We start from the raw sequence: 57,671 nt of genomic DNA, 5'->3' as shown, positions 1-57,671 counted from the left end.
GCAGACTCTTCACGAAGTGTATACTCCCCTATCGGAAGCATTTCAATGTAATGCGGTTTCTCCTCCGAAGTCCAGCTCTCTACTGTCTTACCGTCTTTGTCAAGAATGGTCAGTTTTGCTCCTGGAAGTTCCTTACCGGAAATATCCGTCTTGGAAATTTCTACCTTGGTCACATCATCTTTCATCTCGATTTTCTGTGACTTTGCAGTATCTTCAACGGTAAATGTGATGCTTTCTGCTGTCACATAACCATCTGCCGGTTTTGTTTCTGTCAGAGTATATTTCTGTCCAACTACCAGTTCTTTGATGATATGAGCTTCTTTACCGGAAGTCCAGGAATCTACAACTTTACCGCTTTCGTCAGTTACCTGTAACTTAGCTCCTTCCAGCTCTTTTCCGTCTGTCAGGGAAGTCTTGGTAATTTCGATTACAGTCGGCTCGTCCTCAAAGGTAAAAGCATAAGATACTTTTTCCTTTTCTGCACCTCCATACTCAAACGTGAACTCCTGTGTTTCATCTGTCATTGCAAATCCAGGTGCCGGAGACGTTTCTTTGATATAATACGCAAAACCAATCGGTAAATCTGCCGTAAAAGTCAGCTTTCCTTCTTTGTCTGTTGCCAGTTCCTCGATCACAGTATCTGCCTTCAGAATTACTTTTCCGTCTGCTCCTGTAATATCATCCTTGACACAGAGGGCAAATACCGCACCTTCCAGTACACGATCAGAATCTTTCTCTTTTTTCACAACTTTCACTTCTGCTTTCTGGCGGTTATTCTGCCAGTCAGCAGAGTAAGTAACCTCTGCAGTATCCTGATCCCGGTATGTCAGATCAATCTCTCTTGCTTCATCATCCAGAACAAAGCCTTCTACTGTAGCTTTTTCTTTTACATAGTATTTACCAAGTGGAAGTCCGGATATTTTTGCAATACCGGTATCATCTGTTGTAATGGTTGCCACCAGCTCATCTTTTTTATAATAATCTTCACTTTCTCCGTCAGCAGACTTCACATCTTCTAAAGCATAAACTTCAAAAGTAACATCTTTCAGACTGCCTGTTACATACTGGAATAAATGGCTGATCCAGCCTCCAACGGAATCCAGTGCAGTTACTTTATCCAGAAATTCTCCATTTTTATTGATGATAATCGTTCCTGTTGGCACATCATCTTTCATTTCAACTTTCTGGATTTCCCCGGTATCCTCAATCGTAAAAGTGATCTCTTCTGCCTTGAGGTATCCATAAGGAGCCATTTCTTCTCTGAGAGTATAGGTTTCCCCTACGGTAAGTCGTTCAATCAGATGCTGCTCGCCTTTTACAGATTTCCATGTATCAACTGCATTTCCAGCTTTGTCCAGAACAGTAAGTGTCGCACCTGACAATTCCACGCCAGTAGTTAAATCAGACTTGGAAACTACAACCTTTGTAGGCTGGTTCTTAAATACAGAAGATAACTGTACTACCTTAACATCCTGTCCCTGATATTCTGCTTTTACTTCCAGAACTTCATCAGAAGATACATAACCATCTGGTGCTGCAAGTTCTTTGATATAATACTCACCAAATGGAAGATCCTGTGTAAATACAGCCTTTCCATCTTCTCCGGAAACAGCTTTTCCAAGCAGTGTGTCTGCTTTCACAATTACAGCTCCATGAGCTTTCATATCATTCTTTGCATAAAGTCCAAACTCTGCTCCTGCAACGGCTGCTTCTGTATCAGCATCCTGTTTTACCACAGAAATTTCTACTTTCTGACGGTCATTTTCAAAGATAGCTGTCTGTTCAATGACTGGTGTTTCCTGATCTTTGTAAGAAAAAGTAATGATCTGTGCTTCACTGTTTAAAACAAAGCCATCCGGTGCTGTCTTTTCAACAATCTTATAACTTCCAAGCGGCAGATTTTTCAGGACCGCTTTCCCATCTTTATCCGTTGTAACCGTTTTTACCAGTGTTCCAGCAGCATATTCCAGAATACGGTTTCCATTATCATCTTTCTGGAAATCTGCAGTATAGATGTCCTCGGCAGCGTAAATCTCAAACTCTGCCCCTTCCAGATTTTCTGTCTGATATGTAAAATCATCCTTGAATCCGTCCAGAACTTCGCCCTTTTTCACGATAGTCAGTTCACCCTTAACAGGATGGTTCTCATAAACTGCTTCAATGATCACATCCCCGGAAGTTCCGTCCATCTGGTATGCAGTATTAGAATCTACTGTTACCTCATAGTAATTTTCATTCAAAGTATATCCATAAGGTGCATTTACTTCCTCAATGCGATAATGTCCGATTTTAAGATTCTGCGGAAGAATCAAATATCCCTGCTCATCTGTAAAATAGGATTTATGTTTTACCGTAGTCGGATAAGTTGTTACCTGCTCCACATATTTCTCAGTGTCCATGTTGAAAATCTTGAACTCTGTATTCTTCTGAAGCACTGCCTTTTTCGTCTCATCATCCTGTTTGATGATTTTCAGTTTCGCTTCAAACTCGTCATCCAGAAGCACTCTCCATGTCTGTGGCTGGTTCGGGTTGTTCTCAGTGATACGCACTGTAAAATCATCTACCGGAGTGTAATTATGAGGTGTCGTGGTTTCACGCACAATATAAGTTCCATAAGGAATCGCAATACTGCAGGCATAACCTTTTTCATCTGTAAAGATTTCTGTTGCTCCGTTTTCCCCGATCACTACCGGTTTTGCAGAATCAAAATCATAGCTTCCATCCTCTTTTACTTTCAGGGAAGATACCAGATAAGCGGTAAATCCTGCCCCTTTCAGTAAGTCGGCATCGGTCTTTCCGTTATTTGCCGCCTTGATAATCTGGAATGGCTGTTTCATTACCTGCTCCAGAGACAGACAGTCACGTTTTACTTCTGCTACAAGATCTCCTTCGTAATTGCAGACCAGATCATGTTCTTCTTCATCTGCCAGATAACCAGTTGGAGGAGTAATCTCTTTCACATAGTAATTACCAAGATATAATCCATCCACAAAAGCCTGTCCATTCTCATCTGTCGTAAGAGTGGCAACCTGTTCTCCTGCTTTATAGATCACGCCAGTAACACCATCCGGATGCACAATATCCTCACGAGCATACAGTCCATATACTGCTTTTTCCAGAGTGGCATCGCCCTGTGGAACTGCCTTTTTGGTTTCTTTATCCTGCTTCTGCAGAGAAATCTTAGCTGTCACACGTTCATTTTTGAATGTATGCTTGAATGTCTGTTTTGCTTCTTTATCATTCGTATAAGAGAAAGCAAACGTATAAACATCATCTGTGTTTCTCACATACCCTTCCGGTGCCTGCACTTCTTTCACATCATAAGAAAATCCAAGCGGCAGGTCTGCTGTAAACTTCGCTGTTCCGTCTGCTCCTGTTGTCGCTTTCTGGATCAGTGTCCCTTTCTTTACAATGACGGTTCCATCCACGTTGGTAATGTCACTTGCAGCATAAAGTCCAAAGATTCCTCCAGCTAGAGGATTTTCTGTATCTTTATCCTGTTTTGTTACCATTACTTCTACTTTCTGTCTGTCATTAGTAAAGGTTGTCTCAGTGAAAACAACATTCACATTCTGTCCTGCATAGGATAATGTTACTGTCTTTTCCTCTCCGGCATTATAGAATCCTGTCGGAGCCTGTTTCTCTTTTACGATATATGTACCAAGATACAGATTTTTAAGAACGGTAGCTCCGTTTGTATCTGTTGTCAGATTCTCTTTTACTAGATCACCCTTGCTGTAAACTTTTGTACCATAAGCAGTTTTAATATCTGCTCCAGCATACACATCATAAACAGCACCACTCTGTCTGCGTTTCTCATATTTAAATGTTGTTCCATTTTCTGTTACATCAGCACCAACCAGAACCTCACCTTCTTTATAAACGGTAAGCTGTCCCATCTGTTCTTCATCTGGAACCGTAACGGTTGTGGTCTTGCTGACCTCCAGTTTCACATTGTAAGCTGTTGCATTGATACGATATCCGCTTGGAGCTGTAATCTCTTTCAGATATACGGTATCCTGTGTCTTGGTGATCTGTACGGATGCTTCACCGTTTTCATCCGTCGCAGGTAACTTTGTGATCAGTTTGGTACATTCAGCATCACTGTATAATCCAAACACAGCACCAGACAGCTTTGCGTCTGACTTGGCATCTTTCTTGATTACCTTTACACTTGCCTGCTGTACCCAGGATACTTTAAAATCTACATATTTCTCATCATCAACGCCTTCGCCAAATACCAGAGCCAGATCCTGGTTTCCGGAACCTGTTGAAATTTTGTATGCAGAATAATCTTTGGTAATGCTTCCTTTCATGGTTGCAGACCAGCTTCCTGCCACATCACTCACCTGTGTTAATGGTGCAGACAGATAAAACTTTGTACCACCACAAATTTCCACACTTTCTCCGGCTTTACTTGTTTTACCTGTTGTCAGGTTATGAAGCTGTACACCTGCCGGAAGTTTCATGGTAATGGTCTGTAACGCATCCGCATTAAATGTAATATCCTTTGTTCTCTGACTGTTGCCATCCACATAGGCTTTTACATCTGCATCCGAAAAGGACATTGCCACATCTGGAATTTCCGGCTGTGAAATACAGTAATTATAGAGTTTCATTGCCAGATTCTGTGCTGTACTGTTTGCACCTGAAAAAGCATCCCCACTTCCATTTGCATAAGATGCTGCCAGATGTACCAAGATAAATCTGGCTCCTGTACTTAAATTGCCATATCCGTTTTCTTCTGTAAAAAAACCATCATCACCGGAAGCCTTTGTGCCGTAATAGCACACTTTCGCAAGTGCTTTCCCATCACCAACTTTATTGATCGTATAGGTTCCACTTCCTGGCCCTGGTTTGGATGGCTGCACACAGTATGCCGTGGCAGATATATTACCGAATTTTACAGTGTACTGATAAGTCAGATAGGTTCCATATCCATAATCTGCATATCGGTATTCTGCCCCTCTGGTCACAGAAACCTGCTGTGAACTTCTGGCATTGCCTGCCGCAGCCATAAAGGTTACTGTTTCTCCGGCTTCCATTACATACAGATCAATGCCATTACCCTCTGCCTGTTCCAGTACTTCTGAAACGGTTAATTCAGATTCCAAATCTGTTGTGCTTTCAGAATTTTGTGTTTCCCGGTGCGACTCCGAATCCTCCTCGCTCTGCTCCGTATCCCTAGTATCATCCTCAACATTCACTGTACTGTCCGAAGAACGCTCTGACTGCATTTCTGTTTCCGGTTCTTTCACTGTAATATTTCTGCTGATTCTATAAGCAGGATGACCGCTGACTGGTTTTACTGCATAGACAGCTTTGTAAGTATCCGGTGTATGTGTGTCAAAATCTGTACCAGTTTCGTTCTTTGCTTCATGGAATAAAATCTTGATTTTGCTTTCATCTACACCTTCAATTCCCGACAGATCAACTTCTACATCAAATTCCTGCCCGTAAGAAAGTTCAATATCATTTGCCTTTACGATTTCATCCGGATCAAGGGAATCTTGAACATCTTTTAATTCTGCATACTGCTGTTCAAATGGTATTTCTTCCGGTTCTAATTCAGAAGCCGAAACTGCTACTGGCTGAATAATGACAGAAGCCAGTGTTGCGACTGCCATAAATCCGGACAAGAATCTTTTGAATCTCATTTTCATTTTGACTGAATCCTCTCTTTCTTCTATTATCTGCTCTGTTTTCATGCAGGCTCACACCTACATTATTCAATCATTGGAACCACCTCCCACATCTTATTGCTGATACAGAAATAACTCTGATAACAGCACATTCATATGGCAGTGCCTTTTTTGAAACACCGCCACATGGTATCTGCTGTCATCCTGTAAAACAGGAATGACACTCAGGTAAAGTTCAGGATCAAGCATTAAGCCGCAAGAGGTAATTCGTAATAGTTCCTGCAAAGGGTGCCTCCCATCTGTATCCCTTCACGTTTTCACCGGATTCCCGCCGCAAAAATGCGTAGCTGAAAAATTCCGGGTATCCTCTCGCTGCTGGTATGAAATTGTCAAGGTGCAATTTTTAAGGGGATTTATCTTCTTGAATTGCAAATAGACATTTGCCCCTTCACTAACTGCATGTGTGAAAGGGCAAAAATTAACCTGTTTGAAAAATTTTTTAGATATTTTTATTTCAACATTGTTTTATGTGTTTTCCAGTTGTTCTTTTAATTTCTCCAATACTTTCTTCCTCCGGTTTCTGATCGTCTTTGGGCAGCACCCAAAATACTGTGCTGTTTCTTTTACTGTAAATTCTTCAAAAAACAATAGCGTTATCAGTTCCGCATCCTCTTTAGTCAAATATCCCAGAGCTTCTTCCAGTTCCTGTATTTCTGACAATCTGATAATGATTTCTTCCGGTGATAATACCGAAAAAGAGCAGTCATAGCCTTTTTCCTGTAATTCCTCCATACTACATACTCCATGCCTCTGCATTTTTTCAACCTGGTATCGCTCTTTTCTTCCAGCCTGATACCAAGCCAGATATACTGCCCTGGTAACTTCCACAAGCGTATCATTTACACGCAGCATATAGCGTTGTCTTTCTTTTGGCTTTTTACCAGGCATACTTCCAGTCTCCTTTTTTCAATACTCTGGCAGAGTCATCCGAATTATTCCGCATTTTCTGCATTGCCTGTGAAATGCACTTTGATACTGCCGGAACTGTAATACCCAGTTCATGCGAGACTTCTTTTTGTGTCTGCTGCTGAAAATAAATACGCTGGATCATCTGTCTCTGTCGCTCTGTCAACAGATTCATCAACTCCCTGACTGTTTCCTCTGCAATGATTCTTTCAAGCAGACATTGTCCTTTATCTGCCACTTCGCACCATTCTTCGGAAATACAGCTATACGAAATGCAATTATTATGTTCTCGTGTTTCCCTGTTTCTCCACAGCCTGTCTTCGCCTTCTAATATCAGCCTTACATACCAGGGTTGATCATCAAAAAAATTCTCCTCAACAACTGCTATTTTTCTTTCTGCTTCATACACATAATCTCGACAGGTAAATAACGGAAAAACCGTTGCATAGTCCCCCACACAATAGAGAACATATCCGGTCTGATATGCGATAATTTCCGCACAATCCATCAACCTTTGCTTCGCAACTGCTACATCGTTTTCTCTTAAATATTTAGCGGACGGAACCTTTCTTCTTTCTTCCCTGTTACTTACAACCTGTTTCAATTCCTGCAATGTAAGCATAATTACCACCTTTCTGCCTGCTGGCAACAGGTGCCCATCGGCAGAAAGGATAGGATTTTTACTGATCAACTGACAAAAAGGACAGTAAAAAACAGCTTCCGGTACACCCGTTTTTTTTAACGAGAGCCTGAAACTTCCTTACTGCCCTTTCTAATAGTTACAATATTCTCTACTTTATTTTCCGTCTGATGCCAGGATCAGACTTCTTGGCATTTCTTTCTGCTTTTATGTTCTTTTCATTTTCCATCAAAACAGAATAGTCTCCCATTGCATCATAAGGACACTGCCTCCGATAAAGCAAATTTTCTTCTCTGGTCATCAATCCTATCTCCCTTCTTTATCTCTCTGTTTTCCATTTTAACAACACAGGATTCTATTATCCTTAGCATATATGGGGAGTTTTTTTATTTTGCACCCCATATATGGTGAAATTTCACCTGTATTCATTAAAACTGTCTATCAGAGAATCTATGGTCTGCATGATAATTTTCTGCTCTTTCCATTCCAGCTTCTGAATCTGGTAAAGCACTTCCTGAACTGATTCCTGCCTTTCTGTATCACCTTCCTCTTTCCCCAGCAGGATATTGGCATCTGTTTCCAATATCTCAATCATCTTCCTGAAAATCTCAACAGACATTGCCGTTTGCCCGCCTTCAATCCTGCTGACCGTATTGACACTGATACCTGCTTTTTCCGCAAAAGATTCCTGTGACAACTTCATTTCCTGTCTGCGTTTTCTGATCCGTTCTCCCAATTCAATAAGTTCTGTGGAAATTGCACGATTGCTCAATACGGTGTCTCCTTTCCTGCAATTTGTTCCAACTTTACGCCATTGTGTCGCAAAGTTTCTCGAAAAAAAGCAGCTAATTTTTGTCTTAGCTGCTTTTCAAAAAATCTATTTCATTTTATTCTTGGTATTTTATGTATCCCTGTAAGAAGTGTAATCAGAAAAACGCAGAGATAAATGATCGCCTGTCCAACCATTGCAAGAAGAATGATGCTTCCGATCAATCCTCCGATCAGAAGATTCATTGTCCATACTGCCAGTGTTCCTCCGAGGTCAAAGCCTCTTGGAACCATCCAGACACACATTTTTCCAATTCCAAACGGTATCCCCATCAGAAGTAACAGCAAGAAATAATTGCACTCCCCATCCTGGATACAAAACGGTCTTAATACTGCAAACAATACCGTAATCACCAGCACTGGTGCTATCACTTTTTTAATCATCTTCTTCATGTTCCTTTATCCTCCATACATATCGTGATTAACTTCTGCCTGATAATAACTGTTTATCGTTGCCGGGGCATTATACAGGGCAGTCAGAAGATAGGCTTTAATATTCCCAACCTTAGTTGTATTCCGGTTCAGACAGAACAGCACATATTCGATATGTGAATAATTCAGTTTCATAAACCTGCTTTTCACCAAAGCAACTGGTTTTTCTACTCCTGCAATCCGAATCATACTGTCCTCCGGCATCATCATAACTTCAATTATCAGTTCTACCAGTTCATCTACATCTTCTTTGGCATGATATTGATAATCTATGTTTTCATGAATTACTTCACGATATGCTCTCATCTCCTCCATCACATCTTTTTTCCTTTTGGAATTACCTGATGTGATTGGATAAGATTGATTTATCTCAGTTTCACTAATATCAGTCTTGTTAATATCAGTATTATTAGATTGTGATTTCGGGCATTCTGGATTTGTGATTTCCACTATTCTGGAATGATGATTTTCACTATTTTGGAATTGTGATTCTGGAAATTCTGGATTTGTGGTTTCCACCATTCTTGAATTGTGATTTTCACTATTCTGGAATTGTGATTCCCCATAATCCTGAAGTGTGGTTTTCACTACTCCTGAATGATGATTTTCACAATTCAGAAAAATGCCTGTTTTCCCCTTATTTTCTGCTTCTTGTTGCAAATTTGCACATTCCTTATGTCTTTCCTGTTTCGATTGCAAATCTGCAATTTTTTTATGATCTTCCTGCTCAGATTGCAGATCTGCACAATTACTTGTCGGCTTTTGATCTGGAACCTCTCTGATCATAAAATTTTTCACATAAATAACATTCGGTTTTCCCAGTCCCAGACGTTTCTTCTCTATCAATCCAATCCCATTACTGCTGTCCAGCTCTTTTACCAGTTTCACTGCCTTTTGAGTTCCACAGTTCATCAACTCTGCAATTTCTTCCACAGTGAAGATAATGTATACTCTGTCCTCTGAATCCAGCCATCTGTTCTTAATGCTCAGGCTCATACGGTCCAGCATCAGACCGTATAATACCTTTGCTTCGCAAGAAAGAGTTTTAAAGCATGATTCTGTAAACAGCACTTTAGGGACACGATAGAAGCTGTATTGTTCCGCTTCCATCCCTGTAAAATAATCAAACTGTATCTTCTGCATCTGCTACTCCTTCTTTGTTTTCTTTCCATTTATCCAAAAGCATGAAAATGACTTCTTCTATCTGTTCTTTAGAATATGTCTCTGGAAAATAATTGCCGATTTTCTTTGCCGGGATCGTCACATTAATCTTACTGTTTTCCTTTTTTAATAAAACAGCATAGATATAACTCTGGTTTAATTTTCCGTTTGCACTGCACTCTTTTAACTGTTCTGCCTGTTGCTTTGTCGGAAAGATGCTGCTGTTGGCAATCACTTCCAGAAGCCACTCCTGTTCCTCTGGCTTCAGATAAGATAGCTTTTCTCCTACAATCATGGGAATTTTATTATTGTCCACATATTCCAGCAGAGCATCGGATAATGCCGCCAGACGGATATATCTCTGTACAGTTCTCCCACTGTCTCCGGCAGATTCCCCAACCATATCTGCCGTATATTTTTCGCCTTTACTTCCCTGGTGCTTCATAGCATCATATTTCATCTTATAGGCATGGGCCTTTTCACTTGGCAGAATATTTTCACGCTGAATGTTGGAATCGACCATAATTATGACAGCTTCATCATCTGTATAGTTTCGGACAAGGACCGGCATAGTTGTTTTGCCACACAGTTCACAGCCTCTTTTTCTCCTGTGACCTGAAATCAGTTCATATTCACCTTCTGATTGGGGTCTTACCAGAGCAGGATTTAAAACACCATAGTTTTTAATACTCTCTACTGTCTCAGCCATTTTTTCATCATCGCTCACACGAAATGGATGATTTTTAAAAGGATGGAGCTTTTCCAATTCTATTTCCACAACCTGGTTCATACTCTTTTCCGGTGATTCTTCCAATCCCAGTAAATCATCATAAGAGGTAAGCTGAATATCTTTTTTCGGTCTACGCATGTTTCAACACCTCCTGAACCAGTTCCAGATAGCTGTCTGCCCCCTTGCTTTTTCCGTCATAGGCAAAGATACTTACACCCTCCGATGCCGTTTCTGCAAGGCTTTCTGTTCTCGGAATTGTCTGCTCAAAAATCTTAATGTCACTTCCGTATGTAGTTTTGATTGCCTGTTTGTTTCTCTTGGCATTATTGTAACGGCAATTATCCATTGTGAATAAAATGCCTTCTATCTGTAAATCTGGATTGAACCTCTGATGGATTCCCTTAACCACTTTCAGTAATTCCATGAGTCCATCTGCCGCATAATATTGTGGCTGCACTGGAATCAGAACACTGTCCGCTGCACTCAAAGCATTGATCGTCAACATTCCCAAGGATGGCATACAGTCAATCAGAATATAATCGTACTCGTCCTTCAGCAAGTCCAGATACTCTTTCAACACTTTTTCTCTGTCCTCTACTGTAAATAAGGACATATCCATTCCGGCGAGCAATTTATTTGATGGAATCAGGTCAACCCCTTCTTCATGGTGGAGAATCGCCTCTTTCGGATCAAATTCCAGTCCCATGATAATATTTTCCATCATACTCTTTAATGTTACCTTGAGATTTTTAGGGAATCCCAATCCCATTGTCAAATGCCCCTGTGGATCAGCATCTACCAGAACTACTTTTTTCCCTGACTTCACCAGTCCTGCTCCCAGATTGATTGTTGTCGTTGTTTTGGCTACTCCGCCTTTCTGATTTGCAATAGCAATTACTTTACACATATACTTTCCTCCGATTTACTCTTTTTCTTCTACTTCAACATAAACACGAAAATATTTGCTTGTTCCTTTGTTCGCATAAGCATCCGATACTTCCAGAACATCCAATTCTTTATGCTTTTCCAAAATACGACGGAACCATTGAATATCCTTTAAAGTACCCTGTAATCTAATTTTCAGCATACATATCCTCCCAGTCTTTGTAAAAACAATACTCTGGATAACGGATTTTAATGGCTTCCCAAAAATACCGGGCATATCCGCAGCAAAACAGATCTTCTACGGTATAATACTGACACTCTTTTAACTGATCTTCCTCTGCTTCATAATCTCCGACACTTGGTGTCCCATTACAGTAAAGATTAAATGCCATGCGGACGATCCGTAAACTTCCACTGGTCTGCCAACCTTCCTGCAGGGATTCCGTTTTTACACATCCAGTTTTAAAATTATAGATTTTATTCACATTTTCTCTTGTGTCTCTGTCGATACCCAGGCAATAAACCAAAGCCTGATGGTAGACATCCTGATATCTGCATTTTTCCAGATATTCCATATAAAATTTTTCGTGTTCCTTGCTCTTGAAAGTAATTGTGCGAGAATTGCTATTCTCTGCTCTTAACGCTGTGTTTGTCATTTTTTATTTTCCTCCTAAATTTTAATAAAAAAGACACCCCATTTCTGGAATGCCCTATAAAAAATAGGGACACCCGCTTTTAACAAGTATCCCTATAATCTATCAATTATCTGATAGCTCTCTATTCATTTTCATATTCAGAATTCTTTGTGTTCCCCGTACCGAGGTCTAATGCAACAACAACGGTTACTTTCTTCACAAGGCTCTTTTCTTTGTGATTTTCGCCTATTTTTTTGAAACTGAAAAACTCCACAAAGTGCGTAAATTCAAGGATTTCTACATATTCTTCCTTTGTAGCAACACCACAGTCTCCACATGTGCACTCCACGGGAACATATCGACTGGCTGTACCTTTTCTACCTGATAGCGGTACTCGCCTTCTTTGCCTTCGTTGCAAACTTTTTCAGTCAGATACTTTAAGTCTCTGGCAAGTGTTGCACTGTCGCAGCTTACATACACGATACGGTCTGGATGCATAGCCGTGATGGTGTCTAAAAGTACGCTGTCACAGCCTTTTCTCGGAGGATCTACGACGATAACGTCTGCATGGCGTTCTTCTTTGCTGTCACGCTTTTCGTACCATTCTGGCAGCACTTCTTCTGCCTTTCCAACAAAGAACTCCGTATTGTCAAGACCATTTCGCGCTGCGTTTCCGCGCGCATCTTCAATGGCTGCTGGAATAATCTCTACTCCGTAAACCTTCTTTGCACTGCGTGCCAAAAACAGTGAAATCGTTCCGATGCCGCAATACAAATCCCACACTGTTTCCTGTCCGGTAAGACCAGCAAATTCGAGTGCTTTTTTGTAGAGCACCTCTGTCTGGGACGGATTTACCTGAAAGAAGCTCTGCGGTGAAATCTGAAATGTTACTTCACCAATCTTATCCTCTAAATATCCTGGTCCAAACAAATTTACAACTTTTTCGCCAAGAATTACATTTGTCTTTTTCTTATTGATATTTAAACATACAGATGTCATACCCTGTATCTTTAGCAAACGCTCTGTAAGCTTGTCAGCATGAGGCAGACTGTCGGCATTGATGACGAGACATACAAGAATCTGTCCTGTATGAAAGCCCACTCTAATCAGCGCATGGCGCACAATTCCTGTACCACGTTCTTCATCATATGGCGCAACGTGATACTCCTCCATGAATGACTTGATCTCTCGTATAATAGTCTGATTGATTTCTGGTGCGATCAGACAATCCTCACTGTCAATAATAGTGTGAGTGCGTCCTGCATAAAATCCAGCGCAAATTCCTCCCTTATCCGAACCAAATGGCACCTGTGCCTTATTGCGATAACGCCACGGCTTTTCCATGCCAAGCGTCATTGGCACTTCAATATCCTTTAATCCTCCAATGCGTCGCAGATTATTCTCTACCTTACGGCGCTTGAACTTTAGCTGTTCCTCATAAGTCATACATTGAAGCGTGCAGCCGCCGCACTGACGTGCGACAGGACACAGCGGCTTTACACGATTTGGCGATGGCGTAATGATTTCCATCAGGCGTCCATAGCCATAATTCTTTTTGACCTTAATGACACGGACCTTTGCAACATCTCCAATTACCGTATCCTTGATAAACAGAGGAAATCCATTCTCATTGCCAAGCTCACCCTCGCTTATCTTGCCGATGCCTTCACCTTCCACACTTAAATCTTCGATTGTTACAATGTAATCCTGATTTTTTTTCACTTCCATACTTCTCCAACTCTTTTTCTTGTTACTGCAATACTGTTTTCTTAATATTGCTGTCCATTAAACGGTTAAATCCAATCCACTCACCTGGTGTTGCTGATGCAAGCTGCTCCTTCATAATTTCAAGCTTTGCATCTGCATTATCTGCAAAGTTAAGCGCTGCTGCCTCAATGATAGCAGGCTTTTTCGGTGAACCATACTCAAACTCACCGTGATGTGCTAAAATGCAATGCTTTAACTCAGATGCTAATACTGGCGGGAAACCTGGAATCTCACGGATATGACTTCCAATCATTTCAACGCCCATTACAATGTGACCAAGCAACTGACCATCATCTGTGTAGTCATTTTCTGGGAAATCAGACAGCTCATTTACCTTTCCAATATCATGGAACATAGCTGCGGTCAAAAGCAGATCACGATTGATCATTGGGTAAAGCGTGCAGAAAAAATCACAAATCTTAGTAACAGACAAGGTATGCTCAAGAAGACCACCGATAAAGCCATGGTGAACAGACTTTGCTGCTGAATGCTGACAGAAATTCTTTACAAACTCCTTATCTCCAAAAAAGCTCAAAAGAAGCTCATGCAGATGCGGCTCTTTAACCTTCTGAATAAAGCCATCAAGCTCCTTAAACATTACAGCCGGGTCTTTTTCAGAAACTGGGAAATAATCCTTCTGATCATATTCGCCCTCTTTTGCCTTGCGAATGCGGCGGCAATTTAACTGCAGACTGCCATTAAACAAAGTGACATCACCATCAATTTTAATAAAGTCAAGATTTTCAAAATGCTCAATTGCACCAGACAGCTCCCATACCTTGCCATCAAGCACACCTGTCTTATCCTGCAAAGTCAGCGAATAATATGTCTTTCCTGCCTTTGTCGTTGCAATCGTTTTATTTTTACAGAAAAAAATCTGCGACAGGCGTTCTCCCTCACGCAGCTCCTGAATATATTTCATAATCTTTTACCTCTCTCACTTTTTTTTGATACTTATTTAAGGGGATTATCCCCCTTTTATCTTATTATAAACAACTTCGCAATGCTTGTAAATGCTTTTACAAGTAAAAAAACTGTGGTTTTTCTTTTTCCTCTGTAGTATACTGAAGTTGCCTGTAAACTGTAACACACCAGAATCAGCGAAAGTTTCTTGCACTTTATTGTATTTTTTATTATACTTCTATTGTATTTTTTATTAAGGGGAAAATTTATGAATCAAAAAGCTTTATCAACACTTGAATATACAAAAATAATCGCCCAGCTTGAGGAATATGCATCTACCTCAATGGGCAAAAAGCGCTGTCGCGAACTCGTTCCGATGAATGATCTTCAAGAGATCAAAACAGCACAGGCACAGACAAGCGATGCACTAGCACGCATTCTTCGAAAGGGAAGCATCTCTTTTTCTGGTGCAAAGGATATACGCGACTCACTTCTTCGTTTGAAGGTTGGCTCATCATTAAGCATCGCTGAGCTTTTGCGTGTAAGCGCACTTCTTCGCGTTGCACTTCGCGCAAGCGACTATGGCAAGCGTGACCATGAACCTGGCGAGGAAGACGATGCACTTGACGCAATGTTTCGTGAGCTTGCACCTGTCGTTTCTCTTGCAAAGGAAATTGACCGCTGTATCCTCTCTGAGGAGGAGATCGCTGATGATGCAAGCAACGGACTTCGCTCTGTGCGCCGTGCCATGAAAACTGCTGCCGAGAAGATCCGCACGCAGTTAAACAGTCTTGTTGTAAACTCACGTACTTATCTGCAAGATGGCGTTATCACAATGAGGAATGGCCGTTACTGTGTACCTGTAAAAGCTGAGCACAAATCCAACGTGCCAGGAATGGTACATGACCAAAGCTCTAGTGGTTCTACCATTTTTGTCGAGCCATTAAGCGTTGTAAAACTGAATAATGAGCTTCGCGAATTGGAGATCCGTGAACAAAAGGAAATCGAGGCTGTTCTTGCAGCTCTAAGCAATCAGACATGTGATCATTTAGATGAGCTGACACTTGATCTTGAACTTATCGGAGAGCTTGATTTTATCTTTGCAAAGGCTGCTCTCTCCCGCCATTACCGCGGCTGTGAGCCAAGATTAAATAAAGATGGCATCATTCGTCTGAAAAATGCACGTCATCCGCTTCTTGATCCGCACCGCGTTGTGCCTATTACACTTACGCTCGGTGAAAACTTTGATCTTCTGATCGTTACCGGACCAAATACTGGTGGTAAGACTGTTTCATTAAAGACAGTTGGTCTTCTGACACTTATGGGTCTTGCCGGACTTCACGTACCAGCTGCTGAGGGAACAACCTTAAGCGTCTTTACTGAGGTTTACGCAGACATTGGCGATGAGCAGAGCATTGAGCAGAATTTAAGTACCTTCTCATCTCATATGACAAACACCGTTAAATTCTTAGACAAGGCTGATAAGGATTCTCTGGTTCTGTTTGATGAGCTTGGTGCTGGTACAGACCCTGTTGAGGGTGCCGCACTTGCAATGGCAATTTTATCCTTCCTTCACAACATGAAGGTTCGCACAATGGCCACTACACATTACAGCGAATTAAAGCTTTTTGCTCTTTCCACTCCTGGTGTCGAAAATGCCAGCTGTGAATTTAACGTGGAAACACTTCGTCCGACATATCGTCTGTTAGTCGGCATTCCAGGAAAGAGTAACGCTTTTGCAATTTCAAGAAAGCTTGGTCTTCCAGAATTTATTATTGACGATGCTAAAAAGCATATCGACAGTCAGGATGAGAGCTTTGAGGATGTAATCTCTAATCTTGAGGCTTCACGTGTCCAAATGGAGCAGGATAAGGAACAAATTGCGGCTTATAAAGAGGAAATGGAGTCTCTTAAGAAGCAGCTTTCTGCCCAGAAAGAAAAGCTTGAGCAGCAAAAGGCAAAAATCTTACAGGATGCCAACGAAAAAGCACGCAAGGTTCTTCAGGATGCCAAAGATTACGCTGATGAGACTATACGAATTATCAACAAAAAGACTGATGGAGGCGAGGTTAGCCGTATTCTTGAGGAAGAACGTACTAAGCTTCGTACTAAGCTTGACAAGACAACATCAAAGGCACAGATTTCACAGCCAAAGGCTTCTCCATCTAAAAAGCCAGATGCTAAAAAGCTTAAGCTTGGTGATGCCGTTAAGGTAGTTTCACTTAATCTTCGTGGTATTGTAAGTTCTCTTCCAAATGCAAGAGGAGATTTATTTGTCCAGATGGGTATTCTTCGTTCTCAGGTCAATATTAATGATTTGGAGCTGATTGATGAGCAGACTATTTCTGGTGATGGCGTACCTGCAATGCGCACAAAACAAAAGGGCAATGGAAGCGGCAAGATTCGTATGTCAAAATCTGCCACTGTTTCTCCTGAAATCAATCTGATTGGAAAAACAGTTGATGAGGCAATTCCAGAACTCGACAAATATCTCGATGATGCTTATCTGGCACATCTTGAAAAGGTTCGTGTCGTACACGGACGCGGTACAGGTGCCCTTAGAAACGGTGTTCATCAGCATCTGCGCAAGCTCAAATATGTAAAGTCCTTCCATTTAGGGGAATTTGGTGAGGGCGACAGTGGTGTTACCATTGTTACTTTTAAGTAAGAAAAAGAGAGGGGAATAAATATGATCAACCATGAATTCGACATTATTCGTGTCTTAATTGCCAGTCAGGATGATGAAATGATTAAAAAGCTCATCTTGTGCCTGACAGAAAATGCATATGAAACAGTCACAGTTAACAATAAAACTGATGCAAGAAAAAATCTGCTTTCCTTTCAGCCGCATATTTTGCTGGTAGACCGTCAGATTCCAACTATGAATAGTCTTGATTTGTGCCGTGAATTTCACAATGCCTGCAATATTCCGATTTTAATGCTGTCTAATGATGATAATATCGTCGATAAGGTGCTTTCTCTTGAAATTGGATGTGATGATTTTATGACAAAAGACTTTGATTCACGTGAGCTTATTGCTCGTATCCGTGCAATTGTCCGCCGTTCCCATTCAAACATACCAGACTTCTCTACATTGTCTGGCACATCACCGTCAGCTGACAGCGATTCTTCAGCCAAATGTATTACATTCCCTGGCCTTGTTATCAATCTGACCAATTATTCGGTCAGCTACCGCGGTGCTACAATTGAAATGCCGCCGCGCGAATTAGAGCTTTTATATTTTTTAGCCTCCTCACCTAATCAGGTTTTTACAAGAGAACAGCTTCTTGATCATGTGTGGGGCTATGAGTATGTAGGCGATACCCGCACGGTAGATGTCCATATTAAACGCCTGCGCGCAAAGCTTCCAGGCAAAAACAGCTGGTCTATCGCTACCGTATGGGGAGTCGGCTACAAATTTCAAACAAAACCCGCAAAAAGCGAATAATGTTTTTACTCGTTTGGATGATTCCAGTGCAGACGATGAAGCTCACCATTTAACTGCATACTGGCAAAATGATTCTGACGAAGTGCCTCATACAGCACAATCGCAACAGAATTTGATAAATTCAAGGAACGAATCTGTGGATTCATTGGAATACGGAAACACTGGTCTTCATAGTCAAGCAAAATCTCTTCCGGGATTCCAGCACTCTCCTTTCCAAACATCAGATACGCATCCTCATCATACTGGGCATCACTATATACGTGATGTCCTTTTGTTGTTGCTAAATACAACTTTTTAGATGCATCTGGATTCTTCTCGAGAAAATCATTGAAATTTTCATAAACGCGCACATCGAGATGCTGCCAGTAATCAAGACCTGCTCTTTTTAACGCTTTCTCATCGAGTGAAAAACCAAGCGGCTTAATCAGGTGAAGTGTTGTTCCTGTTGCCACACATGTTCTTCCAATATTTCCTGTATTTGCCGGAATCTCCGGCTCTAATAATACTACGTTCATACCATTTGCCTTTCTTCTTACTTTCTAATACGCACAAGCTCATCCTGTGCAGGTTTATCAAGATATCTTACTTCATCATCTCTGCGAATCACACGTGCGTTTTCTTTTGTTACCTGACCAATTACAACGCAGCTAACTCCTGCTTTTGCAAGTGCTGCACACACTTTTTCCGGCTGCATTGAAGATATAAGACAAGCACCATCTCCCATCAGCAGATAAGGATTTATACCATAAAACTCACTGATTTCTACTGATTCCTGACGAATAGGAATCTTTCGCATGTCTATGTCGAGTCCTGCACCGATACCATCTGCATAATTCCAAAGTGCGTTTAAAACACCGCCCTCTTGAATTGGATATATACAAGCATCAATATCCTCAAGAGCTTCTTTTACAGGACGAATACTAAGTGTGTCCAAAAACTGCTGTGCCTGACGTATAAAGCCCTGCGTATACTGCTTTGTCAGTGCGTCTTCTCCGTAAGCCGCAAGCAGTCCAATTCCTGCCATTCCCGCATGACCTGCCATGCAAAGTGTACTTCCTGCCTGTAGTGTTTTGTTTTGATTTTTGCCATCATTATCTGTGAAGTCTTCGTTGGCATATCCAACTGCTGTAACTGATATGACTGCCTTTTGCACGAAGCTGCTAACACCTGCTGTCACTAAGCCAAGCTTGACTGCTTCTTTCTGACACAATGCAGCTATATAACCAGTTAACTCTGCCATAAATGCTTCTTCGCTGTCTTCCGGCCAAAGAAAGCTGACATTTACAAGCTTCGTACATCCACGCTGCGCAAAAACTATATTGCATGCTCTGTAAAATGCAAGTGCGATATCCTCTTTTGCCGAAACTGTCATCATTGCTTCTGAGACAATCTCTTTTTTTTCATGGCAAATCACTGCGCAATCATAATTTTGTGCAAAGCCTTCTGCTAACTTTTGCACTTTTTTTATTGGCCGTACAATGCTTCTTTGCTGCGCATTATACGAATATCTTCCTGTTCGCATATTTTTGCCCTTTCTGTTATTCATAATATGGCCACTCTCCTCCGCCAGGCGTTGTTACTGAGATATCAATTGTCCAGCCGATGTATGGAAATACCATGGCCTCGCCTGCATTTCCCGGACGAGCTGATGCACTGACATTACAATCTGAAGCTCGGTAAATAAGTCCCGATGCTGCCTTATAGTTGTCACGATTTAGTTCTGTTTCCTCCACAAGCTGTCCGTCAATATAAATCTGCTTATAGGATACACACGACAATGCTGGATGCACCTCGACCTCAACTTTATGCTTATAGTTAACACGAACCTCTCCAACCTGACATTCACTATCATTTACAACAATGTTGTATAGCGTCTCTGGCCATGAAACAGATAAAATCTCTGTTCTAAATCTTACAGAACGGTTTGCATCGCGCTCCTCAATTCCCCAGATATTGATACAGATGCGGTCGTCTACTACATATGCTTCAATATAAATCGGATGATTTGAGCTGTTTACAAATTTAAAATCAGAATTATCCTGCGGCGCTACCATTGCATCCATGCCTGGATATACATAGTTAACCATCATTGAATGATTTTTACGATAGGAAACATCAAGTTCAGCACGCAAAACTGCATTATAAAGTGTCGTTGTTACCTGACAGACTCCTCCGCCAACTACCATCTCTACCCTTCCCTGATTGTAGCCTGGTGCCTCTGCGTAGCCATTTTCTATCGTAACTGCACCGTACAAATCAAGTGCAGATATTGTTTCGCCCGGATAAAAAATACGGCCATTCATACCTTCTGCAGCACGGGAAATGTTATTTCGTCTGTTCTTGTCTCCAAGACCATCTGTGTAAAAGCTTCCAAGCGGCAGCTCACTAAATGCAAAATCGGCACTAGTATATGTCGCTGGTGTTTCCGTGTAAGGAAACGTGTAATTTATAGGATCAGCCGTTGAAAAATCATTTATCATGCCTGTCAGCTCATTATAAATAGCCTCTGTATCAAACGCAATTCCATTTACTGCCTCTGTTACAACAAACTGTGCATTCTCACGTTTTACGCTTGCATTTGATACTGTTCTTGACAGGGTCGATGTATATTCACTTATTGTATCATGGAGAGTCTGCGTATCAAGCGAAAACTGCAGATCAAGATCCACAGGATTTACATCCATATCCTTTTGCTTTTTATACTGCTCTACGATATTTCCGCTCATAGTTAAATTGTCAAGAGAAGATACAATCTCTGCATTTGTACACGCTACGCCGAAGGAGGACGCACTGTACTCATAAGTATTTCCCACAATGTTCCATACCATATATCGTGACTGCCTGTCTTCTATATAATCAGAGATCTCGCTTTTTGCTTCTTCAAGCGTTTTCCCCTCAAGGCTTATTCCTTCATAGCTTACACCTCTTGGAAATACACCAGTCGTACTCGTATTGAACGTTAATACAAATGGTGTCTTAGCAGTATCTGCCTCTGATGCATATGATACCACACCAACCGCTCCAAGCAGCAAAAACGCTACCGCAGCTGCCTTTGCTGCACTTTTTTTAATTTCCTTTAATGATCTCATTCTGTGAAACTCCTTCTTACGTAGAAACATGCGCCCCTTACAATAAGCGGCGCATGGATAAAAACTACTATTTAGCGTATCATAATTTAATATGGATAATACGGCCACTGCTCACCTGAAAGCGTATACGTATCGATTGTAAACGCAATGCCAATGTTCGGGAGCGTTGCCCAGGAAGAGCCAGTCGGAACTTCGTTCGGCCTTGCCTGAATGGTACAGTCTGATGCATGAATCAGTTCACCAGATGCCGGACCATATACAGATGTATTTAACAATTCTACAGACTGCTCTACCCCATCAATGTACACATGTTTGTAAGACTGTGCGGTAAATCCCGGATGCGGATCGGTCAGTGTCTTCTGCTTATACACTACATTTACATTACCAACCTTACAGTTTACATCATCCACTCTCTGAACATACAGCGGATCCTTCCATACAAAATCTGTTGTTCTCGTACTTGTGAATGCAATAGTACGGTTTGCCGCACGTTCCTCCACGCCCCAGATGTTGACGGTTACGCTGTCTCCGTCTACATAAGATTCAATGTAAATCGGATAATTGAGTGTGTTTGTGAAAGTAAAATCCAGACCTGACTTGTAATCCACGGTAGCATCAAGCGCTGGCTCTACGTAGCTGACGATCATGGAATGAGATTTTCTGCTTACAACGGTAAGTTCTGCTCGAATGACGGCATTGTATAATGTGGTCGTCGTCTGGCAGATACCGCCGCCCATACTCGGCACAACCTTTCCAAGTTCATAGCCAAGACCCATCTGGTAGCCATTTTCCTCTGTTACATCATGGAACATCTTGAGCGTTGAAGCAGTCTCTCCCGGATAAATTACATTGCCATTCAGGTTCTGTGCGGATATCCGGATATTATTGGTTCTCGGTTCATCACCTAGACGAGTGGTTGTGTAGCTTCCGAGTGGGGTCGGTGAAAAATTAAAGTATGAGCTGTCATATGTCGGTGGTGTCTCTGTAAATGGGAAACTATACTGAATAGAATCAGCAGTAGAGAAATCCTCAATCTTTGCCAACAGCTCCGCTGCAATAGCATCTGTATCAAAAGAAACTCCAGTCACACCTTCAGTTACAACAAATTGTCCGTTTTCACGCGTTACAGTTGCATTCTGAGGATCCTTATAAAAATGACTTGTGTACTCTGCAACAGTACTTCTTACTGCATCTTCATCTACTGTAAACTGTAAATCAAGATCAATCGGGCTTTGATCAAGATCCTTTTGCTTCTTGTACTGTTCTATAAGATTTCCCTCTAATGTCATATTAGAAAGCTGGCTGACTACGTCTGGATTTGCCCATGTAGTTGAAAATGAGCTTCCGTCATAATCATATTTATATCCAAGCACATCCAACTGCATGTATCTTGTCAGACGATCATTAGCATATTCGTTAATCTCTGATACAGCCTCATCATACGTCTTTCCCTCGAGACTGATTCCCTCATAGCTGACGCTGCGTCCAAACACGCCTGTTGTTTTTTTATTGAACTTCAGATCGTAGGACTTTGCCTGAACCTGGCCTTGCGTCTCTTCTGCAAAAGCAGAGACGACCATAGAGGCAATCATGGCTAATACGATAATCACTGCAACTGCACCTGCTAGGATGCGTTTTTTCTTATCATTCTTGTTTTTGTAGTAAAACATCCGCCTTTTTCCTTTCTATTTCTATTCATGCGCCCAGATTCTTATTATACATAATAATATGGTATTTTTGCAATACCTTTTCAAACTTTCTTTATACATCTGAGTACATAAATTAACAGTGTTTTTCTTATCATACCATACTTTCAAAGTTTTTCACATTTCAAATTTCTTACATTTTTCGGACGATTATGACCTTTACTTTTTTCTGGCTCTGTGTTATCGTAAAGTTACAAATATAGGGATGTCAATTTAACAAATCAAGGAAGTCCCCTGCTTCAATTGCGAAGAGCAATAAGCAGTGGGTGGGGACTTGCTTGTATCAGGAGGGGTACAAGCCCCTCCTGATAAACTGCGAAGCAGTTATTTGATTATGAGCAAGTAGCGAAGCGGATTGCGAATATCCGCTTGACTCCCACACATGCCGTGGGCATCGGCATTCTGTAAATTGTCCAAATTCAATATTTGAAGAAAGGTTCTTATTATGACTAAACAGGACGCTATTAACTTATTAACACAGAAAGATCAGATGCAGCTGCTTTCATTTTATGACACTCTTACACCAGAGCAACAAGAAAATCTCCTTGCTCAGATTGAAGGAATTGACTGGTCCTTGCTTGATGTATTAAAGACACATGAAACAGTAAATGCACGAGGCACATTTGCACCGCTGTCTGCCATGGAGCTGTCCCAGATTGACGCAAACCGCGCACATCTTGAAGAAGTTGGATTACAGGCAATCCGCGAGGGCAAGGTTGCTGCCGTTTTGCTTGCAGGAGGTCAGGGTACCCGTCTTGGTTTTGATAAGCCAAAGGGTATGTACAATATCGGTGTCACAAGAGAGCTTTACATTTTTGAGTGTCTGATCAATAATGTAATGGAGATTGTAAAAAAGGCCGGTGCCTGGATTCCATTTTATATCATGACAAGTGACAAAAATTATGATGATACTACTGCTTTTTTGAAGGAGAAAAATTATTTTGGCTACAATGCCAAATATATTCATTTCTTCAAGCAAGAGATGGCACCAAGCGTAGATTACAATGGAAAGCTTCTTATGGAAGCACCTGATCGCCTGTCACTGTCTCCAAATGGAAATGGCGGATGGTTCTCATCTCTTTGCCGCTACGGATATGACAAGCAGATGAAGGAAGCTGGTGTTGAATGGTTGACTGCATTTGCTGTTGACAATGTTCTTCAAAGAATTAATGATCCGGCATTTGTCGGTGCTGTCATTGATTCTGGCTGTGACTGCGGCGGTATGGTTGTAAGAAAGGCTGACCCAAATGAACGTGTCGGCGTTCTTTGTACTGAGGATGGCAAGCCTTCCATCGTTGAATATTATGAGATGACTGAAGATATGATTCACTTAAAGGATGAGAATGGAAATCTGCTCTACAACTTTGGTGTTATCTTAAACTACATGTTTAATTTGGATCGTTTAACTGAGATCAAAAGCAAACGTCTTCCGTTACATATCGTTGAGAAGAAGATTCCTTACATTGATGGTGATGGCAATCTGATTAAGCCAACTACACCAAATGGCTATAAGTTTGAATCCTTAATTCTCGACATGATCCATATGATGGACAGCTGCTGTCCATTTGAGGTTGAGCGTGAGAAAGCATTTGCACCTGTTAAAAATCCGACTGGTGTAGACTCTGTTGAATCTGCAAGAAAACTTCTTGAGAAAAACGGCGTAACTTTATAAAAATAATCGGGGATAGGAAAATTTTTCCTATCCCCATTTTTACTGCAAAATCAAACCCTGTGCTGCCCATTCTCTCAGTAAGTCTGTCATCCACAAAATACCATCCCCTGGTTCCTCTATTTCAATCGGTTCTTCTGCTGGCTCAATGCTTACTACAAAACTAAATAATGCATTCTTTATATCTGGCTCATCTGTCTGTGTCAAAAGCCCTTCAGTCTCACCGACAACTGGAGAAAGCTCTTCAATTCCCCATTTCTCTTGAAGTTTGTCTGAAATCTCTGCTTCAATTGTCACTTCAAATGCATATGTGCCTGCTGCGCCATCTTTTCCCGCACAGATTGATGCATTAACTTCAAGACCTTTTGAAACTGCATTCTCAAACTGCACAGCTAATGGTTCTTTCTCATCATCTTCATGCGGACAAAATGTAGTCTGAAGAGTATCAAATATCTGCTTTTTCTTTTTATCCTGATCAAAAGCATTTTCTGGATCAGCTTCTTTCATTCCTTCTATTACTGCATCCACATATGGTGTAAAAAGTGGCTCCCAGTCAATGACAAATGTTTTATCTAACTGCCCCTGCTCAATCTGCATATCGATGCGCTCCAAAAGCTGCCCTATCTGATCATTTTTCAGATTAATCGTGTAAGAGCCTGCATCATGTGCCGCCGCAAGACCTGAAAACACCCCTATAAAATCATCATATTTAAACTCATCCAGACCTATTGAAGAACCTACCAGACCAATCCAGTCTTCTGTAATTGAATCTGCTGCCTGCAGCACATTCTCATTCTCTTCCTCGTCAATGCGGTTCTCCTCTGTCAATTCCGATATCATCTCTTTAACCGATTCTGTATTTAAATATGCCTTAGTACCAAATACACGAAGTACATCCTCTGATACAAAATCAAAAAAAGTTCCATCACCATTTGGTGCACTTAAATACAGCATGTCCACAGATGCACTGTCTGGCGTCATACGGATCGTCATTCCGGCCGATACTTCCATATCACCAAGCGTCATTGAGACTGAAAACATTTCAGTTCCCTCTTTTATCCGCCGTGCTTCTGTGACCATATCTGCAATCTTTCTTATTCCACCCGTTTCCTCTTCTGCAAAAGTATTCTGTGCCGCGCTGACAAAAATCACTGTCCCTGCCGCAAACAGCATCATTCTTTTTCTCATGAAACGTTCCCTCCATACACTATATGTTGCCACTTCCATTTCCAACATTACTCTCCTGCATTACACAGCTTTATCATACTCATACTACCATACTACGCCCTTTTTTGCAAAGATATTACGCTTACAAATATCTTACATTTTACAACAAGCGTTACTGTTGACTGGTTTCTTTTGATATGGTATACTATACACAACTAGATGGACATATTTTTTTATGTTCCGTCAAAAAATTTAAGGAGGTTTTTTTACCATGGATATGTCTTCTTTTTCTCTGGAAGGTAAGATTGCGCTGATTACTGGCGCTTCCTATGGTATCGGTATGGCTATCGCTAAGGGTATGGCTGCTGCCGGTGCTACAATCGTATTTAACGATATTAAGCAGGAGTTAGTTGATAAGGGTCTTGCTGCATACGAAGAAGCTGGAATCAAGGCTCATGGCTATGTTTGTGACGTTACTAATGAGGACGCTGTAAACGAGCTTGTTGCAAAGATCGAGGCTGAGGTTGGTGTAATCGACATTCTCGTAAATAATGCCGGAATCATTAAAAGAATCCCGATGTGCGAGATGACCGCTGCTCAGTTCAGACAGGTTATCGATGTTGACTTAAATGCTCCGTTTATCGTAGCAAAGGCTGTTATTCCGAGCATGATCAAGAAGGGTCATGGAAAGATCATCAACATCTGCTCCATGATGTCTGAACTTGGACGTGAGACCGTATCTGCTTATGCAGCAGCTAAGGGTGGCTTAAAGATGCTGACCAGAAACATCTGCTCTGAGTACGGTGAGTACAACATTCAGTGTAACGGTATTGGACCTGGCTACATTGCTACTCCACAGACCGCTCCGCTTCGTGAGATTCAGCCAGACGGTTCCCGTCATCCGTTTGACCAGTTCATCATTGCCAAGACTCCGGCAGCTCGCTGGGGAGAGGCTGAGGACCTGGCAGGCCCGGCAGTATTCCTTGCTTCTGATGCTTCCAACTTCGTAAACGGACATGTTCTGTACGTAGATGGTGGTATCTTAGCTTACATTGGAAAGCAGCCACAGTAATTTATCTGATGAATCGTACTTAAATAGTACATAAAAAGAAAGCTTCGCGTTGTTTGACACATATGCGGAGCTTTCTTTAAGCATAAAAAGCTTTGCTAAATATAATACAGAAAGGTGTGGATAAATCGTTATGCGCATTGCACTGGTAGATGATTCTGAAATTGAACGTGGGATACTTCTGTCTTTGATTACTGACTATGGATGCGAAAAGCAGATTTTATTTGAATCTGATTGTTTTGACAGCGGAGATGCTTTTTTGTCTTCCTTTTCGTCTGATAAATACGATATTGTTTTTATGGACATTTTTATGAATGGTATGAGCGGTGTTGAGACGGCAAGCAAAATGCGTCAGATTGACAGCCATGTTATTTTAATTTTTCTGACTGCCTCTGCTGATTACATGCCAGATGCCTTTCGTGTCCATGCATTCCACTATATTCTAAAACCATATCAGAAAGATGCGATTTTTGCATGTCTGAATGATGCCTCTTTGCACCTTCCAGCTTCTGAAACCTTCATTTCATTCTCAGTAAATGCAATTGAGGTTCGTATTTTTGCTTCACAAATTGTATGCATCGTGGCTGACTCTCACTATACATGGATCACCGACCGAAACGGTCAGAAATACCATCCTTGTGCTGCCTTTGGTACATTCTCAAAACAGCTTTTATCTGACCGTCATTTTCTTCTTGTCAGCAGAGGTGTCCTGTGCAACATGGATGATATTAAATGCTTTTCTTCTGGCAGCTGTCTTCTTTCAAACGGACAGACTCTTCCAGTTACACTGCGCAATGCCAAGCGTCTTGAACAAACCTGGCGTGACTACTGTTTTTCAAAGACACGAGATCAAACTTTGGAAATTTGATTTTTGCTTTTCATTCATAAATTTTGCTTTTCGTTCATACTATATTGACTTTTTTGCATAAAAGCGTTAAATTTTTTGTACTACATCAACATTGCTTCACACACATTAGTTGGTTAGTTTCTTATTTTACACACTTTCTTTGTACAAAAAAAGACCGGCTCCCACACACCGGTCCTTTTTTGTTATCTTTTATTTTGATCCAACTTTCTTAAAGATTACAACAACAGTTTTTAAGATAATTTGAATATCAAGCTGAATGCTCCAGTTATCAATATATTCACAGTCCAGACGAACAACCTCCTCAAAGTCTTCAATGTTGCTTCGTCCACTGACCTGCCACAATCCTGTCAGACCAGGCTTCATGCTAAGACGTCTCTTATGACGCGCCTCATATTGTTTAAACTCATCTACTGTAGGTGGTCTTGTTCCAACAAGACTCATATCACCCTTTAGTACATTCCAAAACTGTGGAAGCTCATCAATACTAGTTGAACGAATAAATTTGCCGACCTTTGTGATTCTCGGATCATCCGTCATCTTAAACATAAAGCCCTTCATTTCATTCTTTTCCATAAGCTCAGCCTTGCGCGCCTCTGCATCCTGATACATAGAGCGCACCTTATAAATATAGAAATAACGGCCATTTTTTCCCACACGCTTTTGCTTAAATATGAGTGGTCCAGGAGACTCTAGCTTTACAGCTGGTGCGATAAAAAGCATCACAACTGCTGTAATCATCAGTCCTACTATCGCTCCTACAATGTCTATTATACGCTTCATTACAAGCTTGTTAAAATCAAAAAATCTTGGTGCCACGCTGAGCGCATAGTGATTTCCAATCTGAGTAACTTCTCTTTGATAACCTGCGCCAAGATGATCAAGAAGGTCAATATTTACATGAACAATTACACCCATCTGAGCAAACTGCTCAGCATACTCAATGATTTCGTTTTTTCTTTGATCATCAAGCACTAAAAATACTTCATCAACAATTTCCCTGCTTGCTACCTCAATCACATTGTCGCCATTTGCCACAACACGATAGCCTTCGATATCTTCTCCAACATAATCACCATCTGTAATCGCAAGCGTAATCAGATAATTCTCGTAAGTATTATATCGTCTTAAGTCCTCTGCAAGCGTTTTTACACGATCAGATGTCGTCAATACAAGGAGATGATCTGCTTTTTTATTTTTAAAAATAGTACGAAGCATTCTCTTACAGATTAAATGTGTCACAGCCATCAGCACTATATTGATCAGTACTGTTAATGCCCATACACTTCTGCTGATCAGCTCTGTATTTTTAGTAACATAAAATACAGCAATAAGCACAGCTCCCATAATAATATTTAACTTGATCGTATATGTAATTTCTTCATATTTGTTTCGCTTCATGAAATAACGATTCATGTTGAACGACAGAAATACCAAAAAATAGCTGATCAAAATCATCCAAAGAGATGATAATACGGAAGAAAAATCAAATATAAACTTCCGAAAAACGGATGCAAGAAAACAAGCTGCAATATAGCTTATCACGAGACAAACCGCATCAATCCAAATCAGCAGATAATCCTGCATGTTTTTCCTTTGTTGACTCATGTTCAGAAATTCCTTTCCCTTTATTTCTTTTGTTTATTGTATCATAATTCTTTTCTTTAAACAACTTGATTTTTCAATTCACGCGTCCTGCTAGATGTCTCAGTAAACTGAGACGATAAATTTCATGCTTACATAGAAATTTGACAGATCAGCATAATAACATGCCCGAAGGTGAATGGTAATGTTTTTTTTCTTTTCCTGTTTACTTTTACTTTAAAAAAAGGTATAGTATCAGCGAAGTAAACGAATATGGAAAGGCATGGTATTTATCGTGAATCTTACAAAACCTGTTATTTTAGCATCTGGCTCCCCACGCCGAAAAGAATTGTTAGCTCTTGCCGGCTTCAATTTTACTGTCTGCCCGGCAAAGGGCGAGGAAGTCACCACAAAAACGCTTCCATGTGATATTGTATGTGAACTGGCTCATCAAAAGGCATTTGAAATTGCAAAGGCACAAAAAGCTCCTTGCTATGTAATTGGTGCTGATACTATCGTTGCATTTGAAAATCGCATATTGGGAAAACCAAAGGACAGCGCAGATGCCGTGCGAATGGTTTCCATGCTTCAGGGCAACACACATCAGGTCTATACCGGTGTGACACTAATTGAAGTCTGCGCTGATGGCAGTCTTCGCGAAAAAAGCTTCTACGAGGAGACAAATGTACATGTCTGTCAAATGACAAAGGATGAAATTGCCTCTTACGTTGCAACAGGAGAACCACTTGATAAGGCTGGAGCCTACGGAATTCAGGGTACTTTTTCAATCTATGTCTCAGGCATTGAAGGCAACTATTTTAACGTTGTTGGCCTTCCTGTTTCTCGTCTTTATCATGAATTTGCTGCTTTTCAAAATGCAGCTCACAAATAAGTGTTCAGCTCTCTTAGGCAAATTAAGGCGGTACCCTTACGGATACCGCCTTGTTTATTTTGGGCTAATCATTTTTATTTACTTTTTGCTGCGCTTTGTAAGAATGATCATTGCCACTACTGCTGCCGCAAGAATAATTCCAATCACAACCAGAATAATTCCGATTATTCCGCTGGCATCCTCAATACCAAGAATCTGGTTGATTTGACCAGACTGTGTGGTTGGCATTGGAAGTGTTGTGCTGGCTTCTGATGCAGCTGATGACGGTGCCGTACTTGGTGCTGTACTTGGTGCCGTACTTGGTGCTGTACTTGGCGCTGTGCTTGGTGCTGTACTTGGTGCTATAGTCGTGGTTGTCTGTGCCTGCGTTGTTACTTCTGGTGTCGTAGTCGTTGGTGTCTGCGTTGTTGCCTCTGGCGTTGTAGTCTCCTGTGTCTGCGTTGTTGCCTCTGGTGTCGTTACCATCGGAATCTCTTCTGTCTTTGTTGCACCACATACTGTACAAGTATAAAGCTTTTCTCCAACTGCAGTTGTTGTTGCTTCTTTCTGTACAACACCATCATTCCATGTATGATTCTCATTCACAGTAAATCTTACACTTGCCAAATTGCCGGCGGCATCGGCTGCTGTAAATACATACGTGCCTGCCTTTGTAATTTCATAGGTAAAGGTATCATTTGTATTTAAGCTGCTTTCTGATGCAATCTCCTGATTATTTAACTTAACAGAATATAGATTTTCATCTTTTACCGTAAGTGTAATCTTTTGATCTAAACAATATATCTTATTAGATTCAGCTCCGCTAATCACTGGTGGTGTCTTGTCAAGCTTAATGCTTATCTGCTTTTCCTGACTAATTGCTCCACTTGAAATATTCATAAGATAATATTTCATTGTGTAGCTTCCCTCTTCGGTGATTACGATTTGTTTGTTTGTTCCAAATGATCCTCTGTCATTCGTAAATGCAATATAGAATCCATCTGGTGCTTTCAGCGTAGCATTTGCACGATACCAGCCATTACTTCCAAGACCCTGCGTTAAGAATTGTGCATCTACATTTACAGTGTACTGCGGATCATATTGTTCACATACAGTACAGATACCATTTGCATAGCTGTGACCGTTGTGCACCGTAATGGTAATGCTTGCTTCATTTCCTGCTGCATCAACTGCCTTAATAGTCTGTTCTGTCTCTGCTGGAGAAACTGTAAGCGTTCCTTCTGCAGTCAGCGATACTGGAGTTCCATTTACTGTAACCTGTACAAGATTTGCATCACTAATTGTAAGTGTCGGAGCCTCACAATATGTCTTTTTGCCTTCTACGCCGCTAATTACAGGCGCTGTCTGATCGAAATTCGCTGTTAATGTCTTCTCTGTACTGATAACCTTGCCGTCTGTGCTTAGCAGATAATAGGTAATCTTGTTTTCGCCTTCATTCAATGTAAGGTCAAGACTAGTTGCTGTGCCAAATGATGACTCATCACTTGTCTGGCTGATATAGTAGCCTGTAGGTGCTGTCAGTTTAATGGTATTTTTGCGGTACCAGTTTCCTGCTGCATCTGGTGTTGTCGGCACTGCATCTGGTACATCATTTGACTGTACTGCCGGTGCCTTATAATTAGGATCAGATGCTCCACAGTGAACGCAAACACCATCTTCAAATGTATGAGTTCCATTTACCGTGATATGAACTGATGTCTCATTTCCTGCCTTATCGCGTAATACGATTTCCTGAACACCTGCTGCCGGTGATGCAGTAAAGCTTCCATCTGAATTTTGACTTACTGACTCTGGAATACTGCTTGATGCAAGATCAAGGTTTTCTTCAACAACACTAAAGGTTACTGCTTCACAATAAACCTTTCCCTCTTCAAGACCATTGATCTGCGGTGCTTTTGTATCAAGATACAATTTACGTGTACGCAGCTCACTTATTGTTGTATTATCTTCTTTAATCAGATAATACTCAATCTCATTTTCACCTTCCTCTAATTCAATATCAAGAGTCGGCATTCTGCGTAATCTTGCATAAGGATTTTCAACAATATTGTAGCCTTCTGGTGCAGTAAGAGTAATGTATTTGGTTCGATACCAGCCATCTGTACCCTGTCCGTCTGCCGCAGTACCATCCTCATTTAATGCTTTGAGCGTGATATCAGGAATATTTGTATCTTCTGTAGGTTCTGGCACATAATCAGGATCAGATGCTCCACAGTGAACACAAACACCATTTTCAAATGTATGCGTTCCATTTACTGTGATATGAACTGATGTCTCATTTCCTGCCTTATCACGTAATACAATTTCCTGAACACCTGCCGCCGGTGATGCAGTAAAGCTTCCATCTGAATTTTGACTTACTGACTCTGGAATGCTGCTTGATTCAAGATCAAGGTTTTCTTCCACAACACTAAAGGTTACTGCTTCACAATAAACCTTTCCTTCTTCAAGACCATTGATCTGTGGGGCTTTTGTATCAAGATATAAAATCTTTGTACGCTGCTCACTGACTGTTGTATTATCTTCTTTTATCAGATAATATACGATATGGTTCTCGCCTTCCTCTAATTCAATATCAAGAGTTGGCATTCTTCCTGATCTGTCATACAGATTTTCAATAATGTTATAGCCTTCTGGTGCAGTGAGAGTAATATTTTTTGTGCGATACCAGTCATCTGTACCCTGTCCGTCTGCCGCAGTACCATCCTCATTTAATGCTGTGAGCGTGATATCAGGAATATTTGTATCTTCTGTAGGTTCTGGCACATAATCAGGATCACTTGCATCACAGATGAGACATTTTCCCTCTGAGAATGTATGACCATTATTCACGATTACATTTACAGTAGTCATGTTTCCTGCCTCATCTACTGCTGAAACACTTAACTGATTTTCTCCTGGCTCTAACGTAAAACTTCCATTTTCATCAAGTGAAACTGGCTGTCCGTTTACTGTAACTGTAACAGCATTTTCATCTGTCACCGTTACTGTCTGTGCCTCACAATATGTTTTTCCATCTTCAATTCCTTCGATAACAGGCGGTTCTGTATCGGCTGGCTTTGTCGGATTTACAGTCACATTTACTAATGCAGTAATTGTATTATAGATAGACGTGTCTTCTGGTGTATAAACTGCCGTATAAGCACCATTTTCCGGGATAATGCTTGCTTCAAGCCAGCTCCATCCTTCAGGCAATTCAACAGTTGTAAGTGACTGTCCCTCATCAATACTGATACTGTCCGGACACTGCGTCTGCGGTGTCGGATCTAATTTATTGATCTTGATTGTAATGACAATATTTTCTACTATATTGTAGTTTTCAGTGTCATTTGGAACATAACGAACTGCTGCTGGTGCTTCCTCTTGTGCTGGAAGTGTCGTTGCCGGATCAGTCTGCCACTCAAAATGACCATTAGAATCACTCGGAAGCTCAATCTCTGACAATGGTCTTGTCACATATCCTTCCAGTCCAACTGGAGGTGTATAAACTGGATCCATCTTCTGAACTGGTTCTGGGGTTGGTTCCGGTGTAGGTTCAGGCGTTGGCTCTGGCGTTGGTTCTGGTGTCGGCTCCGGAGTTGGTTCTGGCGTTGATTCGACTGACTTTTCAATTAACGTTACATCATTTTCAATTGCCATACCTGATACAACATCAGTCAGCGTGCCATCTGCTCCTGCCATCTGCCACTGACATCCATCTTTAAAAATGCTGTCTGGCACAATACCATTTGTATAGACAACAGAATCCTCTCTTGCATCATCTTCATAATCAAGTATCCACTTATAGACACGTGAGTAACTCTCGTCTGTCTTTTTAATCAATACAGGCATCTGATCCGTTCCCATAAGCTGTGAAAACTTTGGATCTGTAAAACCTGAATTTAATGACCATGCTGCCGCTCCATCTGCAAACTGTGATGTGTCAAGTACTGTTACACCTGCAGGCGCTTCTGTCACAAAAAGACTGTTTTCTACACTTTCCTTATGCTCTGTAAATGCAGCTGATACGCTTCCATTTCCTGTTGTGCTTGAATATCCTGGTGCATAATTTAACAGAATCGGCGTAACTGCATCTTCTCCCAACATATTTGTAATGCTGAAATTACTTGAGTAAACAGATTCAATCCTGTTTTCATTATCAGCAGCAAACTCACTTACAAACGCATCACTTTTTGAAGAAGTCACTGATGCGCCTGATGTGACGCAGGCACTAATGCTTCCTTCATTTCGTCCTGTTAACACACCTGCATCTGCATTTGACGTGATAGATGTGTTTTCCAGTTTAAGCTCTGTAACATGGCCTGCACTTCCAATATAGCCAAATACACCTGCAAGCGCATTTTGCGCAATATTTTCAATAGGCTGTGTTCCAAGCACTGCTGCCTGTTCTTCTGATACCTTGCTGACTAAGTCCACACCGTTTATCTGGTTCAGAATGATATTACTGATACTGTAACCATTTCCATCAAATACACCGTCATAGCTTTTTCCTGTCTGTGTCTCGACATTATAATATCCAAGCGGTGTCCATGAATACGCTGCTAACGCGCTCATGTCAATATTATCGGCTAAGCTTACATTCTGTGTCTCTAAATCTCCTGCATAAAAATGCTGAACAAACCATGCCAGTTCTCCTGCATTCTCAATCTTATATGCACGGATATCGCTGTAGCCAAGCTGTGCCATATCCTGATTTTCGATCACCTGCGGCTGCTCAAATTCTGTATATCCATTTATCTGAGTAACTCCATTTATATATTGGCTTTGTTCCTCTGCCGATACTGGAATATTAATCATGAGCATAGCGGCTGATGTCAACACTGCACTCCATTTTGCTTTTTGTCGTTTCATCTTCATCATATCGGACCTCCTGTCCGGTCAGGGTCATTCTCCCTCACCTTTTCTTTACTTTCAGTATAACAGCCGTTCTCTGCAATGTCACCTTAATAAAACACGTTATTTTTTACAAATTCCTTACGAAAACTAATAGCGCTCTTTTAAAAACTCTGATACATTCGTATGTCCATAGTGCACAAGCTTGGCATCAAACTCTGCCATCTTTTTCTGAATCATATCCTTATCTTTTTGTTTTAACAGACTGCTTTTCTCATACCGCTCAACCACTTCTTTTGCATCCTTATATGACTGCAGCGTAAGATCCTTATAATTATTTTCCAAATACATTTGAACTGTATTTAATTTTTCTTCGATTTCCTTTAATGCCTTTTTTCGTTCAAACATTAATATTCTCCCTTCTCATCTGCACAAATTTATATTGGCATACCATTAAATTTATGTTATACTAAATCTAGTATAACACTTTTTCAGAAAAGACAGGAGGTTTTTTTATGCCAACACCACATAATAATGCACAAAAAGGTCAGATCGCAAAAACTGTTTTAATGCCTGGCGATCCGCTGCGCGCAAAATTTATCGCTGATACCTTTTTACAGGATGCCGTTCTTGTAAATGAAGTACGTGGTATGCTTGCTTATACCGGAACTTATAATGGAAAACCAGTTACCGTTATGGGCAGCGGAATGGGTATGCCAAGTATCGGTATCTACTCCTACGAGTTATTTAAGGAATATGATGTAGACCGTATCATTCGTATCGGAAGCGCTGGAAGCTACAGCTCTGACGCAAAGATTTATGATGTCGTTCTTGCTACTTCCGCAGTCAGTGAGTCCACCTATGCAAAGGTTCAGTCTGGCTACGACAAGGATGAGAGCTATCCATCCAAAGCACTCAATGATTCCCTTCGCGCTGCTGCAAAGCGTCTTGGAATTAATATGATTGAGGGTGCAATTCACTCTAGTGACGTCTTCTACCGCCAGCCGTCTGATGAAAAGCCAACCTATTGGGAAAAGCTTCGCGATGAGCGTGGCTGTCTGGCTGTTGAAATGGAAAGCTTTGCACTGTTTGCAAATGCTTCGGTACTAGGCAAAGAAGCTGCCTGCCTTTTAACAATCTCTGACAGCTTTATAAGCCCAGAGATCACTACTGCCGAAGAACGTCAGACTTGCTTCACTAACATGATGAAGATTGCTCTTGAAAATTTATAAAACATTATGAAAAAGGTGCGCCGATTACTTTCCTCGGCGCACCTTTTTTATACATTTAAATATCATACTCCTCGTAGCAATTGCCCAATACTTCGCAACCTCAAACCCAATACAAGTTTCTTTTCACTGCTCCCAATGCTTTATTTACATCACAAAGCAGTTCTTCACCGCAAAACTGCTTGTCGATTTTTTGTATCCTTTCCACAGCAATCTCAAATGCTCTTGTAATCAGTTCCTTATACATATTAATCTGATTTTCTGGCTTTGCAAAAACAAAATTTCTATAATTTATTCGCAGTCTCACCTCTGCAGTCATCTTTGTAGCACTATAATATCGCTTCTCTTTCCAACAGCTTTCCTCATAAGAACTTTCTTTCATAATGACTGCAAAAATGCCAAGCTCTCTCAATGCATTTCCGTAGCTCCTGGCTCTTATTTCATCCAACATCGGATCAACTACTTGCATTACTTCACGAAAACATTTCACAGCCCCTTCCTCTGTCTCCCCTGCCAAATAAATAACTGTACTTTTATTTTTCACTTTTTCTTCCTTTTCTGTTAGACCAAATGCCTGTCTAACATCATATACTAACTTGTCCCTTTGAAATTCAGGATCAGCAATTTTCGCTTTGTTGGCTGCTATTTCTAACGCTCTGCTTACATGCTGCTTATATAGTTCCACGCGTTTTTCAGCTTCTGCATTACAGAAACTTTTATAATTTAACCGCAGCCTAATATCTGCTTCCTTCCTCACCTTACTGTAGTATTGTCGTTCGCAGTAGCCACCAGAATCATACATTTCTTCCTTCATTATGATTGCGAATACACCAACACTTGTCAACGCGCTTCCATACTCATTTTTTCTGATATCATCCAAAAGTGAATCTACCATATTTCGTATGGGAAGTAACAAACTACCAGCACGTCCTTCAGTTTCTGAACTCAAATAAATTTCCATTATATTAACTCTCCCCTCCAAAAGAAAACAATATTAGCGAAGCACCATCTATTCCCTGAATCAAATATATCACTTTATTTATTCCTTTTTCATCACATACAAGATTAATAATATTCGCAATCTCTTTATAATTTTTTTCAAGTTTGGGTAATAACTCCATTAGTTTATCCACTTGCTCAAATTCTCCAATCAATAAAAAAGATGACAAACTTGCACCTTTAAAATAGTTAACTGCTTGTTTTATGCTTTTCTGTGCTATTCTTGCCTTTCCGAACTGTATCATATAAGCACTTTCTTCACAATTCTTTTCTATCTCTTCGGTTACAGCGAGCATATACTTTTTTCTTATATTTTGCCACATATGACCTATATATTTTTTCTTATAATCATAATCTATCATATTTGCTGTCCATAGCTCGACTGGAACTCCATCTGACAGCTTTGTAATTTCCTCTGCTGCAAAATCTCCATCTATTTCCTCATCTTCATCATAATCCAATATCTGTGCCTTAATGCCTTTCTTTATTTCTTTTAGAGCAGTAAAATACTGCGCACAGTCGTTAACGATTATCTTTTTCATCAAATTTTACCCTCTTATTTTTTCAATATCAAAGATTCTTTTTTATCTGAGATTCTTTTAATGCTGTCAAATATGAACTGCTATACGCAAATGCTTCCTCCTGAGAAATTAACCACTTTTTCAAATCATCAATTTCTCCTTCTCTATCCAAATAAATTCTTGGTAAATTATGAAGTCCCATCAGAATAAGCCACATTTGTTCTTTTCTCTTTTTTTCAGAAATCAGTCTTTTTAACCCTTTTGTTTTCTGGCTCTCCTGAATGATTCTTTCACCTTTTTCAATTAATTCAAGCATTTTAGAATCAGTTTTTACATTTGCTTTGCCACAAAATTTCATCATGTCAGAGTCTTTTCTCTGTAGTACATTTCCTACATAAACATCTGCATTTTTCAAATATAAGACAATCTCTTTTATTTCTCCAAAAGAAACATCTATTTCTAACTCAATTAGTTGTATCAGTTGTCTCATCACGGCAAAATCATTAAGCAATTTTTTCTGTTCATGATTATTCCATCTTCCTGATATTTTAAAACCTTTTTCATGAACCATGAATTCATATAGCAATTCTCCACATATCGTTTCTTTTGAATTTCCCATTTCGAATCACCACCTTCTAATTTAATAGAAAAAAGGTGCGCCGATTACTTTCCTCGGCGCACCTTTAAATCGTTGCTATATACTTATTACTTGATTAATTCCTTATCAATCACCTTAAAGTTTGCCCTATGGATATAGAGTGCCTTTCCATCTTCTCGAAAAAAAGATTGAGGAATTCAAGACGATGGGATGCACGTTATTTTTGTAATAGCCACTCTTCTACAATTTTTTGATCCATCTTTACCAACTTTGCAATTCGTTCAATCGTAAAGCCTTCCTCATGATAAAGCTCATAAGCCATCTCTTTTTTAGCTTGAGTTTCACCCTCCTCCAAGCTTTTTTCTCGATTTTTCTTTAATTCTTCTTCAATTTCGTCCTTCATAAGCTCTCGTAATGCTTCACACATGCCTGTCGACCTCCTAACCTCATCATACTTTTCCTTATTTGCTGCCACACTTACCTGTAACACAGCATCCGCCTTTTCTTTATCGCCTGGCTCTTTGAAATTCTTTGCCATCTCTGTAAACTTTTGGATATCCTCTTTTTCTGCACTTTTGGATAATACCTTTAAGCTTTCATGGTTTTGTGACTCTAATTCACTCGTTACAATAATTTGCGCTGGAATGGCAAGTCCTTGTACATAATAGATACCAGATACATGTTTTTCAATTAGATATCCATAACCAGCAAGCTTATTGAATAATTGCTTCGGTACTGTCGCTCGAAATAGAGAAATCGCTAGCTCCTCTAGCGGAATCTGCTCTACCTTTTCGCCTAATCCCTTATACAAATATGCATAACCAAGCGTTTTGAAAAAGTCATCAATCGTCATACCATCATCTGGAGACTTGTACTCAATTACATTGTGTCTACGAAAAATACGGCCAATTTCATTTTGAATTTGCACATTTTTTCGCTTCTCAATGATCAAAAGATCCATCTGTAATGGCTTCTTGCTTAAATTATATTCTCGCTTAAACTCAAGATCTGCTTTGTTTAAACGCAATTCAAGCTCTGCCGCTGCACAGAAAGCAGGATGCCACTGTAGTTTCGCATTTGATTGCTTTTTGTTTGGTTGTACCATCAAAAGTCCTCCAATTTATTTTATGTATTTCCAAAATTGTGGATTTTATCTGGTGTATTTTCTGACAGATACCTCGATCATTTTCTCTTTTGCACGTTATAAATAGGTTTCCTTTCAAAATAATTATAGCATCAGAACTTATGTTTTGCAAGGAGAAGTTCAAAAAAAAATCAGGGAGAAGTCATTCTGCATGATTTCTCCCCCAATTTTGTATTACCTTAGAAAGCTGCTGTTAAAAGCATTTTTATGAATTGTAAAATCAGTTGCCAAATGCTTGTTATAAGTTGCATGGACGGAACTGCTATTCCATTCACAAACATTGCGATCAAAATCTCAATGAGAGAGATTTGATTGACTGTTTTCGGTGGCTCTATTTGCTTTTGCGGTTCAGTCGGTTTTGACGGTTCCTCTCGATTTTCCGGCTTACTTGGCTTTGTTGGCTCAACTCGGTTCTCTGGCTTACTCGGCTTTGTTGGCTCTGGCTTAGCTGGAAGCTTTGCAATCTCTTCCGTATAAGAATCTCCACATTTCTCACAGGTGTAGGTTCTAATTCCTGCGCTTTCTGTGGTCGCTTCTTTTGTCACTTCATCTTTATAAGTATGACCGAATGCAACGATTGGTTCTCCACTAGACAGCTTTACACCACAGTCCTTGCAGTAAATATCTCCTTCATATCCATTCTCAGTACAAGTTGCCGCTTTCGCATCGCGAACCTCGGTGTCTCCTACATGATTGGTTGGATCTTTTTCTCCGTATGGCTTTCCACAGATCTCACAGATTGCTTTGTCCTTACAAGTTGCGGTTCCTCCACTGCACTTGCTCATCACTGCACCACAGTAATCACAGGTATGCTTTCCTTCTCCTGCTTTGTGGTCTCCGATTGCTACTGCACAGCCATAGTCACATTTATGGTCATGGTCGACATCAATATGTTTTCCTACCTCTGCTCCACATACATCACAACTATGGTCTTTGTTGTCATCCTTATGTCCTGATGCTGCGATTGGTTCTCCACTTGACAGCTTTGTGTTACAGCCCTTACAGTAGGTATCACCTGTGTAACCATCCTCGGTACAGGTTGCTGCTTTCGAATCTCGAATCTCTTTGCCTCCCACATGGTTGGTTGGATCTTTTTCTCCATATGGCTTTTCACAAATCTCACAGATTGCTTTGTCCTTACAAGTTGCGTTTCCACCACTGCAACTAACTCTTACTTTGCAAGTATCACAATAATGATCTCCATGGTTTCCGCAAGCACAGTATTCGGAAGCATTTGGAGCACCATGCATAGCATCATCAGCATAGCGAATATCTTTTTCTTTATCCTCATAGTTCTCCCTCCTTAACTAAAATCATCGAAATACTTATTCCGCACCTTCCATTGAATAGATAAAAATTCGTTACAATATCTGCCTTACTGATACGACACTGTCTAAACGGATTTTTATAATCGTATTCTACTACCATCCTGTCTCCTCCTTTCACTTTTGAAAATTCCGTTATCCTTTATATTCAGCATATCATATTTATCCTCTTTGCGTAACCGCCATTTCCAAACAAAAATGGGGGATAAAAAAACACGGCATTCCCCTAAAAAATGCCGTGTTACTAGCTGTTATTGCTTGTTTTTCCTTGATTTTTTCCTTTTAAATCTATTTTTCCAAATCTGGAAATACCAAAAATAAATTACTGAATTTCTGTCGAAATATACTCGTTTGGCTGACTTGAAATGGTTGTATTTACTAGCTTTACCTGTACGCCATCTTCCTCTGGTGTCAGTGTCAGCGTATCTTCCTCTAGCATTTCAATCTCATACACCTTAATCACGAGCGAGCCATCTTTCATGCCCCATGCACCGATGACTGGCGTATCTACCTGATTTTTCTTGGTGTACAAAGGAGTGCAATGGACCTTGCGGCAAGTTTTCTTCCACTCTCCTCTGCCTGCCAGATAGCGAATTTCTCCTTCTTTGTCGGTCTCTTTGTGAATCATACAAAACTGGCCATACATGCCATCTCCGCTCCTGCCATATAACTATCCTCCTTATCTTATCACGAAACCACGGTGACACCCATGGCTCTTCAATCTTAATATAGAAAATCCCCAGTGCAGCAACACTGGGGATTTTTGCTTTTATTTTTTAATAAACGCAGCTTTCCTTCACTTTTTTGAAATTTTTACACATCAACTTATCGTAAAGTATCAGAGAATAGCACCGATCATCCAGTGTATCCAAATAGCAGAATAGTTTTTGGTAAATTTCTTCCTGTTGATCCGGTGGACATTCTTTTTTAAACTGCACAATAAATACACTGGAAGCCATACCAGTCGGAAGAACCTTTCGAACGAGCCAAATATGTAGAATTTGGTTCTCATCAACCGATTGGATATAAGAAAGAATGATGTCTAGCTTTCCATCTGGAAGTTCTTCGCGTTCAAGTTGATCTGACGGTGTTAAGATACCCAATTGGCGATATTCATCTTCGTTCTTCTGCATCAACTCGTCTGCTGTTTTGCGATAGCGCTCTAGCTCTGCACGGTTTCCTATCAGACAACAAAAATACCCGATCTCATCCAATCCACTTTGAATTAAATTTGAATTATTTTCGATTGCATGATAAATCAACTCAATTGCACGCTCATCATACCGTCTGATTAAAATTCGTCCTTTTGTAAAATAAGCATAGGCAGAAATTTCAGGAGGCAGTTCTCGTATCACTCGATCACAAAATAAAAGAGCCGCTTCAACCTCTCCTACCTGAAGGAGTGCATCCAAGATTCTTGCATATTCATGTTGTAAGATTGGCTGCCCCTCATCTTTCCATTCCTGAATTTGCCTATACGGCTCTAAATATTGCTCTTTGCGATTTTCTTCATACTCCTCACTTAACTCGCAATAAATCAGCTTATCCATCAACCCACAAACAGCTTTCTGTTCTTTGCGATATGCATCACAACTCGCATCTTTCACAAGCTGATAGGAAGTGATCCAAAGTGCATCCAGACGCATCTTAGTTGTCGGATGAGAATCTGACTGTGCCGGTAGCTCATGCTCCATCAAGTTGCGCCAATCTACCTCGCGCTTAGACAGCTGTTGTTGCCAATAATCAATCTGCTCAGTTACAAAATGGCTAGATGGTTGTTTCGGTGCGTAGAGCGGAGCAAAATTATTTCCTTGTTCTTCCCATGAAAATACATCAAAATAGAAAAGCTTTAAAAGTCCTGAGGCTGCTGCCTGACGCACACTTGCCATCGACTGGTCGGCTTTCAATTCCTTAATCAGCGAACTAGCATACTCATACAGTTCAAATTCGCACTGATAGCGAGTATCCTGATAAAGAAACATCCACTCTGTTATTGCTTGGAGATTACTCTCCACCATACCATACAAAAGCCAATTTCGGTATTCGTATTCGATTCCAGAACCATCCTGCTCTTCCTCTTTCATATGAGCAAATTCGTGAAGGAACATTGCAAAAAGCTCGTCCTCGCTTTCAATTCCAGCTAACATCACTCCCAGTTCAATATTGTAATAGCCAGCAACCTTTTTGATTCCGATGTTGCACTCACCTGTGACCGTAATTATGATGTCTCCACTACAATGAAGTGCATCTCTCGCACGCTCGGCCATCTGGTACAAGTACGGATACTTTTCTTTCGAAAGATCATTGTCACCTAGTATAAACGGATCACTCTCTTTTCGAAAACAAAGTCTAGAAAGTCCCATTTCCATATAAATGGCGACAATGATATAGACAACCGCATTTCCAAGAATCCCAGCAAAAATTGCTCCTATTACCGAGCAAGCAATTAAAAGCCTTGCACGATTATCTGCACTCTTTCGAATTTTAGGCAACACTTTCAATTGCTGCTCTGTCACATCCTGTGCCTTACTTCTCTGTTCGATAAGAAATTGCCGTTCTTTTGAAAATGTACCTTGATCCCACTTTTTTTGATAGCATTTCTTCTGATAAAGTCCAATCACCAACAAAACAGGTGGAAGCACAAGTGCCACTATCTCACAAATTTTTATTGTGCAAAAAATTTCTATATTCCACGTTTTGCTCTGAAATACAGCTCCAAGAACTGACATTAAAAGCATCAAAATTCCTATCGGAATATAAGCCAGAACACTAAGCTTTAAAACATTCTTTTTTGATTGTCGATTTTCCATTACTCAATCAATTCCTTATCAATAATCTGGAAGTTTGCCCTGTGAATATAAAGTGCCTTTCCATCGATCATAAGCTTCGTCATCTTTGGCAAATCCTCCGGAATCTCCCAGTAAACACTGTCCCCTGAAAATGCCATGATTGGATTTCCAAGCTGCGATTTAATTACTACGACACGCGCTTTTCCAAACTTGTTCTTGTACTGATTCAGCTTTGCAGACAAGGATGTAATATCTAAAACAGAGCCTGAACTTTGAATTGTCTCAGTTGTAAAATCAACATCTGGAGTCAGTCCTTTTTGCACAAAGATGCAGGTATCGCCACATGACTCAATCTCATTGCCATCAATAGTGATTGTGATAACAGATGATAATTCATATCCGGTAATAACCTTGCCGTTTTCATCGTAGCTAGTATTTTTGACTGGATTTCCGGCAATGTCGATCTTCTTTCCGCTTGTCTCTAGTACTAGATTTCCAAAATTATCATACGTGTAAATGGTATACTGATTTCCAATCAGGCTGCCCTTGATATCGTTGATCGCGGATGCAAGCTTTGCGCATCCGCTAAAAACGAAGAGTGACAGAGCAGCCACTGTTGCCAGGACTGTCAAAAACCATACCCTTTTCTTTCGTCTTTTATCCATACCCCTCTCACTTTCTTTGCTATGCAGGCAAATTCGCAGCTAGACAAAATATTTTTATTCAGATTTCTCTTCTGACTTTGCTGCCTCTGCTGTAGGCGTCTTTTCCGGCCTTTCCTCCAAAAAGTCGATCATCTGCTTGTATTCACTCTGTGTTGCAGATGGGAATGGAGCATTTTTCTTATTCATTGCTACATTTGCTGCTGATTTTTTGATTGGCTGAATCGTTCCTGCACCGCCTACGCAGCCTCCAGGACATGCCATACCTTCAAGCAAGTATCCATTATATTTTCCAGCCTTTGCCATCTGCATCATCTTACGGCACTCGTCTAGTCCCTGTGCGCAAACTACATTGACCTCGCGATCTGGATCAATCTGGTGAATTGCATTCACAACTGCATTTGCAACACCACCCGCAACAGCAAAGTTTCTTCCGTCTCCACTTGCATGATGAAGCGGCTCTCCTGCCTTTATATCGTCAAAGGAAATACCCTTCGCCTCAAACATACCCATAACTTCCTCAAAGGTCAGTACAAAATCAACATCGCTTCGCACACTTCTGCGGCTTGCCTCAAGTTTTTTAGCTGCACATGGTCCGATAAAAGCTACCTTACATCCAGGATCTGCCTTTTTAATCATACGGCCTGTAAATACCATTGGTGTCAGAGCCATGGAAATGCAGTTAGCATACTGCGGAAATTCAGTCTTTGCCATAACAGACCATGACGGACAGCATGATGTTCCCATAAATGGAATCTTCTCAGGCACTTCTTCAAGGAAATCCTTTGCTTCCTGAATCGTACAAAGATCGGCTCCTGCCGCAACCTCTACCACATCTGCAAAGCCTAACTCTTTCATCGCCTCACGGAAGCGCTCTGGTGTAAGCTTTGGTCCAAACTGACCGATAAATGCCGGAGCTACAGCTGCATATACTCTCGTTCCCGCCTTCATGGCTAAGATTGTCTGGAATATCTGACCTTTATCAGCAATTGCACCGAATGGGCAGTTTACAAGACACATACCACAAGATACACACTTGTCGTAATTAATATCTGCTCTGCCATACTCATCACTATGAATTGCGTGCATACCACATGCCTTTGCGCACGGGCGCTCCATCTTAACAATCGCACCATATGGGCATGCATCACGACAACGTCCACAATTGATACATTTTTCCGGGTCAATCTTTGATTTTCCACCCTGCTTTACAACAATGGCTCCCTTCGGGCATACCTCTTCACACGGATGTGCAGTACATCCCTGACACATGTTCGTCACAACTGTCTTATTATCAAGACACTTATGACAGGCAAACTTGATGATGTTGATCAGCGGTGGCTCATAGTAACGCTCTGTGATTGCACTTTCATTTACACCATCAGCCACTGGTGCATGCTCAGCGAGTGTACGGTTTGGCAGTCCAATCGCAAGTCGAAGACGTTCTCCGACAATGGCTCTCTCTGTAAATACACTTTCTCGAAAGCTAGCCAGCTCTCCCGGCACAATTTTATATGGAAGCTCCTCCAGACGGGAATAATCTCCGCCTTCGTAAGCAAGTCTTGCTACTTCGGTGAATATTTTTTCACGCATATCTGTTACATCGGTGTGAATTCCTCTGACGCTCATTTCATTCTCCTTCTTTTTGCTTCTTTCCTTACTTATCTGCTACGTTCTCAGTATACCCGATACACGTTCCAAATTCAAGAAAAAATTGACTATACACAAATCATGTGATCTTGTAAATATTGTCTTTTAGTGTTATACTTGTATTTATGTAAACGCAGTAGTCTGAAAGTTCATGACCTCTTTAACTGCTGCAAAACTATAACACATTCTAAGAGAAAGGTTTGGGGTACCTTTATGGCAAAAACATTATCTAAGCGTTACTCAGGCGTACTCGCCCACCCAACAAGCTTCCCTTCTCCATACGGAATCGGTGATTTCGGAAAGGGTGCTTATGACTTTATCAATTTCCTGACTGGTGCCGGACAAAGCCTCTGGCAGATTTTGCCGTTAGGCCACACAGGATATGGAGATTCTCCTTATCAGGCATTCTCAGCATTTGCAGGACAGCCGCTTTTAATCAGCCCTGATGAATTGATCAAGGACGGTCTTCTTTATGGTGATGATTTACGCGATTATCCGCACTTTAATCCAGATCACATCTACTATGGCGACGTTATTCCAGCAAAGCTGCGCATCCTGCATCGTTCCTATGAGATCTTTAAGGAATCAGCTGATCTGTGTATGCTTAAGGAATTTGATGTGTTCTGTGAGCACGAAAAGGATTGGCTGGACGATTATGCACTTTTCATGGCAGGTAAGGACGCACACGGCGGTGCATGCTGGCTGGAGTGGGAAGATGATCTGCGTGACCCTGATGAGGAGATTAAAGCTACATGGCGTGAGCGTCTGGCTGATTCCATCGAATACTACAAGTACATTCAGTTCATCTTCTTCCGTCAGTGGAACGCAATTCGCGATTATGCACATGTAAATGGCATCAAGATCGTCGGCGATATTCCGATCTTTGTTGCACTTGACAGTGCAGATGTGTGGGCAAACCGTGAACTGTTCCAGCTTGAAAAGGATGGCTATCCGACCGTTGTTGCCGGAGTTCCGCCGGATTATTTCTCTGCTACAGGACAGCTTTGGGGCAATCCGCTGTATGACTGGGATTACCACAAAAAGACACATTATGACTGGTGGATGCGTCGTATCAAGGGTCAGTTAAATATGGTTGACTACATCCGTGTCGATCATTTCCGCGGATTTGAGCAGTACTATGCAATTCCATATGGTGAAGAAACTGCTATGCACGGAAAATGGAAGAAGGGACCAAATGAGGATCTGTTCCTTCGTATGCAGGAAGTATTTGGCAAGGATCTTCCGATCTGGGCTGAAGATCTTGGCATCATCACTCCTCGCGTTGAGAAGTTAAGAGATGACTTTAACCTGCCTGGCATGAAGGTATTACAGTTTGCATTTGGTGATCCAAAAGACAATGACATTCTTCCGCATCGTTTCACCACTGAGAACTGCATTTGCTACACAGGAACACATGACAATGACACCACCATGGGCTGGTATCAGACTCTTAAGCCAGCTTTGCAGGATCGTGTTCGCCGCTACTTAAATACTGACGGAAATATCATTCATTATGATATGATTCGTGCGGCTATGGGTTCTATCGCACGCTACGCTATTTATCCTGTTCAGGATCTTCTTGGTTTTGGCAGTGACTGTCGTATGAACACGCCATCTGTTGCCGGCGGCAACTGGGCATTCCGCTTCCGCAAGGATCACTTGACTCCTGAGTTAGCAGCAAACCTTCGCAAGATGACTGAGCTGTTTGGCAGATGCGAGCCGCTTGAGCCAATCGAGGAGGAGGAAGGACCAGAAGGCTCCATTAAGCCTGGTGAGACTGCACCTGGACTTGCTCCAGAGGAATAAATCGAATTGAGGTTTCCATGATAAGACTTATACTAGTTTTGCTTATTGCCATTCTCTATCTGGTAATTGGATGCATACCTGCATTCATCTTATGGTTAATTGGCAAAAAAAATCCCGATCTTAAGGATCGGATTTCAAGACGCATGATTCAGTGGATCTTTGGTGTGCTTCTCTTTGTAAGCGGCACCAAGGTCAAGGCAGAGGGTCTTGAAAACATTCCAAAGGATCGCGCTGTGCTGTATGTAGGCAACCATAGAAGCTACTTTGATATCATCACATCCTATCGCCTGCTTCCAGGTATTACCGGATATGTGGCTAAAAAAGAAATGGCAAAGGTTCCGCTTCTTCGTCTTTGGATGCGCTATATTCATTGCCTGTTCTTAGACAGAAGCAACGTAAAAGAGGGTTTAAAAACAATCCTCGCTGGTGTCGATGAGCTTAAAAACGGTCATTCTATATGGATCTTCCCAGAAGGCACTAGAAACCGTGGTGAAGAAGGCAGTATGCTTGAATTTAAGGAAGGCAGCTTAAAGATGGCTGACAAGGCCGGATGTCCTGTTGTTCCTGTTGCAATCGCGCACTCAGCAGATGTTTTGGAAAATCACTTTCCATTTATCCGCCGTGCCGCGATCACAATTCGCTTTGGTGAGCCGATTGACTTAAAGAGCCTTCCTCGCGAACAAAAAAAGCAGGCTGGTGCTTACACACGCACAATCATTCAGGCAATGCTCGACGATATCTTGAAGGAAGACTGAGTTTTGTATCGGCACTTCAATAGATGACATTTTTGTAAATCCGCACGCAAGTGCTGTTTTTACAGATGCCATGTTTTCGCTGCTGCAAAGAAGATAGACTTCTTTTAGCTGCCAATATTCAAAACAATATTTTAATAATCGACTGGCTGCTTTCGCGGCCAGTCCTTTTTTTCTCCATTTTGGCAATATCGCATAACCTAGATAATATCCGTCTGGTGTGCCATTTTCCTTATTTTCTTCTTTGTATTCGAGCCCTATCCGCCCTATCATATCATCATTTTCATCTGCTAATACCCACATAGACGGCTCTTCCGATGGATAAACATACTGGTGCAGGCTTTCAATCCAGTCTTCCCAGTCTTTACAAGTTTGCGCCTGTTTTTCTAGTGGATAAGGTAGGAAGCGCTTTACTTCATCGTCATTATAGAGTGTTTCAAATGCTTTCACATCTTTTTTGTCTGCCTCTCGAATTAACCAAGTATGTGTTTGTTCTTCAAAATTCTGGCCACCAATCACTAACTTTTGTTCACTTGCCACTGACCACTCTCCACAAACCAATACCCTTGGCAGATGATAATATCTGCAGTATGCAAGCTCTGCATATTCATCATCTACATCTTCCCAATCATCAGCTAAAAAAGAAATCCCGGACCAATCCTTATCTGATCCGGGACTACATATGCCGATGACAGGAATGCTTTTTTGAAGAGTGCGGGCCTCTTCTGGCGAATCGGTGAGAACCACTTCGCCTTTTTCTGTCATTTTTGTTTTTTTCATATTATGATACCAGGGTCAAAAGTCACGCGCATAGAACTTTTAACTTCCTTAAAATCAGCACTTCTCTGGCTCTGGATATTCCTCACCAAAAGTCTCAACAGTCACTTTCTTCATGCGCTGTGTCTCAAGCGGTCTGTCGTTGTAGTTTGTCGGTACTGCTGCGATTGCATTAACTACATCCATACCCTCTGTTACCTTACCAAATGCGGCGTATGCACCGTCTAAATGCGGCGCTGCCTCATGCATAATAAAGAACTGGCTGCCTGCACTATTTGGCATCATAGTTCTTGCCATGGAAAGTACACCCGGCTCATGCTTTAAATCATTCTGAAAACCATTCTGTGTAAACTCACCCTTAATGCTGTAGCCTGGGCCACCCATACCTGTGCCGTCCGGATCTCCTCCCTGCAGCATAAAACCGCTGATTACGCGGTGGAAGATTACGCCATCATAAAATCCCTTCTTTACCAGGCTGATAAAGTTGTTTACTGTGTTCGGGGCAACCTGTGGATACAGCTCTGCCTTGATCACACTGCCATTTTCCATCTCAATAGTAACTACTGGATTCTGTGCCATTTTAATAACCAAACCTTTCTGTCTGCCTGCGCGAACAAAACGCGCAGATTTTTGTGTTTAAGCTGAAAAAGACATAACAGCGAACTGTTATGTCTTTTGCTTTTAATCTCACTACCTAATACGATATTTCATTTATTAAAAAAGAATAGGTACATGGTATAATTGAAATTAATCGCGGCGGCTTGTTTCAATTACAGCTTTGTAACGTTAACAGCCTGCGGTCCCTTAGCTCCGTCGATTACATCGAACTCTACAGAAGCGCCCTCGTCCAGAGACTTGAAGCCTTCCATGTTCAGTCCGGAGTAGTGTACGAATACATCCTTACCAGACTCATCAGAAATAAAACCATAACCCTTCTGATTATTGAACCACTTAACTGTACCCTTCATGGTGATACCTCCAAAAAATAAATTGCAGCGTTGCAGCTTCTGCTATCGCGCCAACACGGTTAGCATAACACATTGACCAAACATTGTCAATGAAATCCTAAAAAAATAATGAAGTATAAACAGCTTGTATTGACACTATTTTTTATCTTTGATATAGTTAATTTTATACGCTTCTGTACTGAATATTGAAGCAATTAAGGAGGAATTATGAGTTTCTTATCTATCATCACAGCGGCCTCTACTGCCGCTGAATCTGCAGCTGAAAGCATAGCCGAAACGGTTGCTGAAACTGCTGCTGAGGGTGGAGCTGTCACATCCATGGTGCCAGAGGATTTTGCCTTCGACTATACCATGCGCGTGCCAGTTCTGTCAATCATTCTTATGGTGATCGCACTTGCTGTTATGATTGCTGTTCCAGTGTATCTGATCATCCGTATGAAAAACCGTTTCCGCTTTGACGTGTATGCATTGACCTTTGGTCTTCTTGCCTACATGGTTGGTGTTGGTATCATTCCTACTGTCATCGAGCTTTTAGCTGCACAGATTGCGCCAGTCAAGGAATTTTTGTCAGCAAACACAGTTGCTTCCGACATCTTGCATGTCACACTTCTGATCGTATTTAGCTTCTTGGCAATATTTGTGTGCTCACGCTTCTCTATGCGTCACTCACTGCGAAAAAATATGAATCCTGAGGAAGCAAACTTACCAGAGAACAAGAAGAATGCATTTGCAAGCTCTGTACTTCTTGGCTTAGGTGTCGGACTTCTTCCAATCGTGACACAGGGTCTTTCCTATGTGATGAGCTATCTTTCCGCTGCCATCTCAATCAATCAGGGACAGCTTATTTCTAGTGTTTCCTCTATGCTGACTGAGGGTATGGAGCCTTCTGAGATTCAAAATGGACTTAATTCTATGGCTGAATTTATCCAGACACCATCACTGGAATTTCTGTTTTTAGGAACTGATCTTGTATTCCAGCTGCTCACCTTCCTTGGCGTTGCTGTTTTAATTGGCATTTTCCTAAATCGCAAGGCAAAGACAAGTATGTTCAAGGCTGTCTGCGTTCAGCTAATTTTCGGAATCTTCTTTGCAGTACGTGCAACCGGAGTCATCAAAAGCGTTGCTGTCTGCGAGATTATCTACATTGTTATTGCTGCACTCTCCCTTGCTGCTGCATGGACAGAATTAAAAACCTATATGCCAGATGATCTTGAAAAATTCCTTGGCAAGCCAGATCCAACCAGAAAAAATGGTGGTCCAAAGAATCAGCCACCGCACAAGATGCCTAAAATTGTTATGCCAAAGGATTAATTAATCTATCAAAAAATGCTGTGTACATAAAAACGTACACAGCATTTTTTATTATCGCTTAACTTCTTCAAATACAGTAACTTGATATGGCACCTCTGACAGCTGCACTAAATAAAACAAAACAGCACTTAGCATCATACCGCACACAGCATCTACTACAGAATGCTGATCTATCACAACAGTGGAAATACAAATAAAGGTTCCTAGTACTAGCATAGTTGCTTTAAGCTTTCGATACTTCTTTAGCTTTTCTGAATTGAAAAGGACGAACAAAATGCCGATTGTGCTAGAAACATGGATACTAGGACAAACATTTGCCGGCGTATCAGCGCTTCTTAATTGGTTAACAATCATGCAGCAAATATTCTTATCTTCAAGCGGCTGTCGAAGAGAAAGACCATTTGGAAATAGATAATAAATCAGAAGGCAGATTGACATTCCGCCGTAAATAACTTTACAGCATTTAATATAATCTTCCTTACTTTTTCTAAGAAAAAACAGCACCATTCCCGGCACAAACAAAAACCATACAACATACGGGATGACAAACCATTCATTAAATGGAATCATATCATCTAACGCACAGTGAATCACATACCTCGGCTCGCAAAATTGCTCTAGCAAAGAGAAAATCGGAAAATAAATACACATATATCCAATTGATATCATCAATGGATATTTTTGAAAAAATATATAGGCGCGTTCATACAGTTTTTTCATTCAGACACCTCTCTGACATCCATTTAATGTCTCTTTTGATTACAGCCACTCGTAGTCCCCGCCTGTAATTGCAAGGCTGAGCAGTCGATCCATTTTCTCCACATTTTCGCCCTCAACGATTTCCTGAAGCTCTGCCGTGTCTGTCAATTCTTCCATTGACTCATCTGGTCCAATCTCCATATCTGCATCCTGCTCACAATATGGGCATGGGATTTTTTTCATTGTCTGCAGCGACAAGAAACGACTCTTACAGCTCTTGCACTCATAAAAACCGCACTTTGTCGTGCCGTCTGGTACATAATACATAATGGCACCTCTTATCTTTTATTTTTCTTAGTTTCGTTCACGACTGTATTTTTTTTAACTCAAAAAATCATCTCGCAAACCGTAACTTCGTATGGAAAATCGAATCAGAGGTTTGCTCCATTCTCCTTCACGACATCTGCATACCAGTATGCAGAATCCTTCCATATACGCTTTTGCGTCTCAAAATCCACATAGACCAGTCCAAAACGCTCTGCATAGCCTTTGTTCCACTCGAAATTGTCCAGAAGTGTCCACTCAAAATAGCCTCTTAAATCTATCTCAGATGCAGCTCGCTTTACCTGCTTTAGATAGCGTGCCAGAAAATCGATTCGATTTGGATCGTGTACCTTGCCATCAAGTGAGATGCAGTCATGACATGCCATGCCGTTCTCAGTCAAATACATTGGCATATGATAGCGCTCGTCTAAGTATTTTAATCCCCAGTAGATGCACTCTGGTGTTACTGGCCATCCTACTGCTGTCTTTGGTGCGCCAAGCGGGCGTGTTACCTCCTGTGGCTTTCCATCAGGTCCCATACGAAAACACCTGCCATTATATATATTCTGTCCGTAAATGTCAAGCGGCTCAGAAATAAGCTTCATATCAGCATCTGTAATCTTTGGAAGATACGGCTCATAAAGTCGAAGCCCCTCCTCTGGATAGTGTCCAAGAAGCACCGGATCGGACCACCAAGCGACATTCCAAGTCCAGTTATCTGACGGCTGAAGTGACATCGAAAACATCATCTGTCTGGCCGCCTCTATATCCTCTGGCTTTTCAGTCTCTGGATAACACATGCCGCAGGTTGGTGCAAATCCCACCTCAATTGGCTGCTTTGCATAAGCGCGAAGCATTTGAACAGCGCGTCCATGGGCGCGAAGGGCATTGTGTGCCATCTCGAAGGTATCGCGAAGCGGAGCCTTTACGCCCGGTGCATGCTCACCGCGAAGATATCCAAGTCCTACAAAGCACTGAGGCTCGTTTAGTGTAAAGAAATATTTGACACGGTCGCTGAAACGTTCAGCAATCAGCTTTGCATACTCGCCAAACCACTCTGCAATATCGCGGTTTAACCAACCGCCCTTTTTGTAGAGTTCATATGGAAGCTCCCAGTGATACATCGTGATGAACGGCTCAACACCATTTGCAAGAAGCTCGTCAATTAAGTCGCTGTAAAATTTGACACCTGTCTCATTGACCCGTCCGGTTCCCTCCGGCAAAAGACGTGACCAATCCATTGAAAAACGATAGGCTTTTAGGCCCATCTTTTTCATGATTGCGACATCCTCCTTAAAGCGATGAATATGGTCACAGGCGATATCACCTGTCTGATTTTCGTAGATATGACCAGGCTCGCGCTCATAGATATTCCAGATATGGTCGCCCTTACCATCATTTGTATCGCGTCCCTCAATCTGATAAGCACTTGCCGCTGTTCCCCACAAAAAGTTCTTTGGAAACTCCATATGATCACACTTCCCTTCTTTGTTTTTTTCGAATTGCTAGGTTCTTAGACGACCAAGCAATTCGTCGACATCAATTTCGTTTTAAGCTTCGTATCCTTCAATTCCAAGAGCTCGAATATGTTGGCACAGCTCTTTTGCCATCTCCTCTGCCTCTGGAATACGAAGATGTCCCGGTGTTGCCTTTCCATTTCTCTGGAAGACACAATGAGAAACCTTTTTGTCGCCAAGATCCTGAACTGCCTGACTGATGGACATATCCCATCCGATATCATGCTGCAACAGTGTTGTACAGCAGACAATCCATGCATCTGGATAGGTTTCTCTTAACTTTGCCAAAAACTGTCTATAATGCGTTCTCCAGTTCTTAGCCTTCTCACCTTCATAATCAGTTTTCATATAGTCATCTGGATGTGAATCATTCTGACCAATGGCTACTATAACAATATCTGGCGTATACTTTGAAAAATCCCACTCTTTCACAGTGCCGTAGTCAGGATTATAGCGCATCTTATTCCAAACTTGTTCCATACCAATATAGTCTGGCTCATGATACCAGCCTGTATTATCAAGAAGAGCTACACCGCCCTGAGCGATGTCATGCAGCTGTGCATCAAGTTTTCGTGCTGCAATCCATGCATAGGAATACCAGCTGTTTGAATACTCTCCGTTATGTTCCGGATCTGCTTTTGCGACATAGTCAATTGCCTCTGATACTTCTCCTGCTGAAACAGAATCGCCATACACTTCTATGCGCCGCGGCGGCAATGGCGATGCCTCAAGAAGCTCACATTCATCATCAGTGTTACAATTAATTTCAAAGCCAAGAATCATCAGCTCATGGCAGGCATCCTGACGCTTAAAGATCGTCACCTCATGAATGTTGTCTTGTGTTGTTTGCAAAGGAATTTCTATCATTGCATCACCTTCCTCTGGAAGCAGAAGTTTTGTCTGTGAATCACCTTCGACAACGCCAAGATAGTTATTCCAGTAATTATGCTTATTGCGCACATGAATAGATAACTGTGTACCCTTGAATTTTATTTTTACAAATGTTCCCGGATATGTCCATACTATAGCAAAAGGATCGCTCACGTCGATCCTTCCACTATATATGAGACTGCTGTTATTAGGCAGTATCTTCATATTTTATTTTCCTCACATCACACACTGCAGACTAGCAGCCTAAAGCCAGTCTGCAGCAATCTTGTTTTTTTACACGGTTTAATTATGCATTTTTAATTGCTTCCATCAGCTCATCAAGCTTCTTTGCAGAATCCTCAAGGCTAGTGCCCTTAATACCTGCATAGAACTTAATCTTTGGCTCTGTTCCAGACGGACGAACACAGAACCATGCATCATTCTCAAGCTCGAAGTAAAGTACATTTGACTTTGGCAATCCTGTAGGTACAGTCTCGCCAGTTGCAAGATCGGTGATGACATCGTTCTTGTAATCACGCAGGCGCAGTACCTTATATGCACCAACCTGCTTTGGTGTGTTCTTGCGGTATGCGTCCATCATATCCTGCATCTTCTTTGCGCCATCTGCACCCTTGAAGGTCATGGTGAACAGATCTTCCTTGTAGTAACCATACTTGTTGTAGATGTTTAACATCTGATCCCAAAGTGTGATGCCCTGAGTCTTGTAGTAAGCAGCAGCCTCGCAAAGTGCCATAACTGCAACAACAGCATCCTTATCTCTTGCATGTGTTCCAACAAGGCAACCATAGCTCTCCTCGAAACCAAATACATACTCGTTGCTTCCGCTCTGCTCAAAGAACTTGATCTGCTCACCGATATACTTAAATCCGGTCAGGCACTCGATAAACTTCATTCCGTATTCCTTTGCAACAGCCTGAGCCATGTTGGAAGATACGATTGTGGTAACAAGTGCACCGTTTTCTGGCAGAATGCCAAGTGCCTTCTTCTGAGACATCTCATACTCACAGATTAACATACCAGACATATTTCCGGTAAATACCTTGTATTCGCCGGTCTTAGTATCCTTTGCATAGACACCGAGGCGGTCTGCATCTGGGTCAGTTGCCAGAACAAGGTCAGCGTCAATCTTCTTTGCCAAATCAAGTGCCAAAGCAAATGCCTTCTTATCTTCTGGGTTTGGATAGGATACTGTTGGGAAATTGCCATCTGGAAGCTCCTGCTCTGGAACAACAGTTACCTGCTCAAAGCCAAGCTCCTTTAATACGCGGCGTACCGGCACATTTCCAGTTCCATGAAGTGGAGTATAAACGATCTTTAAGGAAGATGCCATCTGTTTGATTGCCTCTGGATGAAGAACAAGCTTCTTTAATGCTTCCATGTACTTGTCATCAATCTCTTTTCCGATTACCTCATAGAGTCCTGCAGCCTTTGCTTCCTCTGTAGTCATCTTCTTGATCTCTGCATAATCCTTAATTGCATTTACTTCGCCAATGATCTGTGCATCCTTAGGAGCTGTGATCTGTGCGCCATCCTCCCAGTATACCTTGTATCCATTATATTCCGGTGGATTGTGGCTGGCTGTTACAACGATACCTGCTGTGCATCCAAGTGTACGAAGTGCAAAGGACAGCTCTGGTGTTGGACGCAGACTATCAAAAATATATGCCTTAATTCCATTTGCAGCTAATACGCATGCAGCGGTATCCGCAAACTCAGGAGACATACGGCGAGAATCAAATGCAATTGCAACGCCCTTTGCTGCAGCACCCTGCTTGTTGATAAAGTTTGCAAGACCCTGTGTAGCCTTTCCTACAGTGTAGAAGTTCATACGATTTGTACCTGCACCGATTACACCGCGCAGACCACCTGTACCAAACTCCAGCTCTCTATAAAAACGATCAAAGATCTCATCCTCATTGCCCTCAAGTGACTTTAACTCTGACTTTGTGGCATCATCAAAGATTGGGGATGTACACCAGTACTCATAATTTTTCTTAACATTCTCGTCCATGTTTTTCTTGTCCTTTCTAAATTAACTTCTCGAATGCGCTGTGGCTCAGCACAGTCTTCGTCACAAGTTTACATGTCGTTCATGAAACAATCAGCGATACCAGATAGAACGGCCGCACGATATCCTTTGCGTCTGTTATTGTGATCTCAATCCTATGAACCTTCTTTTCTGCATGATGCAGAAGTGGTTCTAAATAAAGGCAGTCACCCCAGTCCTCTGTGAAATTTCCATCCAAAATCACCGCATGTGCCTCATCGCCGTCAATTACTGCCTTGGCCTTTGGTACCGGCTGCTGTACCGATTTACGGTACTGAACAGCCAGACAGCTGCATTCGATCTCAAAACTAATTTTATCATTTGTATGCGCTGCTGTCCATCCATTTTTAAAAATATCAAGCATTCCTTTTTTCTCAATTGGATCAACCAAAAAGCCATCCAGAATAGCTTCGTTATCCTGAATCTGAATCAAGCGGCTATATTCGTAAGCATTTTCTGTGAGTGGTGCTGGAAGCAAGATTGATTCCTCTGTCTTCGTGCTTTTGCCCGCAATCGTTTCTTCTTCCACCTCTGCCTTTATGGAATCAAGAAGCTTGCAGATTTCATCTGCAACGAGACGGTGTCCCTTATCGTTTGGATGCAAATTATCAGGCGTGATATCAGCACGCACGATCTTACCGCTTTCCACATCAGGATAAACGGTGTCTTTAATGCTGACATGCGGGATACCATAGTGATCTGCAATGCGGTTATGATAATCCTGAGCATTCTTTCCAGTATCATAGAACAC

Annotated in this window: 50 protein-coding genes (2 of these 50 cut by a window edge); 10 read left to right on the top strand and 40 right to left on the bottom strand. The window is 41.3% G+C overall.

Annotation, left to right across the window (positions count from 1 at the left end):
• From LKD48_RS04245 to LKD48_RS04185, 13 genes are all read right to left on the bottom strand, one after another.
• Positions 1–5,663, bottom strand: partial view of a SpaA isopeptide-forming pilin-related protein gene (locus LKD48_RS04245; RefSeq protein WP_227617394.1) — the 5' portion only. The gene continues 247 nt to the left of window position 1, outside the view; only the first 5,663 of its 5,910 coding nucleotides appear in the window; its start codon is at positions 5,661–5,663; its stop codon lies beyond the left edge, outside the window.
• Positions 5,664–5,756: 93 nt separating this feature from the next.
• Complete coding sequence (locus LKD48_RS04240) at positions 5,757–5,927, bottom strand: hypothetical protein (RefSeq protein WP_158554182.1); 171 nt, start codon at positions 5,925–5,927, stop codon at positions 5,757–5,759.
• A gap of 240 nt (positions 5,928–6,167) precedes the next feature.
• Complete coding sequence (locus tag LKD48_RS04235; protein ID WP_005421633.1) at positions 6,168–6,590, bottom strand: RNA polymerase sigma factor; 423 nt, start codon at positions 6,588–6,590, stop codon at positions 6,168–6,170.
• Complete coding sequence (locus LKD48_RS04230) at positions 6,580–7,230, bottom strand: sigma factor-like helix-turn-helix DNA-binding protein (protein WP_118741642.1); 651 nt, start codon at positions 7,228–7,230, stop codon at positions 6,580–6,582. Before LKD48_RS04230 ends, LKD48_RS04235 begins: the two co-directional genes overlap by 11 nt.
• A gap of 433 nt (positions 7,231–7,663) precedes the next feature.
• Positions 7,664–8,020: a helix-turn-helix domain-containing protein gene (locus tag LKD48_RS04225; RefSeq protein WP_118741641.1), complete on the bottom strand. Its 357-nt coding sequence runs from the start codon at positions 8,018–8,020 to the stop codon at positions 7,664–7,666.
• A gap of 110 nt (positions 8,021–8,130) precedes the next feature.
• Complete coding sequence (locus LKD48_RS04220) at positions 8,131–8,469, bottom strand: DUF6050 family protein (RefSeq protein ID WP_118367359.1); 339 nt, start codon at positions 8,467–8,469, stop codon at positions 8,131–8,133.
• Between the two features lie 6 nt (positions 8,470–8,475).
• On the bottom strand, positions 8,476–9,651 hold the full coding sequence (locus LKD48_RS04215) for a replication initiator protein A (RefSeq protein WP_308731290.1): 1,176 nt from the start codon (positions 9,649–9,651) through the stop codon (positions 8,476–8,478).
• Positions 9,632–10,537: a ParB/RepB/Spo0J family partition protein gene (locus LKD48_RS04210; RefSeq protein ID WP_227617392.1), complete on the bottom strand. Its 906-nt coding sequence runs from the start codon at positions 10,535–10,537 to the stop codon at positions 9,632–9,634. The genes LKD48_RS04215 and LKD48_RS04210 overlap by 20 nt, the downstream gene beginning before the upstream one ends.
• The gene (locus LKD48_RS04205; RefSeq protein WP_119245954.1) at positions 10,530–11,306 is read right to left on the bottom strand and encodes a ParA family protein; all 777 of its coding nucleotides are present in this window, start codon (positions 11,304–11,306) and stop codon (positions 10,530–10,532) included. Before LKD48_RS04205 ends, LKD48_RS04210 begins: the two co-directional genes overlap by 8 nt.
• Positions 11,307–11,321: 15 nt before the next feature.
• Entirely contained in the window at positions 11,322–11,486 is a 165-nt protein-coding gene (locus tag LKD48_RS04200; protein ID WP_002594292.1) for a hypothetical protein, read from the bottom strand.
• Complete coding sequence (locus LKD48_RS04195) at positions 11,473–11,940, bottom strand: DUF6075 family protein (RefSeq protein WP_124984243.1); 468 nt, start codon at positions 11,938–11,940, stop codon at positions 11,473–11,475. The genes LKD48_RS04200 and LKD48_RS04195 overlap by 14 nt, the downstream gene beginning before the upstream one ends.
• A gap of 276 nt (positions 11,941–12,216) precedes the next feature.
• Positions 12,217–13,647 (bottom strand): 23S rRNA (uracil(1939)-C(5))-methyltransferase RlmD, encoded by a 1,431-nt coding sequence (gene rlmD / locus LKD48_RS04190; protein ID WP_308731289.1) that lies wholly within the window; start codon positions 13,645–13,647, stop codon positions 12,217–12,219.
• A gap of 22 nt (positions 13,648–13,669) precedes the next feature.
• Positions 13,670–14,608 carry a 3'-5' exoribonuclease YhaM family protein gene (locus tag LKD48_RS04185; RefSeq protein WP_262538730.1) on the bottom strand — a complete coding sequence of 313 codons (939 nt, stop codon included), beginning with the start codon at positions 14,606–14,608 and terminating at the stop codon, positions 13,670–13,672.
• Positions 14,609–14,857: 249 nt separating this feature from the next.
• Between LKD48_RS04185 and LKD48_RS04180 the strand changes: the two genes are divergently transcribed.
• Both LKD48_RS04180 and LKD48_RS04175 read left to right on the top strand, forming a co-directional pair.
• Entirely contained in the window at positions 14,858–17,257 is a 2,400-nt protein-coding gene (locus LKD48_RS04180; RefSeq protein ID WP_308731288.1) for an endonuclease MutS2, read from the top strand.
• 21 nt (positions 17,258–17,278) lie between these two features.
• Positions 17,279–18,037: a response regulator transcription factor gene (locus LKD48_RS04175; RefSeq protein WP_066563036.1), complete on the top strand. Its 759-nt coding sequence runs from the start codon at positions 17,279–17,281 to the stop codon at positions 18,035–18,037.
• Positions 18,038–18,042: 5 nt separating this feature from the next.
• Here the strand turns inward: LKD48_RS04175 and trmL are convergent, their stop codons facing one another.
• The 4 genes from trmL to LKD48_RS04155 form a co-directional block, all read right to left on the bottom strand.
• Positions 18,043–18,552 (bottom strand): tRNA (uridine(34)/cytosine(34)/5-carboxymethylaminomethyluridine(34)-2'-O)-methyltransferase TrmL, encoded by a 510-nt coding sequence (trmL, locus tag LKD48_RS04170; protein ID WP_066563035.1) that lies wholly within the window; start codon positions 18,550–18,552, stop codon positions 18,043–18,045.
• Positions 18,553–18,569: 17 nt separating this feature from the next.
• Positions 18,570–19,559, bottom strand: a complete 990-nt coding sequence (locus LKD48_RS04165) for an AIR synthase-related protein (RefSeq protein WP_308731287.1) — start codon at positions 19,557–19,559, stop codon at positions 18,570–18,572.
• A gap of 16 nt (positions 19,560–19,575) precedes the next feature.
• Positions 19,576–21,126, bottom strand: coding sequence for a VanW family protein (locus tag LKD48_RS04160; RefSeq protein ID WP_308731286.1), 1,551 nt, complete (start codon positions 21,124–21,126; stop codon positions 19,576–19,578).
• Positions 21,127–21,212: 86 nt separating this feature from the next.
• Positions 21,213–22,796, bottom strand: a complete 1,584-nt coding sequence (locus LKD48_RS04155; protein ID WP_308731285.1) for a VanW family protein — start codon at positions 22,794–22,796, stop codon at positions 21,213–21,215.
• A 481-nt stretch (positions 22,797–23,277) separates the two neighbouring features.
• Between LKD48_RS04155 and LKD48_RS04150 the strand changes: the two genes are divergently transcribed.
• Complete coding sequence (locus LKD48_RS04150; protein ID WP_308731284.1) at positions 23,278–24,504, top strand: UTP--glucose-1-phosphate uridylyltransferase; 1,227 nt, start codon at positions 23,278–23,280, stop codon at positions 24,502–24,504.
• A 39-nt stretch (positions 24,505–24,543) separates the two neighbouring features.
• Here the strand turns inward: LKD48_RS04150 and LKD48_RS04145 are convergent, their stop codons facing one another.
• On the bottom strand, positions 24,544–25,689 hold the full coding sequence (locus tag LKD48_RS04145) for a hypothetical protein (RefSeq protein ID WP_308731283.1): 1,146 nt from the start codon (positions 25,687–25,689) through the stop codon (positions 24,544–24,546).
• A gap of 256 nt (positions 25,690–25,945) precedes the next feature.
• On the opposite strand from LKD48_RS04145, the gene LKD48_RS04140 reads away from it, so the two are divergent.
• Together LKD48_RS04140 and LKD48_RS04135 are read left to right on the top strand one after the other, a co-directional pair.
• Complete coding sequence (locus LKD48_RS04140) at positions 25,946–26,740, top strand: gluconate 5-dehydrogenase (protein WP_066563054.1); 795 nt, start codon at positions 25,946–25,948, stop codon at positions 26,738–26,740.
• Between the two features lie 130 nt (positions 26,741–26,870).
• Positions 26,871–27,605, top strand: a complete 735-nt coding sequence (locus tag LKD48_RS04135; protein ID WP_262538740.1) for a LytR/AlgR family response regulator transcription factor — start codon at positions 26,871–26,873, stop codon at positions 27,603–27,605.
• 189 nt (positions 27,606–27,794) lie between these two features.
• Here LKD48_RS04135 and LKD48_RS04130 read toward each other — a convergent pair whose 3' ends face one another.
• On the bottom strand, positions 27,795–29,210 hold the full coding sequence (locus LKD48_RS04130; protein ID WP_066563023.1) for a sugar transferase: 1,416 nt from the start codon (positions 29,208–29,210) through the stop codon (positions 27,795–27,797).
• Positions 29,211–29,481: 271 nt separating this feature from the next.
• On the opposite strand from LKD48_RS04130, the gene LKD48_RS04125 reads away from it, so the two are divergent.
• On the top strand, positions 29,482–30,078 hold the full coding sequence (locus tag LKD48_RS04125; RefSeq protein ID WP_227100038.1) for a nucleoside triphosphate pyrophosphatase: 597 nt from the start codon (positions 29,482–29,484) through the stop codon (positions 30,076–30,078).
• Between the two features lie 78 nt (positions 30,079–30,156).
• Here LKD48_RS04125 and LKD48_RS04120 read toward each other — a convergent pair whose 3' ends face one another.
• Both LKD48_RS04120 and LKD48_RS04115 read right to left on the bottom strand, forming a co-directional pair.
• Complete coding sequence (locus tag LKD48_RS04120; RefSeq protein ID WP_308731282.1) at positions 30,157–34,938, bottom strand: hypothetical protein; 4,782 nt, start codon at positions 34,936–34,938, stop codon at positions 30,157–30,159.
• 123 nt (positions 34,939–35,061) lie between these two features.
• A complete protein-coding gene (locus LKD48_RS04115; protein ID WP_227100040.1) occupies positions 35,062–35,319 on the bottom strand; it encodes a hypothetical protein in 258 nt (85 codons plus the stop codon).
• Positions 35,320–35,426: 107 nt separating this feature from the next.
• Between LKD48_RS04115 and deoD the strand changes: the two genes are divergently transcribed.
• Positions 35,427–36,143 carry a purine-nucleoside phosphorylase gene (deoD, locus tag LKD48_RS04110; RefSeq protein ID WP_066559867.1) on the top strand — a complete coding sequence of 239 codons (717 nt, stop codon included), beginning with the start codon at positions 35,427–35,429 and terminating at the stop codon, positions 36,141–36,143.
• 100 nt (positions 36,144–36,243) lie between these two features.
• Here the strand turns inward: deoD and LKD48_RS04105 are convergent, their stop codons facing one another.
• The 10 genes from LKD48_RS04105 to LKD48_RS04060 form a co-directional block, all read right to left on the bottom strand.
• On the bottom strand, positions 36,244–37,101 hold the full coding sequence (locus LKD48_RS04105; protein ID WP_308731281.1) for an Imm44 family immunity protein: 858 nt from the start codon (positions 37,099–37,101) through the stop codon (positions 36,244–36,246).
• Between the two features lie 4 nt (positions 37,102–37,105).
• Positions 37,106–37,681, bottom strand: coding sequence for a hypothetical protein (locus LKD48_RS04100; protein ID WP_308731280.1), 576 nt, complete (start codon positions 37,679–37,681; stop codon positions 37,106–37,108).
• A gap of 28 nt (positions 37,682–37,709) precedes the next feature.
• Positions 37,710–38,279 carry a hypothetical protein gene (locus LKD48_RS04095; protein ID WP_308731279.1) on the bottom strand — a complete coding sequence of 190 codons (570 nt, stop codon included), beginning with the start codon at positions 38,277–38,279 and terminating at the stop codon, positions 37,710–37,712.
• Between the two features lie 196 nt (positions 38,280–38,475).
• A complete protein-coding gene (locus LKD48_RS04090; RefSeq protein ID WP_308731278.1) occupies positions 38,476–39,363 on the bottom strand; it encodes a hypothetical protein in 888 nt (295 codons plus the stop codon).
• A gap of 218 nt (positions 39,364–39,581) precedes the next feature.
• Positions 39,582–40,478, bottom strand: a complete 897-nt coding sequence (locus tag LKD48_RS04085; RefSeq protein WP_308731277.1) for a hypothetical protein — start codon at positions 40,476–40,478, stop codon at positions 39,582–39,584.
• Positions 40,479–40,689: 211 nt separating this feature from the next.
• On the bottom strand, positions 40,690–40,830 hold the full coding sequence (locus LKD48_RS04080; RefSeq protein WP_308731276.1) for a hypothetical protein: 141 nt from the start codon (positions 40,828–40,830) through the stop codon (positions 40,690–40,692).
• A gap of 219 nt (positions 40,831–41,049) precedes the next feature.
• Positions 41,050–41,373 carry a hypothetical protein gene (locus tag LKD48_RS04075; RefSeq protein WP_308731275.1) on the bottom strand — a complete coding sequence of 108 codons (324 nt, stop codon included), beginning with the start codon at positions 41,371–41,373 and terminating at the stop codon, positions 41,050–41,052.
• Between the two features lie 130 nt (positions 41,374–41,503).
• On the bottom strand, positions 41,504–43,537 hold the full coding sequence (locus LKD48_RS04070) for a hypothetical protein (RefSeq protein WP_308731274.1): 2,034 nt from the start codon (positions 43,535–43,537) through the stop codon (positions 41,504–41,506).
• On the bottom strand, positions 43,537–44,181 hold the full coding sequence (locus LKD48_RS04065; RefSeq protein ID WP_308731273.1) for a DUF5052 family protein: 645 nt from the start codon (positions 44,179–44,181) through the stop codon (positions 43,537–43,539). The genes LKD48_RS04070 and LKD48_RS04065 overlap by 1 nt, the downstream gene beginning before the upstream one ends.
• Positions 44,182–44,235: 54 nt before the next feature.
• Positions 44,236–45,807 carry a 4Fe-4S dicluster domain-containing protein gene (locus LKD48_RS04060; RefSeq protein ID WP_308731272.1) on the bottom strand — a complete coding sequence of 524 codons (1,572 nt, stop codon included), beginning with the start codon at positions 45,805–45,807 and terminating at the stop codon, positions 44,236–44,238.
• Between the two features lie 234 nt (positions 45,808–46,041).
• Here LKD48_RS04060 and malQ point away from each other — a divergent pair, with 234 nt between their 5' ends.
• Positions 46,042–47,634, top strand: a complete 1,593-nt coding sequence (gene malQ / locus LKD48_RS04055; protein WP_308731271.1) for a 4-alpha-glucanotransferase — start codon at positions 46,042–46,044, stop codon at positions 47,632–47,634.
• Positions 47,635–47,651: 17 nt separating this feature from the next.
• Positions 47,652–48,389 (top strand): lysophospholipid acyltransferase family protein, encoded by a 738-nt coding sequence (locus LKD48_RS04050; protein WP_118614206.1) that lies wholly within the window; start codon positions 47,652–47,654, stop codon positions 48,387–48,389.
• Here LKD48_RS04050 and LKD48_RS04045 read toward each other — a convergent pair.
• The 3 genes from LKD48_RS04045 to LKD48_RS04035 form a co-directional block, all read right to left on the bottom strand.
• The gene (locus LKD48_RS04045) at positions 48,294–49,166 is read right to left on the bottom strand and encodes a GNAT family N-acetyltransferase (protein WP_118614204.1); all 873 of its coding nucleotides are present in this window, start codon (positions 49,164–49,166) and stop codon (positions 48,294–48,296) included. The genes LKD48_RS04050 and LKD48_RS04045 overlap by 96 nt on opposite strands.
• A 54-nt stretch (positions 49,167–49,220) precedes the next feature.
• On the bottom strand, positions 49,221–49,742 hold the full coding sequence (locus LKD48_RS04040; protein ID WP_066559849.1) for a peptidylprolyl isomerase: 522 nt from the start codon (positions 49,740–49,742) through the stop codon (positions 49,221–49,223).
• A 191-nt stretch (positions 49,743–49,933) separates the two neighbouring features.
• Complete coding sequence (locus LKD48_RS04035) at positions 49,934–50,131, bottom strand: cold-shock protein (protein WP_066559845.1); 198 nt, start codon at positions 50,129–50,131, stop codon at positions 49,934–49,936.
• Between the two features lie 207 nt (positions 50,132–50,338).
• Here LKD48_RS04035 and LKD48_RS04030 point away from each other — a divergent pair, with 207 nt between their 5' ends.
• Entirely contained in the window at positions 50,339–51,442 is a 1,104-nt protein-coding gene (locus tag LKD48_RS04030) for a hypothetical protein (RefSeq protein ID WP_308731270.1), read from the top strand.
• 51 nt (positions 51,443–51,493) lie between these two features.
• Here the strand turns inward: LKD48_RS04030 and LKD48_RS04025 are convergent, their stop codons facing one another.
• From LKD48_RS04025 to LKD48_RS04000, 6 genes are all read right to left on the bottom strand, one after another.
• Entirely contained in the window at positions 51,494–52,162 is a 669-nt protein-coding gene (locus LKD48_RS04025) for a phosphatase PAP2 family protein (RefSeq protein WP_308731269.1), read from the bottom strand.
• 39 nt (positions 52,163–52,201) lie between these two features.
• Positions 52,202–52,468, bottom strand: a complete 267-nt coding sequence (locus tag LKD48_RS04020; protein ID WP_118614198.1) for a hypothetical protein — start codon at positions 52,466–52,468, stop codon at positions 52,202–52,204.
• A 104-nt stretch (positions 52,469–52,572) separates the two neighbouring features.
• Entirely contained in the window at positions 52,573–53,934 is a 1,362-nt protein-coding gene (locus LKD48_RS04015; protein WP_308731268.1) for a GH1 family beta-glucosidase, read from the bottom strand.
• Positions 53,935–54,015: 81 nt separating this feature from the next.
• A complete protein-coding gene (locus LKD48_RS04010; RefSeq protein ID WP_308731267.1) occupies positions 54,016–55,077 on the bottom strand; it encodes an SGNH/GDSL hydrolase family protein in 1,062 nt (353 codons plus the stop codon).
• An 82-nt stretch (positions 55,078–55,159) separates the two neighbouring features.
• The gene (locus tag LKD48_RS04005) at positions 55,160–56,884 is read right to left on the bottom strand and encodes a phospho-sugar mutase (RefSeq protein ID WP_308731266.1); all 1,725 of its coding nucleotides are present in this window, start codon (positions 56,882–56,884) and stop codon (positions 55,160–55,162) included.
• A gap of 79 nt (positions 56,885–56,963) precedes the next feature.
• Positions 56,964–57,671, bottom strand: partial view of an SGNH/GDSL hydrolase family protein gene (locus LKD48_RS04000; RefSeq protein WP_308731265.1) — the 3' portion only. 387 nt of this gene lie beyond the right edge of the window; 708 of the gene's 1,095 nt are visible here — the last part of the coding sequence; the start codon falls outside the window, past its right edge; the stop codon is at positions 56,964–56,966.

The sequence above is a fragment of the Anthropogastromicrobium aceti genome (assembly GCF_020687335.1).
Classification (GTDB): Bacteria; Bacillota; Clostridia; order Lachnospirales; family Lachnospiraceae; genus Anthropogastromicrobium; species Anthropogastromicrobium aceti.
Note: the sequence above shows the minus strand (reverse complement) of the source record. Positions and strands in the feature narration are given on the sequence as shown.

Coding starts and splice junctions, on each gene's coding strand:
- LKD48_RS04235 (WP_005421633.1), bottom strand. CDS start 6,590: ATGCCTGGTAAAAAGCCAAAAGAAAGACAACGCTATATGCTGCGTGTA.
- LKD48_RS04230 (WP_118741642.1), bottom strand. CDS start 7,230: ATGCTTACATTGCAGGAATTGAAACAGGTTGTAAGTAACAGGGAAGAA.
- LKD48_RS04220 (WP_118367359.1), bottom strand. CDS start 8,469: ATGAAGAAGATGATTAAAAAAGTGATAGCACCAGTGCTGGTGATTACG.
- LKD48_RS04215 (WP_308731290.1), bottom strand. CDS start 9,651: ATGCAGAAGATACAGTTTGATTATTTTACAGGGATGGAAGCGGAACAA.
- LKD48_RS04210 (WP_227617392.1), bottom strand. CDS start 10,537: ATGCGTAGACCGAAAAAAGATATTCAGCTTACCTCTTATGATGATTTA.
- LKD48_RS04205 (WP_119245954.1), bottom strand. CDS start 11,306: ATGTGTAAAGTAATTGCTATTGCAAATCAGAAAGGCGGAGTAGCCAAA.
- LKD48_RS04200 (WP_002594292.1), bottom strand. CDS start 11,486: ATGCTGAAAATTAGATTACAGGGTACTTTAAAGGATATTCAATGGTTC.
- LKD48_RS04195 (WP_124984243.1), bottom strand. CDS start 11,940: ATGACAAACACAGCGTTAAGAGCAGAGAATAGCAATTCTCGCACAATT.
- rlmD (WP_308731289.1), bottom strand. CDS start 13,647: ATGGAAGTGAAAAAAAATCAGGATTACATTGTAACAATCGAAGATTTA.
- LKD48_RS04185 (WP_262538730.1), bottom strand. CDS start 14,608: ATGAAATATATTCAGGAGCTGCGTGAGGGAGAACGCCTGTCGCAGATT.
- LKD48_RS04180 (WP_308731288.1), top strand. CDS start 14,858: ATGAATCAAAAAGCTTTATCAACACTTGAATATACAAAAATAATCGCC.
- LKD48_RS04175 (WP_066563036.1), top strand. CDS start 17,279: ATGATCAACCATGAATTCGACATTATTCGTGTCTTAATTGCCAGTCAG.
- trmL (WP_066563035.1), bottom strand. CDS start 18,552: ATGAACGTAGTATTATTAGAGCCGGAGATTCCGGCAAATACAGGAAAT.
- LKD48_RS04165 (WP_308731287.1), bottom strand. CDS start 19,559: ATGCGAACAGGAAGATATTCGTATAATGCGCAGCAAAGAAGCATTGTA.
- LKD48_RS04160 (WP_308731286.1), bottom strand. CDS start 21,126: ATGAGATCATTAAAGGAAATTAAAAAAAGTGCAGCAAAGGCAGCTGCG.
- LKD48_RS04155 (WP_308731285.1), bottom strand. CDS start 22,796: ATGTTTTACTACAAAAACAAGAATGATAAGAAAAAACGCATCCTAGCA.
- LKD48_RS04150 (WP_308731284.1), top strand. CDS start 23,278: ATGACTAAACAGGACGCTATTAACTTATTAACACAGAAAGATCAGATG.
- LKD48_RS04145 (WP_308731283.1), bottom strand. CDS start 25,689: ATGAGAAAAAGAATGATGCTGTTTGCGGCAGGGACAGTGATTTTTGTC.
- LKD48_RS04140 (WP_066563054.1), top strand. CDS start 25,946: ATGTCTTCTTTTTCTCTGGAAGGTAAGATTGCGCTGATTACTGGCGCT.
- LKD48_RS04135 (WP_262538740.1), top strand. CDS start 26,871: ATGCGCATTGCACTGGTAGATGATTCTGAAATTGAACGTGGGATACTT.
- LKD48_RS04130 (WP_066563023.1), bottom strand. CDS start 29,210: ATGAGTCAACAAAGGAAAAACATGCAGGATTATCTGCTGATTTGGATT.
- LKD48_RS04120 (WP_308731282.1), bottom strand. CDS start 34,938: ATGATGAAGATGAAACGACAAAAAGCAAAATGGAGTGCAGTGTTGACA.
- LKD48_RS04115 (WP_227100040.1), bottom strand. CDS start 35,319: ATGTTTGAACGAAAAAAGGCATTAAAGGAAATCGAAGAAAAATTAAAT.
- deoD (WP_066559867.1), top strand. CDS start 35,427: ATGCCAACACCACATAATAATGCACAAAAAGGTCAGATCGCAAAAACT.
- LKD48_RS04105 (WP_308731281.1), bottom strand. CDS start 37,101: ATGGAAATTTATTTGAGTTCAGAAACTGAAGGACGTGCTGGTAGTTTG.
- LKD48_RS04100 (WP_308731280.1), bottom strand. CDS start 37,681: ATGAAAAAGATAATCGTTAACGACTGTGCGCAGTATTTTACTGCTCTA.
- LKD48_RS04095 (WP_308731279.1), bottom strand. CDS start 38,279: ATGGGAAATTCAAAAGAAACGATATGTGGAGAATTGCTATATGAATTC.
- LKD48_RS04090 (WP_308731278.1), bottom strand. CDS start 39,363: ATGGTACAACCAAACAAAAAGCAATCAAATGCGAAACTACAGTGGCAT.
- LKD48_RS04080 (WP_308731276.1), bottom strand. CDS start 40,830: ATGGTAGTAGAATACGATTATAAAAATCCGTTTAGACAGTGTCGTATC.
- LKD48_RS04075 (WP_308731275.1), bottom strand. CDS start 41,373: ATGTATGGCCAGTTTTGTATGATTCACAAAGAGACCGACAAAGAAGGA.
- LKD48_RS04070 (WP_308731274.1), bottom strand. CDS start 43,537: ATGGAAAATCGACAATCAAAAAAGAATGTTTTAAAGCTTAGTGTTCTG.
- LKD48_RS04065 (WP_308731273.1), bottom strand. CDS start 44,181: ATGGATAAAAGACGAAAGAAAAGGGTATGGTTTTTGACAGTCCTGGCA.
- LKD48_RS04060 (WP_308731272.1), bottom strand. CDS start 45,807: ATGAGCGTCAGAGGAATTCACACCGATGTAACAGATATGCGTGAAAAA.
- malQ (WP_308731271.1), top strand. CDS start 46,042: ATGGCAAAAACATTATCTAAGCGTTACTCAGGCGTACTCGCCCACCCA.
- LKD48_RS04050 (WP_118614206.1), top strand. CDS start 47,652: ATGATAAGACTTATACTAGTTTTGCTTATTGCCATTCTCTATCTGGTA.
- LKD48_RS04045 (WP_118614204.1), bottom strand. CDS start 49,166: ATGAAAAAAACAAAAATGACAGAAAAAGGCGAAGTGGTTCTCACCGAT.
- LKD48_RS04040 (WP_066559849.1), bottom strand. CDS start 49,742: ATGGCACAGAATCCAGTAGTTACTATTGAGATGGAAAATGGCAGTGTG.
- LKD48_RS04035 (WP_066559845.1), bottom strand. CDS start 50,131: ATGAAGGGTACAGTTAAGTGGTTCAATAATCAGAAGGGTTATGGTTTT.
- LKD48_RS04030 (WP_308731270.1), top strand. CDS start 50,339: ATGAGTTTCTTATCTATCATCACAGCGGCCTCTACTGCCGCTGAATCT.
- LKD48_RS04025 (WP_308731269.1), bottom strand. CDS start 52,162: ATGAAAAAACTGTATGAACGCGCCTATATATTTTTTCAAAAATATCCA.
- LKD48_RS04020 (WP_118614198.1), bottom strand. CDS start 52,468: ATGTATTATGTACCAGACGGCACGACAAAGTGCGGTTTTTATGAGTGC.
- LKD48_RS04015 (WP_308731268.1), bottom strand. CDS start 53,934: ATGGAGTTTCCAAAGAACTTTTTGTGGGGAACAGCGGCAAGTGCTTAT.
- LKD48_RS04010 (WP_308731267.1), bottom strand. CDS start 55,077: ATGAAGATACTGCCTAATAACAGCAGTCTCATATATAGTGGAAGGATC.
- LKD48_RS04005 (WP_308731266.1), bottom strand. CDS start 56,884: ATGGACGAGAATGTTAAGAAAAATTATGAGTACTGGTGTACATCCCCA.